The organism is Actinomadura terrae, from assembly GCF_022751215.1.
GTDB lineage: Bacteria > Actinomycetota > Actinomycetes > Streptosporangiales > Streptosporangiaceae > Spirillospora > Spirillospora terrae.
On record NZ_JAICDG010000001.1, the window covers coordinates 741,501 to 799,171 of the forward strand.

General features: G+C 72.0%; 45 protein-coding genes (1 of these 45 only partly in view). 19 read left to right on the forward strand and 26 right to left on the reverse strand.

What is annotated here, in order from left to right:
* The 5 genes from K2F47_RS03280 to K2F47_RS03300 all read right to left on the reverse strand — a co-directional run.
* Positions 1-6,019, reverse strand: partial view of a LamG domain-containing protein gene (locus tag K2F47_RS03280; RefSeq protein ID WP_242901147.1) — the 5' portion only. The gene continues 2,612 nt to the left of window position 1, outside the view; 6,019 of the gene's 8,631 nt are visible here — the first part of the coding sequence; it begins with the start codon at positions 6,017-6,019; its stop codon lies beyond the left edge, outside the window.
* Positions 6,020-6,070: 51 nt separating this feature from the next.
* Entirely contained in the window at positions 6,071-16,114 is a 10,044-nt protein-coding gene (locus K2F47_RS03285) for a hypothetical protein (RefSeq protein WP_242901149.1), read from the reverse strand.
* The gene (locus tag K2F47_RS03290; RefSeq protein ID WP_242901150.1) at positions 16,111-17,757 is read right to left on the reverse strand and encodes a phospholipase D family protein; all 1,647 of its coding nucleotides are present in this window, start codon (positions 17,755-17,757) and stop codon (positions 16,111-16,113) included. Before K2F47_RS03290 ends, K2F47_RS03285 begins: the two co-directional genes overlap by 4 nt.
* A gap of 346 nt (positions 17,758-18,103) precedes the next feature.
* Positions 18,104-18,781, reverse strand: coding sequence for a GNAT family N-acetyltransferase (locus K2F47_RS03295; protein ID WP_242901151.1), 678 nt, complete (start codon positions 18,779-18,781; stop codon positions 18,104-18,106).
* Positions 18,774-20,258 (reverse strand): APC family permease, encoded by a 1,485-nt coding sequence (locus K2F47_RS03300; RefSeq protein ID WP_242901152.1) that lies wholly within the window; start codon positions 20,256-20,258, stop codon positions 18,774-18,776. The genes K2F47_RS03295 and K2F47_RS03300 overlap by 8 nt, the downstream gene beginning before the upstream one ends.
* A 183-nt stretch (positions 20,259-20,441) precedes the next feature.
* On the opposite strand from K2F47_RS03300, the gene K2F47_RS03305 reads away from it, so the two are divergent.
* Genes K2F47_RS03305 through K2F47_RS03315 form a run of 3 tightly spaced genes read left to right on the forward strand, consistent with a single transcriptional unit; the run spans position 20,442 to position 25,255 of the window.
* Positions 20,442-20,798, forward strand: coding sequence for a DUF3054 domain-containing protein (locus K2F47_RS03305; protein ID WP_242901153.1), 357 nt, complete (start codon positions 20,442-20,444; stop codon positions 20,796-20,798).
* A gap of 21 nt (positions 20,799-20,819) precedes the next feature.
* Positions 20,820-23,846 (forward strand): AMP-binding protein, encoded by a 3,027-nt coding sequence (locus tag K2F47_RS03310; RefSeq protein ID WP_242901155.1) that lies wholly within the window; start codon positions 20,820-20,822, stop codon positions 23,844-23,846.
* 59 nt (positions 23,847-23,905) lie between these two features.
* Positions 23,906-25,255: a cytochrome P450 gene (locus K2F47_RS03315; protein ID WP_242901157.1), complete on the forward strand. Its 1,350-nt coding sequence runs from the start codon at positions 23,906-23,908 to the stop codon at positions 25,253-25,255.
* A 37-nt stretch (positions 25,256-25,292) separates the two neighbouring features.
* On the opposite strand, the gene lhgD is transcribed toward K2F47_RS03315, so the two are convergent.
* The 3 genes from lhgD to hisN form a co-directional block, all read right to left on the reverse strand.
* A complete protein-coding gene (gene lhgD / locus K2F47_RS03320; RefSeq protein WP_242901159.1) occupies positions 25,293-26,522 on the reverse strand; it encodes an L-2-hydroxyglutarate dehydrogenase in 1,230 nt (409 codons plus the stop codon).
* A gap of 32 nt (positions 26,523-26,554) precedes the next feature.
* Positions 26,555-26,746, reverse strand: coding sequence for a tail-anchor membrane protein (locus K2F47_RS03325; RefSeq protein WP_231330521.1), 192 nt, complete (start codon positions 26,744-26,746; stop codon positions 26,555-26,557).
* A 121-nt stretch (positions 26,747-26,867) separates the two neighbouring features.
* Positions 26,868-27,671 carry a histidinol-phosphatase gene (gene hisN, locus K2F47_RS03330; RefSeq protein ID WP_242901160.1) on the reverse strand — a complete coding sequence of 268 codons (804 nt, stop codon included), beginning with the start codon at positions 27,669-27,671 and terminating at the stop codon, positions 26,868-26,870.
* 126 nt (positions 27,672-27,797) lie between these two features.
* Between hisN and K2F47_RS03335 the strand changes: the two genes are divergently transcribed.
* Positions 27,798-28,649, forward strand: coding sequence for a hypothetical protein (locus K2F47_RS03335; RefSeq protein ID WP_242901162.1), 852 nt, complete (start codon positions 27,798-27,800; stop codon positions 28,647-28,649).
* Between the two features lie 53 nt (positions 28,650-28,702).
* Here K2F47_RS03335 and K2F47_RS03340 read toward each other — a convergent pair whose 3' ends face one another.
* From K2F47_RS03340 to K2F47_RS03375, 8 genes are all read right to left on the reverse strand, one after another.
* Positions 28,703-30,208 carry an FAD-binding oxidoreductase gene (locus K2F47_RS03340; RefSeq protein WP_242901163.1) on the reverse strand — a complete coding sequence of 502 codons (1,506 nt, stop codon included), beginning with the start codon at positions 30,206-30,208 and terminating at the stop codon, positions 28,703-28,705.
* Positions 30,208-31,788 (reverse strand): serine/threonine-protein kinase, encoded by a 1,581-nt coding sequence (locus tag K2F47_RS03345; protein WP_242901164.1) that lies wholly within the window; start codon positions 31,786-31,788, stop codon positions 30,208-30,210. The genes K2F47_RS03340 and K2F47_RS03345 overlap by 1 nt, the downstream gene beginning before the upstream one ends.
* A gap of 364 nt (positions 31,789-32,152) precedes the next feature.
* Entirely contained in the window at positions 32,153-33,178 is a 1,026-nt protein-coding gene (gene rsgA / locus K2F47_RS03350) for a ribosome small subunit-dependent GTPase A (protein WP_242902552.1), read from the reverse strand.
* 28 nt (positions 33,179-33,206) lie between these two features.
* Complete coding sequence (aroA, locus tag K2F47_RS03355) at positions 33,207-34,487, reverse strand: 3-phosphoshikimate 1-carboxyvinyltransferase (RefSeq protein WP_242901166.1); 1,281 nt, start codon at positions 34,485-34,487, stop codon at positions 33,207-33,209.
* A gap of 139 nt (positions 34,488-34,626) precedes the next feature.
* Positions 34,627-36,033, reverse strand: coding sequence for a CHRD domain-containing protein (locus K2F47_RS03360; RefSeq protein WP_242901167.1), 1,407 nt, complete (start codon positions 36,031-36,033; stop codon positions 34,627-34,629).
* A gap of 185 nt (positions 36,034-36,218) precedes the next feature.
* On the reverse strand, positions 36,219-36,986 hold the full coding sequence (locus K2F47_RS03365; RefSeq protein WP_242901168.1) for an anti-sigma factor family protein: 768 nt from the start codon (positions 36,984-36,986) through the stop codon (positions 36,219-36,221).
* Positions 36,983-37,567: a sigma-70 family RNA polymerase sigma factor gene (locus K2F47_RS03370; RefSeq protein WP_242901170.1), complete on the reverse strand. Its 585-nt coding sequence runs from the start codon at positions 37,565-37,567 to the stop codon at positions 36,983-36,985. Before K2F47_RS03370 ends, K2F47_RS03365 begins: the two co-directional genes overlap by 4 nt.
* Positions 37,568-37,702: 135 nt before the next feature.
* Positions 37,703-38,398 carry a DoxX family membrane protein gene (locus K2F47_RS03375; RefSeq protein WP_242901171.1) on the reverse strand — a complete coding sequence of 232 codons (696 nt, stop codon included), beginning with the start codon at positions 38,396-38,398 and terminating at the stop codon, positions 37,703-37,705.
* A 453-nt stretch (positions 38,399-38,851) separates the two neighbouring features.
* Between K2F47_RS03375 and K2F47_RS03380 the strand changes: the two genes are divergently transcribed.
* The 3 genes from K2F47_RS03380 to K2F47_RS03390 all read left to right on the forward strand — a co-directional run bounded on the left by K2F47_RS03380 (position 38,852) and on the right by K2F47_RS03390 (position 40,697).
* On the forward strand, positions 38,852-39,127 hold the full coding sequence (locus K2F47_RS03380; protein ID WP_242901172.1) for a YbaB/EbfC family nucleoid-associated protein: 276 nt from the start codon (positions 38,852-38,854) through the stop codon (positions 39,125-39,127).
* A gap of 201 nt (positions 39,128-39,328) precedes the next feature.
* Positions 39,329-40,429 (forward strand): hypothetical protein, encoded by a 1,101-nt coding sequence (locus tag K2F47_RS03385; RefSeq protein ID WP_242901173.1) that lies wholly within the window; start codon positions 39,329-39,331, stop codon positions 40,427-40,429.
* 10 nt (positions 40,430-40,439) lie between these two features.
* Positions 40,440-40,697 (forward strand): hypothetical protein, encoded by a 258-nt coding sequence (locus K2F47_RS03390; protein ID WP_242901175.1) that lies wholly within the window; start codon positions 40,440-40,442, stop codon positions 40,695-40,697.
* Positions 40,698-40,701: 4 nt separating this feature from the next.
* Here K2F47_RS03390 and K2F47_RS03395 read toward each other — a convergent pair whose 3' ends face one another.
* The 3 genes from K2F47_RS03395 to K2F47_RS03405 form a co-directional block, all read right to left on the reverse strand.
* The gene (locus tag K2F47_RS03395; RefSeq protein ID WP_242901176.1) at positions 40,702-40,896 is read right to left on the reverse strand and encodes a DUF397 domain-containing protein; all 195 of its coding nucleotides are present in this window, start codon (positions 40,894-40,896) and stop codon (positions 40,702-40,704) included.
* 80 nt (positions 40,897-40,976) lie between these two features.
* Positions 40,977-41,168 (reverse strand): DUF397 domain-containing protein, encoded by a 192-nt coding sequence (locus tag K2F47_RS03400; protein WP_308198360.1) that lies wholly within the window; start codon positions 41,166-41,168, stop codon positions 40,977-40,979.
* Entirely contained in the window at positions 41,153-42,007 is an 855-nt protein-coding gene (locus K2F47_RS03405) for a helix-turn-helix domain-containing protein (RefSeq protein ID WP_242901178.1), read from the reverse strand. Before K2F47_RS03405 ends, K2F47_RS03400 begins: the two co-directional genes overlap by 16 nt.
* Positions 42,008-42,118: 111 nt before the next feature.
* Here K2F47_RS03405 and K2F47_RS03410 point away from each other — a divergent pair, with 111 nt between their 5' ends.
* The 4 genes from K2F47_RS03410 (at position 42,119) to K2F47_RS03425 (ending at position 44,079) form a co-directional block, all read left to right on the forward strand.
* Positions 42,119-42,511 carry an ATP-binding protein gene (locus K2F47_RS03410; protein ID WP_242901179.1) on the forward strand — a complete coding sequence of 131 codons (393 nt, stop codon included), beginning with the start codon at positions 42,119-42,121 and terminating at the stop codon, positions 42,509-42,511.
* Positions 42,493-42,876, forward strand: a complete 384-nt coding sequence (locus tag K2F47_RS03415) for a hypothetical protein (RefSeq protein ID WP_242901181.1) — start codon at positions 42,493-42,495, stop codon at positions 42,874-42,876. The genes K2F47_RS03410 and K2F47_RS03415 overlap by 19 nt, the downstream gene beginning before the upstream one ends.
* Positions 42,877-42,915: 39 nt before the next feature.
* Complete coding sequence (locus tag K2F47_RS03420; RefSeq protein WP_242901182.1) at positions 42,916-43,698, forward strand: SOS response-associated peptidase; 783 nt, start codon at positions 42,916-42,918, stop codon at positions 43,696-43,698.
* 69 nt (positions 43,699-43,767) lie between these two features.
* Positions 43,768-44,079: a TraR/DksA family transcriptional regulator gene (locus K2F47_RS03425; RefSeq protein ID WP_242901183.1), complete on the forward strand. Its 312-nt coding sequence runs from the start codon at positions 43,768-43,770 to the stop codon at positions 44,077-44,079.
* A gap of 3 nt (positions 44,080-44,082) precedes the next feature.
* Here the strand turns inward: K2F47_RS03425 and K2F47_RS41650 are convergent, their stop codons facing one another.
* Complete coding sequence (locus K2F47_RS41650; protein WP_372490817.1) at positions 44,083-44,916, reverse strand: methyltransferase; 834 nt, start codon at positions 44,914-44,916, stop codon at positions 44,083-44,085.
* A 362-nt stretch (positions 44,917-45,278) separates the two neighbouring features.
* Between K2F47_RS41650 and K2F47_RS03435 the strand changes: the two genes are divergently transcribed.
* The 7 genes from K2F47_RS03435 (at position 45,279) to K2F47_RS03465 (ending at position 53,054) form a co-directional block, all read left to right on the forward strand.
* A complete protein-coding gene (locus tag K2F47_RS03435) occupies positions 45,279-45,884 on the forward strand; it encodes a sigma-70 family RNA polymerase sigma factor (protein ID WP_242901185.1) in 606 nt (201 codons plus the stop codon).
* Between the two features lie 98 nt (positions 45,885-45,982).
* On the forward strand, positions 45,983-46,279 hold the full coding sequence (gene rsrA, locus K2F47_RS03440; protein ID WP_242901186.1) for a mycothiol system anti-sigma-R factor: 297 nt from the start codon (positions 45,983-45,985) through the stop codon (positions 46,277-46,279).
* A gap of 381 nt (positions 46,280-46,660) precedes the next feature.
* Positions 46,661-47,590, forward strand: coding sequence for an NAD-dependent epimerase/dehydratase family protein (locus tag K2F47_RS03445; protein ID WP_242901187.1), 930 nt, complete (start codon positions 46,661-46,663; stop codon positions 47,588-47,590).
* Between the two features lie 472 nt (positions 47,591-48,062).
* Positions 48,063-48,269, forward strand: a complete 207-nt coding sequence (locus tag K2F47_RS03450; protein WP_242901188.1) for a hypothetical protein — start codon at positions 48,063-48,065, stop codon at positions 48,267-48,269.
* 63 nt (positions 48,270-48,332) lie between these two features.
* Positions 48,333-49,679 carry an HD-GYP domain-containing protein gene (locus tag K2F47_RS03455; protein ID WP_242901189.1) on the forward strand — a complete coding sequence of 449 codons (1,347 nt, stop codon included), beginning with the start codon at positions 48,333-48,335 and terminating at the stop codon, positions 49,677-49,679.
* 26 nt (positions 49,680-49,705) lie between these two features.
* Entirely contained in the window at positions 49,706-51,037 is a 1,332-nt protein-coding gene (locus K2F47_RS03460; protein WP_242901190.1) for an HD-GYP domain-containing protein, read from the forward strand.
* A 679-nt stretch (positions 51,038-51,716) separates the two neighbouring features.
* Complete coding sequence (locus K2F47_RS03465; RefSeq protein WP_242901191.1) at positions 51,717-53,054, forward strand: acetyl-CoA carboxylase biotin carboxylase subunit; 1,338 nt, start codon at positions 51,717-51,719, stop codon at positions 53,052-53,054.
* A 184-nt stretch (positions 53,055-53,238) separates the two neighbouring features.
* On the opposite strand, the gene K2F47_RS03470 is transcribed toward K2F47_RS03465, so the two are convergent.
* The 4 genes from K2F47_RS03470 to K2F47_RS03485 form a co-directional block, all read right to left on the reverse strand.
* Positions 53,239-53,790 (reverse strand): GNAT family N-acetyltransferase, encoded by a 552-nt coding sequence (locus K2F47_RS03470; protein ID WP_242901192.1) that lies wholly within the window; start codon positions 53,788-53,790, stop codon positions 53,239-53,241.
* A gap of 1 nt (position 53,791) precedes the next feature.
* On the reverse strand, positions 53,792-54,052 hold the full coding sequence (locus tag K2F47_RS03475; RefSeq protein ID WP_242901193.1) for a Txe/YoeB family addiction module toxin: 261 nt from the start codon (positions 54,050-54,052) through the stop codon (positions 53,792-53,794).
* The gene (locus K2F47_RS03480; RefSeq protein ID WP_242901194.1) at positions 54,049-54,300 is read right to left on the reverse strand and encodes a type II toxin-antitoxin system Phd/YefM family antitoxin; all 252 of its coding nucleotides are present in this window, start codon (positions 54,298-54,300) and stop codon (positions 54,049-54,051) included. The genes K2F47_RS03475 and K2F47_RS03480 overlap by 4 nt, the downstream gene beginning before the upstream one ends.
* A gap of 151 nt (positions 54,301-54,451) precedes the next feature.
* On the reverse strand, positions 54,452-55,234 hold the full coding sequence (locus tag K2F47_RS03485) for a hypothetical protein (protein WP_242901195.1): 783 nt from the start codon (positions 55,232-55,234) through the stop codon (positions 54,452-54,454).
* Between the two features lie 195 nt (positions 55,235-55,429).
* Between K2F47_RS03485 and bioD the strand changes: the two genes are divergently transcribed.
* The gene (bioD, locus tag K2F47_RS03490; protein WP_242901196.1) at positions 55,430-56,155 is read left to right on the forward strand and encodes a dethiobiotin synthase; all 726 of its coding nucleotides are present in this window, start codon (positions 55,430-55,432) and stop codon (positions 56,153-56,155) included.
* A gap of 42 nt (positions 56,156-56,197) precedes the next feature.
* On the opposite strand, the gene K2F47_RS03495 is transcribed toward bioD, so the two are convergent.
* Together K2F47_RS03495 and K2F47_RS03500 are read right to left on the reverse strand one after the other, a co-directional pair.
* Positions 56,198-56,860, reverse strand: coding sequence for a Uma2 family endonuclease (locus K2F47_RS03495; protein WP_242901197.1), 663 nt, complete (start codon positions 56,858-56,860; stop codon positions 56,198-56,200).
* Between the two features lie 79 nt (positions 56,861-56,939).
* The gene (locus tag K2F47_RS03500; RefSeq protein WP_242902553.1) at positions 56,940-57,668 is read right to left on the reverse strand and encodes a GntR family transcriptional regulator; all 729 of its coding nucleotides are present in this window, start codon (positions 57,666-57,668) and stop codon (positions 56,940-56,942) included.
* Positions 57,669-57,671: the final 3 nt, after the last annotated feature.

Genomic DNA, 57,671 nt, shown 5'->3' on the forward strand with positions numbered 1-57,671 from the left:
GCGTCCAGCCGTAGGGGGGCTTGCTGGTCGGGGACAGCGTGCTCACGGCCTGGGTCAGCAGCAGCCCGTCCTCGCGCCAGACGGGGTCGGCGTAGGGCGAGGGTTCGGGCAGTGCCGGGCGGGTGTCCGGCTGGGGCGGGTAGAAGGGGCGGCGCGGGTCGAAGGCCTGGCGCAGCGCGGTCGGGCGGCTGAGCCGGGCCGGTGTCTCGGGGAGGGACGCGAGGACGCTCTGCGGCGACGCGCCCTCCGGTTCGGGCGCCGGGTTCTGGGCGCGGAACCAGCTCTCCTCCAGCGCGAGCGGGTCGAGCCGGGCGAAGGCGCGGCCGACCACGGTGTCGAAGCTGGCGAGGGTGATGTTCAGCGGGGCGCCGTCGGCCCAGCCGGAGAGGGCGAGCGCCAGGGCGGGCAGGGCCGTGCCGGGGGCCGAGGCGCGCAGCCGGGCGATCACCAGCAGCGGGTCGATCTGCAAGGGGCTGGGCTGCCCGGGCGGCGTGGCGAGGTCGCGGGCCGTGTCCTGGAGCCTGCCGAGGAAGGGCATGGTCAGCAGCAGCCAGCGCGGGTCGGTCGGGTCGGTCGGCGCGTAGTCCGCCGGGCTGCCGAGCAGGGCGCCCTGGCTGCCGGTCGGGAGGAACTGGAGCGTGGTGGCCGTGCCCTCCGCGACGGGCGTGAGCCCGACCATGTGGTGGGCGCTCGCCTCGACGAGCAGCGTGTCCTGCGGGAGGGCGTCCAGCGCGGCGCCCGGGTCGGCCAGCAGGGCGGACAGGCCGGCGCCCAGGTAGCCGCCGCCCACGGTGCCGAGCGGGCCGACGTCGTCGGCCGGGTCGATGGCCTTCAGGGCGGCCAGGGAGCGCAGGAACCGCGCGGCGCGCCGGGGCGTGAGCAGGCGCACCTCCTGGAGCGTCGTCCAGCGGGCCTCCTCGCCGAGCGTCCCGCCGCCGTTGGCCGCCGGGGTCACCTCGACGAGCTGGTGCTCGACCACGGCCAGCGTCTGCCAGCTCTGGCCCTGCGCGAACGTGAACAGCAGCGGTCCGTCGGCGGCGGTCAGCGTGGAGCCGGGCAGTTCGTGCTGGTTCAGCAGCACCCGGATCGTGTGGCGCAGATGGGTCAGGGGCGGGGGTCCGGCGACGCGGGCCGCCGGGAGCGTGATGCGCGCGTTGGCCGCGTCGTAGTTGAGCCGCTGCGGCCAGGAGACCAGGTTGGTCGCGGTCAGCATCCCGTTGAGCAGGAAGCTCTCCTGCCAGTCCTTGCCCTGGAGGCGCGAGGTGTAGCCGACCACGACGTCGCCGGACGAGGACCCGTACAGCTCCGCCGCCTCGGCGGTCCGGGCCGGGCGGGGGTCCTGCAACGAGCGGCCCCAGTGGGCGATGAGCAGCGCCTCCACGAAGGCGCCGGTCAGCGGCAGGTCGGGGAGGTCGTCCGGACGGGCGGTCGCGCGGAAGGTGACGGTGGCGAAGCCCGGTGCGGCGCGGTCCCCCAGGCCGGGCGTCTGGGCGTCGGCCAGGCGCATGCCGGGCAGGAACTGGAGGCCGCCGGGCTGCGGGGCGCCGTAGCCGTTCCAGCCGAACTGGAGCGCCGTGTCACCGGCCAGGGCGGCGGGCGAGCCGTCGGGCAGCGTGACCGCGAGCGTGAGGTCGCCGAAGAGGTTCGCGGAGTCGAGCGTGAAGCGGTCCGCCCCCGCCGCCATCAGGTCGAAGGTCAGCGCGGCCGAGATCGCCTGCCCCCGGGCCGTGGTCGGCGCCGTCGCCGGGCCGGCGGCGAAGCGCGCGCCCACCTCCTCGGCGGAGAGGGCCCGGTCGTAGAGGGCGAGCATGCGGTAGGTGCCGAGCCACGCCCGGCTGCCGGTGATCTCGTCGCCGAGGGCCAGCTCGTAGCGGTCGTCCCAGGTGTCGAGGCTTCCGGGGACGGTCTGCTCGGCCGCGAGCCGCCCGTTGATGTAGATCCGGGTGCGGCCGTCGGCGGAGCGGGTGTAGGCCAGATGGGTCAGGGCGGTGCTGAGCGAGCCGGCCGGGGTGGCGAGGTCGGGGACGCCCTCGTCGGTCGTGGTGCTGGTGCGCAGCCACGCGTCCGCGGCGGACGAGGTCAGCAGCCCCTTGCGCTGCTGGAGGGTCAGGTTCCGGTGCTGGGCGTCGGCGGAGACGGTGAGCATGTTGTACTGCGCGTTCAGCAGGCCGCCGCTGACGGGGACGAGCCACGCCTCGATGCTGATCTCGTCGCTCGCCTTCACCGCCGAGATCAGCTTCTTGGCCGGCGCACCCGAGCGGATGAGCCGCGCCTGGGTCAGGGTCAGGCCGTCGGCGCTCCAGCTCATGCCCTGCGACGAGGCGGCCTTCAGGTCCAGCGGCTCGCCCGTCCCGGAGGTGTCGTGGACGGTGACGCCGCTGCCCTCGTCGAACCGGTAGAGTGCCTGGAGGCCCGAGGGCGGTCTGCCGACCCGCACGGCGAGCGTGAGGTTCAGCGTGTGCTTGCCGCCGGCCATGTCGAGGCCGAGGGCGACCCGCTGCGGGACGATCGGGGCCGGGCCGTTCGCGCCGGGCAGCGTGAAGGGCGGCGTCGCCGGGTTGGGGAACCCGATCGGCGGCAGGCCGACCGCCCACTCCACCTGGAACAGGTGGAAGTACAGCCGCACCTGCTGGACGGTCAGGCCGGTGCCGCCGGAGTTCAGCGCGATCCCGCCGACTCGCAGGCGCGGTGCGTCCCCCGCCTCGCCGGCGGTGGTGGCCAGCGGCCACTCCAGCGGGGGGCCGTCGAGGGCAACGGCGCTGAGGCGCAGTTCGGTGCCGGTCCCGGTGAAGGTGAGCCGCGCGCAGTTGCTCAGCTCGGCCTGCTCGGCCTGCTCGCTCCCCGCGCCCGCCACCGGGAGTTGCAGCCGACCGATCACCTCGACCGTGGCGACGCCGTCGCCCGCGAAGACCACGCGGTCGAGCACCAGCGGGAAGAAGCGCAGCCCGAACAGGTCGAGGCCGGACGCGGGTTTGTCCGGATCGTCGGCGAGCGGGCGCAGCCGCCACTCGTATCCGGTGCGGTGCTCGTAGTCGCTGCTGCGCGCCTCGGGGTCGTTGCTGTCGAGATCGAGTTCGACGGCCTTGGGCGAGCGGGCGGACGCCTTGCCGAACGTCGCGCCCTGGGCGGGCAGGTCGCGGAACCAGAGCCGCCAGGACGTCGTGCCGTGGCCGAGCGTGAGCGGCAGGCGGGTGGTCGTCAGCTGGACATCGCCCGCGGTGGGGTGGCTCAGCGGGGTCCTGATCAGGTTGGACGCGGGCACGCTCGCGCCGCGGACCAGGCCGCGCTGGTCGGTGTAGCCGCCGGTCCCGGCCGCGGCGGCCATGCTCCCGGCCGTCACCCGGTACCGGGCCGCGTCCGGGGGCGAGCCCGCGGGCAGGCGGCGCAGGGCGTTCGTTCCGTCGGCGAAGTCGCCGTCGACCCCCTGGAGGGCCGTCTCGCCCTTCAGCGTCAGGAGGGCGCTGGGGGCGGCGGGGTCGGCGTTGTCCAGGCGCACCTCGCCGGGGTAGCCGTCCAGGACGAAGGCGGCCTTGACCGGCCACGGGTGGACGGACGCCAGGTCGCTCAGCGTCGGCTGGCCGTCCCGGCGGCCGAAGGCGGCCACGTCGTCGGCGGCGGCGAGGTTGGCGCGCTCGGCGAGGCGCCGCCAGTGCGCGGCGTAGTCCACGCGGGTGAGCGGGCGCGGCGGCTCGGGCGCCGCCGTGTCGGGCAGCGGTGAGCTCTCGCGCGGGTCCGTGGGGATCTTGGGGAGCTGGGCCAGCGCCTGGATCTCGTCGGTGTAGGGCAGGTCGTAGCGGTACTGGACGGGCAGCCCGAGCGAGGCGTCGTTCTGCGGAGGGTCGCCGTCGGGACGCGGGTCGAGCACCAGGCCGGGCAGCGAGAGTGCCAGCAGGGGCAGGTCGAACAGCTTCGCCGCGTCCGCGCCGAGCCATTCGCGGGCGGGCGTGAGGGCGCCGCCGCCGTAGCGCGGCCAGCCCGCCGCGCCGTCCGCCGCGAAGCGCCAGCCCACGGGCAGGTCCACGCCGTCCTGGCGGGTGACCGGCAGCTCGAACGGGACGAGCTGCCGCCCGCCGATCGGCACGTTGGGCGGGGTGAGGCTCTGGGTCAGCGCGAGCGCCTGCACCATCGGCAGCGTCGGGTGGCGGCGCCAGACGAGCGGCAGCGCGAAGCCGAGCAGGTCGGGCGGCAGGGCGCCGCGCTGCACCAGGGCCCGCAGCAGCACCGGGTCGACGCCGTACTGGAAGGCCCAGGCGGCGAGGCCGGCCGAGGGCGCCGGCTTGCTCCGCCACGCGAAGCTGATCGCCTCGAACGCGAGCCGCACGAGGGGCGGGAACAGCTCGCGCCCGGTGACGGTGTGCAGCGGCAGGGTTTGCAGGCCGCCGATCCAGTCGTCCAGGCCGGGCAGGGCGTCGGCCGTGGTCGGCGATTCGGTGCTCAGCCAGAACATGCCGCCCAGCGCCACCTCGGGCGCCTCCAGCGTCAGCGCGGCCGACTGGAGCTGGAACTCCTGGCCGCTCGGCGCGAGCGTCCAGGCGCCGGTCATGCGCTGGGTCGCCGCGAGCGTGAGGCTCCACGGCTGCTCGCCGGGGACCAGGGCGGCCACGGCCGGGTCGTCGTTGCCGAAGCTGACCGCGCCCTGGAGCAGGTTCGGGGGCGTCGGGACGGGATCCGAACGGGCCGCGCCCGCGTCGAGGTAGATCTGCTCGGACAGGTTGGGCAGCGGGAGCTGGGCCCAGCCGTCGTCCAGCGGGGCGAACCCCCACAGCACGGCCGGGGCGACGGGCTTGGCGGCGGCGCCCGCCGGGGCCGGGCTCCAGGTCGGCTCGGGCTCTCCCGCCGTGGCGCGGAGCCGGCGCGCGGCCTCGTTCGGGTCGAACGCGAGCGTGGTCGCGGCCAGCGTGATCCGCTCGCTCCACCCGGTGCCGTCGCGGACGGCCTGGTAGCCGAGCGTGCCCGGGGAGCCGGTGGGCGTGGTGCCCGCCCGCACGTCCACCCGCAGCTTCGTGCCGTCGGCGGTCAGCCGCGCGGTCGCGGGCGTGATCCGGGCGAGCGTGTCCGGCTGGGCGTTCTGGTCGTAGGGCTGGCGGTCGCTGAGCAGCACGCCGAAGTCGTCGCCCGCGAAGCTGATCGGACGCGTTCCGGGCTGCTCCTGCCAGGGCGCGATCTCCCAGAACAGGCGCGGGACGGCCAGCGGATTGGCCGGCTCCAGCGTCGCCCACTCCGGCGCGGGCACCGGCTGGACCAGGCCGTTCAGCGGGTTGTTCGGGTTCAGGTAGCGGCCGAGGCGGCGCCAGGAGGCGATGAGCGCCGCCCGCTCGGCGTCCGTCAGCCGCTCGGCCTCGATCGACATCCGGAAGCCGCGCACCCCGGCTCCGGGCGCCGGTTGGGGGTCGGGGACGACCCGGGCGAGCTGGAACACGGCCTTGACCGGCGCGGTGTCCCAGAGCAGCCGGACCTGGCCGAAGACCGACAGCCCGGCCGCGTGGACGGCGAGGGCGCCGAGCAGGCGGGCCGCGCCGGTGCGCTGGGTGATCGCCGCCGGTTCGAGCCCCAGCGCCGTGTACAGCTTCTGGGTCGCGCCGAGCTGGGCGGCCATCGGGTCGAGGATGATCTCCCCGCCGAGGCAGGTGAAGGTGGGCAGCTTGCCGGCCGGGTTCTCGGGCCAGCCGTCGGCCGGGGCCTGGAGCAGGAGCAGGCTGACGGTCCCGGCGCTGATCGCGGCCCGGATCGCCGCGGGCGGGAGTTTGCCGTCGGGCTTGTCGCCGCCGCGCTTCCACACGTACTGCGGCGTGCTGCCGTTGGTCGGGCTGATCGTGACGCTGGTGACGTACACCAGCGCGAGCACGGTCCGCGGCAGCAGGACGTCGTCCTCGCCGACCGCCTCGCGCGGTGTCGTGTCCGTGAACAACGTCCGGAACGCGAGGTTGGTGGCCGGATCGGCCAGCCGGATCACCTCGGCCTCGGCGGCCCAGAAGGGACCCGCGACCCTCAGCTTCGGTAGCTCGGGGAGATCCGCCATCTGCTCCTCCTGGTCCGCTCGTGGATCCGCTCGTGGGGCCGCTCGTGGGTTTTACGCGTCCGCCCGCACGTCCGCGGGGTCGATCGGCCGCTGCTCGCTCGGGCCGGCGCTGCCGCGGCGGGCGCGGACCACCAGGGACCGCCCGGCCATGCCGCTGCCCTGGCTCGTGCGGTGCAGCCGCCTGAGGGCGAGTTGGTCGGGCCGTCCGGGATAGGACGACCGCAGCGCGGCCGGGTCGTCCGCGCGCATCATGCCGTGGTAGCGCATCAGCACGGCGCCGAGCAGCAGCTTCTCGGCGACGACACCGGTCAACCCCGACTGGACGGGCCGCACCGGCACGTCGAAGGGCACCGTGACCGGCGCGTCGCCCGGGGTGGCCGCGCCGCGCACCGCGACGATCAGCGCCTCCACGGCCTGGGTGAACTCGGGGAACGTGGCCCAGCGCCGGAGGGCGGCGGCGTCCGCGTCGGTCATCGCGCCGGTCCATCCGATCGAGGTGTAGCGCGTGCCCGGCGCGTTGCGCGCGAGATCCACCTTGCCCTGAAGCTTGTCGGGGATCTGCTCCGGCCCCACGGGGATCTCCACGCGGGTGATGACGTCCGGTCCCGCGCCCGCCGCCTGGGCGACGATCCGCGCGATCGCCCCGGTGAAGGCGCTGTCGCCGGGGAGCCGCTGGAGGTCCGCCGCCGCGGCGTCCGAGGGACCCTGCCAGGCCAGCGTGAGGGTCTGCGTGGGCAGGAAGTCGATCAGCGGCGCGAGCCGGTCGGGCAGGTGCGCGGCGGGGCCGCTCACCGGCTCCGTGACGTACCAGCTCTCGTACAGCTGCCGGATCTTCGCCGCGTCCGGCGCGCTCGTCAGCCCGACCAGGGCGTCGCGGTCCGCCCGCGTCATCACCCCGGCGAACAGCAGGCGGCCCTTGTCGTCGATGGCGACCCGGTTTCGGGTGTCCAGCGGGAGGTTCGCCGTGGAGTAACCGTGGCTGAGCTGCTCCTCGCTCACCTGGACGAGATCGACCGTCAGCGGGAAGTCGCCGAGGTCGCCCGCCGGGGGCGCCAGCGTGGTCCGCGCCACCAGGAAGCGCTTGCCCAGCTGGCGGTGGGTGAACCTGCCCGCGACCGCGTCGAAGAAGCACTCGGCCTGGACCTCGATGTTGCCGCTGAACAGCTCGACGATCTGGTAGACGACCTCGGGGTCGGGCAGGGCGGCGAGCTTGCGCGCCGTCGCCCCGGCGTTCGCCCCGCTGGCGGCTGGGTCGGGCTTCTCGCCGGGCCAGCGTGCCTGGGCGTCGTCCGGCAGGCTGTCCCAGAACGGGCGCAGCGGGATCGTGACAGAGCGGACGCGCGTGTCGGCCTGGAGCGGGGCGTCGGCGGGGACGTCGGCGGGGAACGGCGGCAGCCGGTGCCACACGATGTCCGCGCCGCTCACGGTGGCGATCGGCAGCGGCGAGCGGTAGGTCAGGTCCCGCTGGGTGACGCTGTTGATCGGCGAGACCGTGCCGTCGGTCTGGGCGATCACCAGCAGCCGGTGCTCGTAGTAGAACGGCAGCGCCCGCCACTGGAGGGCGAGGACGCCCCGCGAGAAGTCGCCGACGCGCTCGGGCAGGTCGAGGCCGCGCAGCTCGTCCCGGTCGGCCGCGCCGTCCAGCACGAGGTGGTCGGGCCGGTCCGGCAGGGTGGCCGGGATGGCGGGGAACTCGTCCTCGACGAGGCGCACGGGCACCTCGCGCTGGTGGTCGCGTGCGAACCCGCGCACCCAGTCGTACCAGTCGGTGTAGCCGAAGCGGCGCAGCAGCGTGAACGCGAGCCGCCGGAACGCGAGCTGGCGGGCGAGGGTCTGGTTGTGCTCGGCGAGGGTCTGCTCGTGGTGCTGGGCGATGATCACCTCCCAGATCGCGCCGGGCGCGGGCGGACGCGCCGGGGTGGCCGCCTCGTCGAGCCGCCGCGAGCCGAGGATCAGCGGGGCGTCCACGGCCTGCGTGCGTTCGATCACCACGTCGAGCCCGCCCGCGGCGGGGTCCACCTTGACGGCGGGGACGCCTACCTCGGCGGCGGCGCGGCCCGGGAACAGCGTCGGCGAGCGGCGCAGGCTCTGCCACAGCAGGTCGTAGCGGCCGTAGGGCTGGAAGTAGTAGCGCAGCGTGTGGGCCCAGTGGTCCTCGAGCAGGTGCGTGTAGGTCAGGCGCCCGCCCGCGTCGGGCGTGGCCACGGTCGGCGATCCCGCGCGCGGGTAGGCCGTGGCGACCCAGGGCCCGGTGCCCGTCGCGCCCAGCCCGTCCTGCCCGGCGAAGACCGCCCCGCTGGCGTCGAAGAAGCGCACCGTCCAGGCCAGCACGTCGGGCAGCGCCTTGGCGATCTCGGACTCGCCGGTGGGCAGCGTGACCCTGCCGGTGTCGGGCACCTTGGGGTCGTTGCTGTTCAGCGTCTCCAGGTAGTACTTGAGCCGCAGCCACTGGACGTGCTCGGGCACGCCGTCGTCCGGCGCGGCGAACACCGCGGCGAGCGCGCCGGTCGCGACCGTGAAGTGGTTGGTGCGCTCGTCGGTGGGGCCGAAGTCCTCGGTCCGCACCGTCCCGGCGAGGTTGTCCGCGGCCTGGAGGTCGGCCGGGTCGAGCGCGCGGCGCAGCAGCTTGATCTGGTCGGCGCTGAGCATCGTGCGCGCGGTGAGCAGCTTGCGTGCCTGGTCGTAGATCAGCAGGGACGCGATCGCCGGGTCGAAGGGCCCCGGGTCCTTGGTCAGCCGCGTCGAGGGACGTACCTCGATCGTCGCGGGAAGCGCCGCGGCGCGCAGGAGCAGCGCCGCCTCGCCGTTGAGCGGCAGCCTGATCGTCCGGGTGATCGGGGCGGGCTGCGGTTCGAGCTCGGACTGCCCGGACCCGGTGTCGGGCCGCTCGACCAGGCTGCACGGCGCGGTGACCGTGAAGCGCACCTCGACGTCGGCGTTCGAGCGCCCGGTGATCGTGACGGCGCGGTAGCGGAGCCGCTGCCGGACGGTGGGCCGCAGGCTGATCTGGACCAGGGCCAGCAGGTCGTCGCCCTCGGCCGCCCGCTCGCCCAGCTGGACGCTGTGTCCCGGCTGGAACAGCAGCTCGACGTGCAGGTGGCGGCGGAACGCGGCGAATGCCGCCGCGTCAGGATCGGCGGCCCCGGCGTCCCCCAGAAGCGTGAACAGCTTCTGGAGCAACTCCAGCAGCTTCGGGCCGCGCAGGGCGCCCGTGGCGGGGTCGTGGAGGCTGAACGTCACCGCCAGGCCGAGGCGCTGGAGCACGCCCCAGCCGTACCGGTCGGCGGCGGGCGGGCAGCTGGCCAGGAAGTCGGCCAGGTCGTTGGGCAGCGTGGGCGGGCTGACCTGGAGCGCGGCGGCGTAACCGTCCGAGATCCGGCCCTGCGGGTCGGTGCCGCTGCCGGGACGCAGCGCGCGCAGCCGCTCCACCAGGCGTTCGAGCAGCGGGTGCAGCGCCGCCGTCCGCCGCCCGCCGGGCTGGGTGACGCCGGGCCAGGCGGGCCATTCGAGATAGGAGTCCTGCCAGGAGTACCAGGGGCCGCGCTGGTCGCGGACGCCCTCGGTGGCGGGGTCGGGCCGACGGCGGCGCTGGATCGCGCCCGGATACCAGGCCTCCCACTGGCTGGTGTTCAGCGTGTCGCCGGGCACCAGCGGCAGGTCGTCGGCGGGAAGCATCTGGACTTCCTGCCGGAGCCGGAGTTCCTCGGCGAGCCGGGCGGCGCTGGCGAAGGTGTCGGTGGTCGCCGCGTCGATGTTCAGCTCGTACAGCCGGTAGCCCGCGTTCAGCTCCAGCGGGTAGGCGGCGTCGCCGCTCGGGCCCTGGTTCCAGCGGAAGCGGATCGCCCGGATGCCCAGCGGATGCGGCCGGAACCCGACGATCGAGCCGATGGCGCCGGTGAAGATGAACGGGCCGGCCGCTTCGACGCCGGCCCCGCCGGTGGTGGCGAGCGGCATCGGTGTGTGGGCGAGGCCGGGCTCGGCGCGCTCGTCCTCGGGCCGCACCACGGCGAAGCCGGTCGGCCGCGGCAGCCACTCCAGCTCGGCCGGACGGCGCTCCTCGCGCGGCGCGCCCGTGTGCTCGATCCGGTCGGTCGGCGCGGGGGAGGCGGGCGGCGCGGCCACCGCCTCGGCGGCGAGCAGCAGCTGCACCGGCGCGAGCGCCGAGGGCACGTCGCGGTCGGAGATCGTCTGGAAGAACACCCGCCACGCCTCGGGACGCCACGCGCCGTCCGGCAGCACGCCCGCCTCGCGCAGCTTCGCGACCGGGATCACCGCCGCGCGCGCACCGGGCGGCCCGAAGACGTGATCGAGGTCGATCTTGATGTCGGTGGGCAGCGGGCGGGCGTTCGAGGTCGGCAGGCCGGTGGTGCGGCCGCGCTGGGTCGTGCTGTCCAGGCCGTAGGAGCCGATCGGCACCGTGCTCTCGCGGCGGAAGATCAGCCGGTACGTGCGGACCGGTACCGGCGGCCCGTTCTGGACGGCCGGCTCGCTCCACTCCACGTAGACCTGGCGGGGCGGCATCACCTGGGGCGTCGCCGCGCTGCCCGCCGGGTCCAGATCGGACGGGGCGATGCTGTAGCTCACCGTGAGGTCGCCGTCCACCGGCACCGCCGGAGGGGTGTTCGGGTAGCGCGTCGCGATCAGGGTCAGCGGGCGTCCGGCGCTGCCGGAGAAGTCGACGGGGGTGATCGTGTAGACGTAGCCGCGCCCCTCGCGCGGCAGGGCGGCGCGGTCCTCCGCCGTGTCGGGGAAGTGGTCGACGACCTGGAAGCGCGGCTGGAGCAGCGAGAGCGTGTCGGTCGGCGTCGCGGCGTCCGTTCCCGCGCCGCCCGCCTCGTCCAGCCCCGGGACGCCGGGGACGTCGGTCGTGTGCCGGTGCAGCACCTTCACCGGCTTGACCGTGGTGGTGCGCTCGGCCTCGTCGCCGTCGAGCGCGCGCCTGCGCACGAGGTAGTGGGCCAGGTGGTGGTCGGGGTCGTTCTGCGCGCGGGTCATCCCCGGCGCGGCCGGGCGCCGCCAGCCGAGCTCCCAGGAGAGCGCGATCGTGCTCGCGTCGCTGTACTGGCGCACCTGCTCGAACTCGGGCGGGAACAGGTTGAACTGCGCCTGGGCGACGTTGAAGGAGCGGACGCTCTCGCTCGTCGACCCGGGGGCGGTCGCCTCGGGCCGCTCGCGCTGGCTGATCGACGGCTGGACGTCCGGCCCGGTCGCGACCTGGTCGAGCCAGGCGGGACGGCGGCCGTCGGCGGACTTCACCGCGAACACCAGCCCCATCCTGAACGCCAGCGAACCGGCAGCGATCTTGTCGCGCTCGGCCTGGCTGCCCTCGGCGTGGAAGGCGCGCAGGTCGGAGATGATGTCGTGGATGATCACGCCGCGCATCTGGTGGGCCTGCTGGTCGGCCTGGACCGCGCCGACCGTACCGGGATCGCCCTCGTCCTGCGCGGTGCCGTTCGGGGCGTAGATCGTCGTGCCCGTGCTGAAGGCCGACTCCAGCAGCTGCTCGTAGAGTTCCTGCGTGTCGTGCTTGAGGAAGGGCGAGCCGCTGAACTGCTCGAACGCCCCGCGCACGGCCGCCTCGAACGAGCTGTCCGAGGGGTTGCGCACCCGCGGGTCGCTGACCGGCGGCCGGTAGCCGGGCAGCGCGCCGGGGTCGCCGACCGGGCGGCCGACCGCGGTGTCCCCGCTGCCGGTGTACTGCTGCTTGAAGGCGTTGCCGACGTGCTGCGCCAGGCTGAGCCCGTCCCCCAGCTTCGTGGGGTCGCCCGGCTCGCCCGTGGTCTGGTTCACGACGCGGCGCTCGGCGGAGCCGGCGTACAGCCGCGCGGCCCAGTCCACCGCCCAGCTGATCGGCTGACCGGCGGTGACCGCGCCGCTCACGTCCACGAACTGCGGGGTGGGCAGGGGCTCGTAGTGCAGGAGCGTGTAGGTCTCGCCGGCCGCCGGCTTCGGCACGCGCAGCGCGAAGTCCTTCGTCGGCACGGTGTTCTGGGCCGGGGGCGGCGGCAGGAAGCCCGGCTCGGGCTCGGCCACCGGGAAGCCGTCCTCGTCGAGGACGAGCCGGCCCTGCGCGTCCCGGTGCAGCCGCTCGCCCTGCGGCAGCAGCGCGAAGTAGATCTTGTGCTCGGCGTCCCAGCTCGGCGCGTCCCGCAGGACGAAGATGACGTAGCCGGGCACATGGAACACATCGGCCTCGACGGAGGGCGCCATGCCGAGCAGCGGCGCGAGCGCGCGCGGCGGCAGGACGTGCTGAGGCGTGGGCAGCATGCGCGCGATGTCCGGCGCGGCGCCCAGGGCGCCCTCGGTGCCCGGCACCGGGTCGACCTCGGTGGCCTCCAGCCCGAGCGACAGGAACTCCTTGGTCCGGTCGAGGGCCGCCTGGACGTTGTCCTCCTGGAACGCCACCTTGACGTTCGCCTGGAGGCTGTGGCCGCAGCAGGAGATCCCGACCGTGCCGTGGCCGCGCACGCCGGGGATGCTCAGCCCCTTGACTCCGATCTCCAGCCCGGCGCTGAAGCTGATCTCCAGGCTGAAGCGGAACGTGAGCCTGATCGTGGTGAAGACCAGCGGGATCTTGATCCAGAACTCGATCGCGAAGGTGACCTGCACCTCCAGCCCGATCGCGCCGTAGACGGCCGAGTTGCCCGTCGGGTCGCGGAAGTCGATGACGCCGATGTAGCGCGCGCCGAACGCGACCCGCGCGGTGGCGCTGATCCGCATGCCGACGAGCCCGAGGTCGACCCCGGCGCTCAGTTCGAGCCGGCCGCGGGCGAGGAAGCTCGTGCCGAGCACCATCTCCGTGGTCGAGACGCGGAAGATGAACCCGCCCTCGATCTCCACCGCCAGCGGGCCGAGCTTGGTGTGCCAGCGCAGCATGTTCGGCCAGCCCAGCTCGTAGTGGAACAGGCCCGGCTCGATCAGCAGCGTCGCCGAGAAGCGGCTGTTGCCGATCGCGTCGCGGACGAAGTCGGGCAGCGGCGGGTGCTTGCCCGGCTTGCCGCCCTCGGGCTTGGAGATGTGGGCGAGGAAGCGCTTCTGGCGTGGCGAGAGCAGGACGAACCCGCTCAGGATCGGGTTCTCGCGGGCGCCGTCGACGTTGTTGACGTAGTCGGCGTAGTTGGTGTTGAACCAGCCGCGCACCGCCATGAAGAACGTCAGGTCGCTGCGGAACGCGATGATCGCGTCGACGAGGAAGATGCAGGCGAGGTCGGCCTCGGCGGCGGCCTCGTAGCGCAGCGGCGAGGCCGAGGCGGACGTCTGCGAGATCATCGCGCGCAGCACGATCGTCCAGCGCGGGTCCTGGCCGGCGTCCTCCAGGTCCACCGCCCAGCGGTCGCGCTTGGACAGGTCGCCCTGGGTGCGCGACAGCCCCTCCAGCGTCTTGAGGAGCTTCTTGACGTCGTGCTCGGCGTCGGCGGCCTTGATCGAGGCGATCGTGTAGCGGTAGCCGAAGCCCATCCCGATCTCGCGCAGGTAGATCTGGATGACCGGGATCATGAAGCTGACCTGGCGGATCTCCAGGTACAGGAACCAGGCCCGCAGCCACGGCTGGCCCGCGCCGCGCCGCACCCGCAGGAAGCCGAAGCTGGCCGCGAGCGTGGGCAGGCCGTGGATCTCGACCAGGCCCTCGCCGACCAGCCCCGTCTGGTCGGGCTCGTCGACGAAGTCGACCACGCCGTGCAGCCGGAAGGCGGACCCGATCGCGAGGTTCACCGCCAGGTGCGTGAAGTGGATGCGCGGCACGAACTCGCCCGGCGCCGGGAGGCCGATGAACAGCTCGTGGTAGTCGGGGCGCGAGTCCGGGGTGTCGCCGGGGCCCTGCGCGAACTTCAGCTGGCCGGTCACCTGCATGGCGCCGTCGCCGTCGAAGAACTCGCACTGCGGGACGAAGCCGATCGCGCGCAGCTCCATCTCGAAGCAGCCGAGGAAGTTGAACGACTTGGGCTTGGGCAGCTCGACCAGGAACTTCACATGCTTGGCGATCACCCGGGCGTCGCCGGTGAGCGGACACTGGACGAGGTCGATGCGGGTCTTGCCGAGCAGCGCCAGCGGCCCGTCGGCGTCGTCGCCGGGGGCCAGGACGAACTGGGCCGAGCCGGTGACGGTGAAGTACAGGTGGAAGGCGCCGTCGTCGACGAACCGCAGGCCGAGGGCGTCCACCGAGAACTGGAAGCGCGTGCCCTTGCAGTCGAGCAGCTTGACGCCGCGCAGGTTCGCGGCGCCCTGCACGAGCGTGAGGTTGCCGCCGTCGCGCTGGGCGAACTGGAGGGCGATGTCGGCCGTCGCGTCGCCCACGAGGTCGGGCGGCAGCGGGCCCGAGCCCGCGATCGTGAAGTCGGCGATGCGGTTCTCGCGGATCACGAAGCCGCTGTCGGTGAAGCGGAAGCGGGTGCGCAGGCCGTTGAGCCGGGCCGGGCGGTCGGTGACGGTGGCGGCGAGGTTCACGCCCTTGGGCGTGAGGGCGAAGTCCCGCACGCTGAAGGTGATCGGCTCCTCGCTGGCCCGCGTGAAGTCCAGTTCCAGCACGGCGCCCTCGGGCTGCTGGATCTGGTAGTGGTAGTCCTTCGTCGCGATCGTGAAGTAGTGGAAGGACTTGTCCTCCAGCGGCCTGCCCTTGAACCGCCAGCGCATCCCGAACAGGTCGGGGAACTCGCGCTCGGCCTCCGGGGCGCGCAGCTCGATCCCCTGGTCGTGGTCGACCTTCAGGGCGAACGTGCTCAGGCTGAAGGTCAGGCGGCACAGCAGGTCGAAGCTGAGGCTGAGGACGCGCAGCCGCATCCCGATATCGAAGCTGACCTCGCCCTGCGGCAGCGTGATCGGCAGCCCGTCGAGGGGCGTGCGGAGGTAGAGCTGGAGGAACTGGGAGTCCGCGCCCTGTCCCTGCTTGAGGAAGGGCAGCGTGAACGCCCCGCCCCCCGCGTCGAGGTTGACGCTCAGCGTGGCGGTCCAGCCGTCGTGGAGGTCGGCCGGGTCGAAGACGGTGGGCTTGCAGAGCGCGGCCGGGTCGTTCAGGTCGAGCGCGGGGATCGGCGTGGTGAGCTGGCGGAAGAAGCCGGGCAGCTTCGGCGCGCCGAGCGCGACGTCCAGCAGGACGAGGCTGCGCGGGCCGTCCGCCGGCTTGAGCGTGACCGCGAACAGCGGCTTGCCGGGCGGCTGCGGCGGTTCGTCGTTGTGCAGCTCGCGGTCGCCGTCGCGGCCCCAGGCGAACGTGCTGCCCGCCGTCACCGGATCGGTGCCCGTCAATGTGGCGACGAACGCGGCGCGGCCAAGCCCCGCGCCGCCCGCGCCCTGGCGCATCAGCAGCAGCGAGAAGCGGGTGGAGGCGGGCAGGCTCACGCTGAGGCCGGGCAGCGCGAACGCGGCGCCGGGCGCGGCCGCCTGCCAGTCGAGGCGCACCTCCTCGATGCCGTCCCCGATGATCATGCGCAGCGTGACCTGCTGCTCGCCCGCCGGGCTGCGGTCGCCCAGGTTCGGGACGAACTGCCCGAGCAGCCTGTTGAGCGCGCCCTCCTTCCACTGGAGGACCAGGCACGTTCTGCCGTCCGCCTGGTGGAAGCCGACCGTGGCGCTGTCGACCACCACTCCGGTGTCGGCGATCTGCACCGGATAGGGAAGCGCAGCGCTGAACGGCGTGTCGGAGCGGATGCCGTCCTTGCTGGCGGTCCCGCTGAGCTTCGGCACCGCGAGCTCGACGAACGGTCGTCCGGGGTCGGGCTCGTAGCGGGCGTCGCCGCCGCCGCTCACCTTGCGCATGGCGCGCAGCAGTTTCGGGCCGAACCGCAGCGCCACGGGCGCGTCGGTCACGCGCAGCACCGTGTGCGGGACGAAGTCGATCTCCAGGCCCAGCCCCTGGGGATCGTCGGTTCCGCCGCTGTCGCGCTTCAGCACCAGGCTCACCGCGTCGAGCCCGGGCAGCCCCAGGACGAGATCCTGCTCCAGGAGCAGGCGGCTCACCAGGTTGACCTTGTCGGGCTGGACCGTCGTCTGCGGCGGCTCGATCCAGATGTGCGCGAGGACGGCGGGGTCGGCCGGCCTGGGCAGGAAGGGCGGCCACTTCTCGCCCAGGTAGTCCTTCAGGGACACGAATATCGTCATACCGAGCACGCCCCCCACGGCATTTTCGAGTCGACGTCTGCGAAGAGGTCGTACGTCTCCTGCTCCTTGTCAGAGAGCTTCTTCTCCGTGGTGGGCAGGATCACGGGGGTGACGCTGGACGGGAGGGTGACACCGCTGCCCGGCGTGCCCCAGGAGGTGTTCCAGACGTTGAGCGCCTTGTTGATGTCGATGATCTTCTGCTGGTCGGCCGGGGCGAGGCGGAAGGCGTCGCTCCAGAGCCTCACCCGGTACTGCCGCACCAGCGCCGTGTCCTTCTCGTCGTCCTCGTCGAGGAAGGCCACCGAGTGCTCGATGTCGGTGTAGAGACTCCGCCGGGCGCAATTGGCCGACCCGATGATCGCCCAGTGGTCGTCGACGATGGTGGTCTTCGAGTGGACCACCACGTCGCGGGTGAACATCCCCAACTGGGCGCGCTGCGGGGGAGTCAGCCCCTTCAGCAGCCCCTGGGTCAGCGCGACCAACGTGTACGGCGGATACTTCGGATCGGACGGGTCGCGGAGCCCGTTGACGAGGAGCACCTTGAGCTCGGGCTTGGTCGTGACGGCTTCCCGCAGTGCCTTCATCAGCTCGATCGACCAGAATTGCAGGTCCTCGATGTAGATGTAGCGCTCGGCGGCCTTGATCGCGTTGAGCCAGGCGGTGCGTATCTCGAACAGGCCGGCCGGAGCGAACGAGATCTTGTCGTTCTCGGGCAACCGGTTGGTGCTCTTGTAGTTGAACTGGGGCAGGGTGCGCAGCGACTGGACGCGGTGTTTGGCCACCGGCGCGGTCGACAGGGGGCGCGGGCCGAGGGCGGGGGAGCCGGGCGTGTGACTTGCGATGTTCGTGAAGCCCATGCGCAGCGTCCGCACGTTGCGGCCCCTGACCTCGTTCCACATATCGCGGAAGAAGTCGTGCATCGCCTGCACCACCGGGCCCTCGACCTTCGCCTGCACGTCGTGCCACTGCCCCGCGGGGTGCGGCTGGGAGCCGTGGCGGTCGCCCACGAGGTCGAGCCCTCCGGTGTAGCCGATGGCCTTGTCACCGGTACCGAGGATCACCAGCTTGGTATGCGCGGCGCCCGCGGAGTGGGTCAGGATGTTCACCCAGGCCTTCTCGGCGAGGGCGGGTTCGGTGCGCAACTCCAGGATGGACGCCAAGGTGCCGAGGTTGACGTCGCGGATCGAGCCCAAACCGTTCTGCACCGCTTTGGTCTGGACGAAATTGTCGGCCATCAGCGCGAACGAGGCCCAGCCCAGTATCCGGACATCGACTCCGGCCTTCGCCTTCTTCTTGAGCAGGTCGATCAGGGTGGCCGCGGCCCCCGGCCCGTCGAGTGAGAACGGTTTCTCCAGGTCGACTGTCGGCAGATACGTGCCCGACGAACCGGGCGCGGGGAGGATCTTGCCTCCCATCAGGTGAAGGTGCCAGCCGGCGATGTAGAGGAACTGCTTGGCGTTCTCCTCCGGCGTCCCCGTGCCCAGCGTGGCGAGCTGCGCCTTGAGGTCGTCGAAGTAGGTGGTGCCGTCGATCAGCGGGGTGATCTGGCAGCCGGAGAAGGTGGCCGGCATCGGCTCCGACGGGGGCACGGTGTCGTCGGGCTGGACGAAGTACTTCTTTATCAGGGCATCGATATCGGCCAACAGTCGGCCCCCGTAAGGTAAATATACCTAAATGACGGAATTCAGCGTTCTGCTTGGTGGGACAGTGGGCGAGTGCCGACTGTGAGCGAAGATCGAGCTCAGGAGCGAATGGCTCTGTATCGAAGAGTGTGGCATGGCGATGCTCTCACCGGGAAGACCGCGCCCACAACTGCTAGGCCCAATCCGGTCAGTGCTGCTTCCGCTGCCGGATCTTTGTGATCATCCGCCGGGCGGTGCCCGCTTGATGATCAACTACTTGATTTTCTGGGCTGATTGGTGGCGATTTATCCTGTTTGGTGTTCTTGGGAGAGCCGGGAATATCCTGGGCATTTGGGATTCTGCCCGGTCAGGGCCGGGGGTCGCGCCAGAGGGGGTAGGTCTCCAGATCGTCCGGGAACCGGATCGGGTTGCCGTGGGGCCGGTAGCCCGCGCGGGCGTAGACGCCGACCGCGGAGCGTTTCGTGGTGGCCTCCACGTAGGTGGGGACTCCGGCGGCGTCCAACTCCCGATGGCGGTGGGCCAGCAGGGCGGCGCCCAGGCCGCGCCCCTGATGTCCGGTGCCGGTGCCGAGGATCATCAGGTAGTCGTGCGCGGGTCCCTTCGGGTGGACGTCGTGCATGATCTCGCCGAACTGCGCGAAGCGGGGGCCATGGCGCCCGCAGACGCGCCGGAGCTCCTCGTCCAAGAAGGTGGCGTCGGGGGCGTCGGACGGCATCCAGACCGCGCATCCGTGGTCACCGGTGGCGTCGCCCGCCAGGTGCACCGCGCCGACGTCCTGACCGTGCCGGACGAACAGGTGGAGGTAGCCGTAGAGGACCTCGGCCCGGTCGGCGGGGTCGCGGATGAGCCAGACAGTGACGGGGTCGTCGGCGAACGCGTCGGTGAGGAGGGCGGCGCAGCGGTCGGCGTCGTCCGCCCCGATCGCGGCCCGCACGCGGGGAGCGTCGGGCGCGGTGGGGGAGCCGGGCGCAAGAGGGGAGCCGGGCGCGGTGGGGGCGTCGGGCTCGGTGGGGGAGTCAGGCATCCTCGTTCTCCTTGGGGGGTGTCGCGTTGCCGAGGCCGATGCGGTGGTAGGCGGCGCCCGGCCGGTCGCGTCCGAGGTACAGGTGGACGCCACGCGCGAGGCCCAGCAGCGCCGCGAGGACGAGCACGCCGGGCAGCAGGCGGGCGGCCGGGGCGCCGGGCTCCACGCCGAGGAGGGTGGCGTAGTGGTCGAGGGTCAGCACGACGACGGCGCCGAGCGAGACGGCGGACAGGGCGGGGAACACCACTCGGCGCGCGAACGGTTCGCCGTGCGGGTCGCGGGCGAAGAAGCCGAGGACGGCGACGCTGGCCAGGCACATCAGCACGGCGACGCCGACGCCCGCGAGCGTGCCCATCCAGAAGAACATCTGCACCAGCGGGTCCCAGCCGAAGGCGACGGCGACGAGCAGCACCGTCGCGGAGATCGCGCTCTGGCACAGGGACGCGTTCGCCGGGGCGCCCGTCCGGCCGGACGTGACGCTCAGCGCGCGGGGCAGGACGCCCTCGCGGCCCAGCGCGAACAGGTACCGGGCGACCGTGTTGTGAAAGGCCAGGCAGGAGGCGAAGAGGCTGGTCACGAACAGCAGCCGCCCCACGTCAGTGATCATCGTGCTCCCCAGGGAGGAGCCGACCAGGGTGAACATCAGCTCGGCGCCCTGCTCCCGGGCGTCGTCGACGACGTGGTCGGGGCCGGTCGCCACCGAGATCGCCCACGCCGACAGCGCGTAGACGGCCGTGCCGAGGACGACCGAGACACGCATGGCCCGCCCGATCGTCCCGGGGCGGCTCTCCTCGGAGTAGTTGGTCGTGTCCTCGACGCCGACGAAGCTCGTGAACGCGATCACGACCGCGACGGAGACGGCGGGGTTCGCCAGCCCGGACGGCGCGAGCGTCGCCGTGCTCAACTGGCCGTCGTGGGGGTGGGCGAGCATGACCGCGTCGTAGACGATCATGATCAGGCACTCGGCGGCCATCAGCGTGCCGAGCACGCGCCCGTTGAAGTCCACTCGTAAGCGGCCCAGGATGAGCACCAGCACCCAGGCCACGGCGCTGTACGTCCACCAAGGCGGATTTCCGAGTCTCGGGCCGAGGAAGCCGTCGGCCACGGCGCCCGTGCCGCCGAACAGGCCGACCTGCATCGCCGAGTACGACACCAGCGCGACGAACGCGGCGCCGACGCCGGGTATCCGGCCGAGCCCTCGGGACACGTAGGTGTAGATCGCGCCCGCCGAGGTGACGTGCGGGCTCATCGCCGCGTACCCGACGATGAACACCAGCAGCAGGACGGCGGTCACGACGAACGCCAGCGGGATCTGCGTGACGCCCGTGACCGCCCATCCGGTCGACGCGCCGCCGGCGGTGCTGGCGAGCGGCGCCGCCGCGCCGAGCACGAAGAACACCAGCGCGGTCGAGCCTAAGCGGTCGCGGGCGAGCGAGGTGGAACCGTGCGCCGGTGGAGAGTGATCGTGGATTCGCACGGGTCCATTCACCGATGATCGCGCCCGGATGTCGATGGCCGCGCGTTCGTTGAATTTCACTTCCGCCGTCGAATGCTCTGATCCCGGCCCGGTTGCTGGTCTCGGCCTGTCGGCTTCTCTCAACCTGCTGGCTGGTCGCGGGCCGGTGGGCGCCTCGGCGCGGGGCGGGCCTACTGTTGTGGTGTGCGGAATCTTGTGGCCGGGGCGCTCGACGTGTGCGGCGTGCTCGTCTTCGTCGCCATCGGACGCGCCTCCCACGAGGAGGCCGGGAGCGTGACGGGGTTCGCCGGTACCGCGTGGCCGTTCCTGGTGGGGCTCGCTGCTGGGTGGGCGGTCGTCCGCGCGTGGCGGCGGCCGGACCGGTTGGCGCCGGTCGGCGTGGGCGTGTGGATGACGACGGTCGCGGTGGGCATGGTGCTGCGGGTGGTCTCCGGGCAGGGCACGGCGTTCGCGTTCGTCCTGGTGGCGCTGGCCTTCCTCGGGCTGGTGCTGCTCGGCTGGCGTGCCGTGGGCACCCGGCTCGTACCGCACCGGACCTGACGCCCCCCTGAGAGGTCGAGGATGCCGTCTGCCGCTCGCTCGCTGCTCCGACTCGGCGGCCGCCTGGGCGCCCGGCTGGGCTCCACCGCCCAGAACGCCCTGGAGGTCGCCCGGTTCGGCGGGCTCGACACCGACGAGGACGCCTCGCCCAGCGAGGTCGTCACCGAGCAGCGGGTGTACCGGCTGCGGCACTACTTCCCCGAGTCGGCCGCCGGGCCCGTGGTGCTGCTCGTCCCGCCGCTGATGATCACCGCGGAGGTGTACGACATCTCCTCGCGGGTCAGCGCGGTCGCGGTGCTGCGGCGGCTCGGCACCGACCCGTGGGTGGTGGACTTCGGCGCGCCCGAGCGCGAGCCCGGCGGGCTGGAGCGCACGATCACCGACCATGTGCTCGCGATCAGCGACGCGGTCGACCGCATCCGCGCGATCACCGGACGGGACGTCCACCTCGCCGGATACTCCCAGGGCGGCATGTTCGTCTACCAGGCCGCCGCGTACCGGCGCGCGGAGGGCATCGGGTCGGTCGTGACCTTCGGCAGCCCCGCCGACACCAGCGTGGGCCTGCCGTTCGGGCTGCCGGGCTGGATCGCGACGGAGGGCGCCGAGCGGATTCCCGACCGGCTCCTCGGCGCGTTCGCGGTGCCCGGGTGGGTGACGCGGGTCGGGTTCCAGATGCTGAGCCCGGTGAAGTCGGTGCGGTCGCGGGTCGAGTTCGTCCTGCAACTGCACGACCGGGAGCGGCTCGCCCAGCGCGAGCGGCAGCGGCGCTTCCTCGAACGGGAGGGCTGGGTGTCGTGGCCGGGCCCGGCGCTCGCGGAGTTCGTCCGGCAGTTCGTCCAGCACAACCGGATGCTCACGGGCGGGTTCGTGATCGGCGACCGGCTCGTGACGCTCGCCGACATCACCTGCCCGGTGCTCGCGTTCGTCGGCGAGGTGGACGAGATCGCGGCGCCGCCGATGGTGCGGGGCATCCGGCGGGCCGCGCCGCGCGCGCCGGTGTACGAGGCGTCGCTGCGCGCCGGGCACTTCGGGCTGGTCGTCGGGAGCCTCGCGGTCGGCCGGACGTGGCCCGCCGTCGCCGCGTGGGCGCGCTGGCGGGAGGGCGAGGGCGACCTCCCGGAGATCGTCGCGCCCGTCACCGGCGACGAGGAGGCCCCGCCCGCGAGCCTGCCCGGCGGACCGGCCGGTTACGGTCTCCAGCTCGCGATGGGCGTCGGGGCCGGTGCCGCCCGGTCGATGATCGGCGCGGCGGCGCGGGCGGCGCGCGGCACCCGCCGGTTCGCGGACGAGGCGGCGCGGAACATGCCCCGGCTCGCCCGGCTGGAGCGCATCCACTCCGACACCCGCATGTCCCTCGGCCTGCTGCTGGACGAGCAGGCCGAGCGGATGCCCGGCGAGGTGTTCTTCCTCTACCAGGGACGCGCGCACCGGCACGAGGTGGCCAAGGCCCGCATCGACGCGGTCGTGCGCGGGCTGATCCACATCGGCGTCCGGCGGGGCGAGCCGGTCGGGGTGCTGATGGGCACCCGCCCGAGCGCGCTCGCCCTGGTCGCCGCGCTCAGCAGGCTCGGCGCGGTCGCGGTGTTGCTGCGTCCGGGCGGCGACCCGGCGGCGGAGGCGCGGCTCGCCCAGGTCGCGCGGGTGATCGCCGACCCGGAGCACGCGGAGGCGGCCGCGTGCCTGGACGGCGTCCAGGCGTACCTGCTGGGCGGACGCGGCTCCGAGGGGCGGGAGGCGACCGGCCTGCCCGACATGGAGCTGATCGACCCCGGCGAGGTCGAGATTCCTGGGTGGTACCGGCCCAATCCGGGATGCGCGGGCGATCTCGCGTTCGTGGTGTTCAGCGGCGAGGGCGAGCGGTTGCGCGCGAACCGCATCACGAACCGGCGGTGGGCGCTGTCGGCGTTCGGGACCGCCTCGTCCGCCGCGCTGTCCCCGGCGGACACGGTCTTCAGCATCACCCCGATCCACCACCCGTCCGCGCTGCTGATGAGCCTCGGCGGCGCGGTCGCGGGCGGCGCCCGGCTCGCGCTCGCGAGCGCCTACGATCACGAGACGTCCTGGCCCGACGCGTTCTGGGACGAGGCGCGCCGCTACGGCGCGACCGTCGCGTCCTACACCTGGACGCGGCTGAGCGACCTCGTGAACGCGCCCCCGCATCCGGGGGAGCGGCACCACGCCGTCCGGCTGTTCATCGGGTCGGGCATGCCGCGCGGGCTGTGGCGGCGGGTCGAGGAGCGGTTCGCCCCGGCGCGGGTCCTGGAGTTCTACGCCGCGACCGAGGGCGAGACGATCCTGGTGAACCTCAGCGGGCGCAAGCCGGGGTCGATGGGCCGCCCGATGCCGGGCAGCGGGACCGTCCGGCTCGCCCGCTACGACCTGGAGCGGGGCCGTCTCGTCGAGGGCCCGGACGGTTTCGCGATCGAGTGCGAGCCGGGCGAGATCGGGATGCTGCTGGCACGCGTCCGGCTGTCCGCGCTCGGCTCGGTGGCGCGTCCCGTGCGCGGCGTGTTCGCCTCCGACGACGCGTGGGCGATCACCGGCGACCTGTTCCACCGCGACGCGGACGGCGACTTCTGGCTCGCCGGACGGGAGGCCGAGCTGATCCGCACGGCGGACGGCCTCGTCCCGCCCGGCCCGGTCCGGGACGCGCTCGGCGACCTGCCCGTCATCGACACGGTCGCCGTCTACGGCATCCCGGCCGGTGTCTCGGAGGGCGCGGAGGGCGCAGGCGGCGCGGACGGCGCTCCGGAAAGCATCCCCGACGGCGACACCGAACTGCTCGCGGCGGCTGTCACGCTGCGCGAGGGCGGTGAGCTGACGGCGGCCGACCTGTCGGAGGCGCTGCTGCGAGTGGAGCCCGCGTCGCGTCCCGCGATCGTCCGCGTGGTGGACGAGATCCCGGTCACCGCCGAGGGACGGCCGCGCACGGCACCGCTCCGCGATCAGGGCGTCCCCGCAGGTGAGGACGGCCTTACCTACGTCCGGGACCAGGACAACGCGTACCGGTCTCTGGCCGGTGATCTTCGACCGGGCGGCACCCGGTAAATTTGGACTTACTGGTCGGCCCCGCCCCGCCGTCCCCACCCCGTCGATCCGGAGGGTTCATGCCGAGCGTGCTCGCGCCGCCGCCGGAGGGCAGCGGCCTGAAGGCGGTCCCCGGCGTGCCGGGCATCCCCTACATCGGCAACACGTTCCAGGTGATGCGGCGCCCCTTCCACCACGCGCGCCGCCGCTACGAGGAGTTCGGCCCCGTGGCGTGGGGGTGGCTGCTCGGGCAGCGGACGGTCACCGTGCAGGGCCCGGAGGCCGCCGAGGTCGTCCTGGTCAACCGGGACAAGGCGTTCGCCAGCGGCGCCGCCTGGAGCTACTTCATCGGCCCGTTCTTCTCGCGCGGCATGATGCTGCTGGACTTCGAGGAGCACCTGCACCACCGCCGGATCATGCAGCAGGCGTTCACCCCGGAGCGGCTCCGCTCCTACCTGGACGTGATGGCGCCCGGCATCGTCCGGGGCGTGAACGCGTGGGAGCCCGGCCCCGCCTTCAAGGTCTACGACCACCTGAAGCGCCTCACCCTCGACCTCGCGGTGGACACCTTCATGGGCGTCGAGCTGGACCCGGCCGAGCGGGCGCGGGTCAACGGCGCGTTCATCGCCGCCGTGCGGGCGGGGACGGCCTATGTCCGCTTCCCCGTCCCCGGGCTGCGCTGGCACCGGGGGCTCCAGGCCCGCCGGGTGCTGGAGGAGTTCTTCCGCCGCCACCTGCCCGCCAAGCGCCGCGACGGCGGCGCGGACCTGTTCGCCGCGCTGTGCGCCGCCGAGACCGACGACGGCCACCGGTTCACCGACGACGACGTCGTCAACCACATGATCTTCGTGCTGATGGCGGCGCACGACACAACCACGATCACGCTGACGACGATGGCCTACCACCTGGCGAAGTTCCCCGAGTGGCAGGAGCGCCTGCGCGAGGAGTCGCAGGCCCTCGGCACGTCCCGTCCCGGATACGGGGATCTGGACGCGCTCACCGGCATCGACATGGTCATGCGGGAGTCGCTGCGGATGGTGGCGCCCGTCCCGGCGCTGCCGCGCAGGGTCGTCAAGGACACCTCGATCCTCGGCTTCCACATCCCGGCGGGCACGACCGTGGTCGTCCCGATGCTGACCAACCACCACATGGCCGACTGGTGGCCGGACCCCGAGCGGTTCGACCCCGAGCGGTTCGCGCCCGACCGCCGCGAGGACCGCGTCCACAAGTACGCGTGGTCGCCGTTCGGCGGCGGCGCGCACAAGTGCATCGGCCTGTACTTCGCGGGCATGCAGGTCAAGACGATCATGCACCAGGTGCTGCTGCGGTACCGGTGGAGCGTGCCGGCGCGCTACGAATGGCCGCTGGACACCTCGTCGCTGCCCTCACCGAGGGACGGCCTGCCCGTCCGGCTCTACGAGTTGGAATGACCAGTGCCGTTGGGATGACCCAGCGCTGTTGGAATGTCTAGAGCTGGTCGACGATGTGCTCGGCGATCGCGAGTGAGGACGTCGCCGCCGGGGACGGGGCGTTGCGGATCGTCGTGACCGGGCCGCGGCGGCCGATGCGGAAGTCGTCGACCAGGGAGCCGTCGGCGTCCACGGCCTGCGCGCGGACACCGGCGGGCGCGGGGACCACGTCGTCCACCGTCAGCTCCGGGACGAACGCCCGCGCCTCCGCCACGAACGCGCGCCGCACCGCCGACCCGTACAGCTCCCGGGCGCCGGTTCGCCAGTGCGCGCGCGCCAGGCGGCGGAACCCCGGCCAGCGGAGCGTCTCCCACACGTCCGCCGGACGGACGTCGCGGCGCCGGTACCCCTCCCGCGCCAGCGCCAGGACGGCGTTCGGGCCCACGTCCACGCCGCCGTCCACGCGCCGCGTGAAGTGCACGCCGAGGAACGGGTAGCGGGGGTCGGGCACCGGGTAGATGAGGCCGCGGACCAGGTCCGTCCTGGACGGGACGAGCCGGAGGTACTCGCCGCGGAACGGGATGATCGCGGGCGCGGGGGAGTCGCCCGCCAGCCGCGCCACCCGGTCGGACTGGAGCCCGGCGCACACCACCAGCCGGTCCACGACCAGCTCACCGGTGCGGGAGATGACCCTGACCCGGTCGCCCGCCGGACCCGCCGGGCGCAGCCGGACGACCTCGAAGCCCAGCCTGATCTCGCCGCCGCCCTTGCGGACGTCGTCCGCGAACGCGCGGGCCACGGCGGTGAAGTCGACGATCGCCGTGGTGGGGGAGTGCAGCGCGGCGACCCCGGCGGCGTGCGGCTCGATCTCGCGCAGCCCGGACCCGCTCAGCCTGCGCAGGCCCGGCACGCCGTTGGCCGTCGCGCGGCGCTCGATCTCCTGCAGCGCGGCGATCTCGCGGGTGTTCCGGGCGACGACGACCTTGCCGCACTCCTCGTAGGGCAGCTCGCGGTCGGCGCAGTACTCGCGGAGGAGCCCGGCTCCGCGCCGGCACAGCGTCGCCTTCAGGGACCCCGGCGCGTAGTACAGGCCCGCGTGCGCGACGCCGCTGTTGTGGCCGGTCTGGTGGGCGGCGACCCGGTCCTCCTTCTCCAGGACCGTCACCTTCACGTCCGGACGCGTCTCGATGATCCGGCGCGCGACGGCCAGCCCGAGGATGCCCGCGCCCACGATCCCGACCGTCGCCGTCCCCGCCGCTGACTCCGCCGCACCCGCTGACTCCGCCACACCCGCACCCTATGCGGGGCGGTGCGCGAAGGTCAGCTCCCGAGCCGCTTGCGGCCCTGGGCGCGAACCCGCTTGCGCTGGGACGGGTCGAGCATCATGTACGCGACGACCGGCAGTGCCACCACGCCCAGCACGATCAGCAGCGCGATCAGCGGGCCGAGGATCTTGAGGGCGATGAGCGAGACCACCACTCCGCCGACGACGTAGACGACTTTCTTTCCCATCCCTGCACCTCCGAGGGCTCTCAACGGGGAAACGGCCACCGCACCCCGGTCGTTCCGCGTCCGGCCGTCAATCCACGATATATCTCGTATGCAAGCGGTGGCAGGTGTCAAGGGACGGGTGTCAGATACGGAGGGAGAGCTGGCCGCCGCCGAGGGTGCGCAGGACGTCCGCGTGGAGCTTGCCGTTGGTGCACACGACGCTGCCGCCGTCGCACCCCGGGACGCCGGACAGGTCGGTGAACATGCCGCCCGCCTCCTCCACGATCACCTGGAGCGCCGCGAGGTCCCACAGCGACACCTCGGGTTCGGCGGAGATGTCGGCCGAGCCCTCGGCGACCATCATGTGCGACCAGAAGTCGCCGAACGCGCGCGTCCGCCACACCTCGCGGGTCAGGTCGAGGAACCGGTCGAGGCGGCCCTGCTCCTCCCAGCCGCTCAGGCTGGAGAACGACAGCGACGCGTCCGACAGGTCCGTCACCGCCGAGACGTTCATGCGGGTGGCGCGGGTGAGGCTCCGGCCCGTCCAGGCGCCGCCGCCCCGGGCCGCCCACCAGCGCCGGTTCAGCGCGGGCGCCGACACGACCCCGACGACGATCTCGTCGTTCTCGCGCAGCGCGATCAGCGTCGCCCACACCGGGACGCCGCGGACGAAGTTCTTCGTGGCGTCGATCGGGTCGACGATCCAGCAGCGGTTGCCGTAGCCGGTGCTGCCGAACTCCTCGCCGACCACCGCGTCCCGTGGGCGGGCCCGCTTCAGCGTGCCGCGGATCTGCTCCTCGACGCTGCGGTCGGCGTCGCTGACCGGCGTCAGGTCGGGCTTGGTCTCGATCTCCAGATCGAGCGCCCGGAAGCGCTTCGTCGTGATGTCGTCGGCCCCGTCCGCCAGCACATGCGCGAGACGCAGGTCATCGGAATAGCCCGCCACGCCGGGCAACGCTACCCTGAGCGCGCCGCGCGCCGACACACGTACCCATGCGGTTCCGGCTTTTCGGTCGTCTCGGTGGGCGCGCCGCGGCGGGTCCGGCGGGTGCCGGGATGGGAGCATGGGGCCATGGCGCACGACCTTCCCGGGTGGGTGGCCGAGCTGACCGACCCGCGCCGGGCCCAGACGCTCGACGAGCTCGCCGACCGCCTCGTCCCCCTCGCCGAGCACGCCATCGACGTGTCCCGCCGGTTGCAGTCGCAGCTCAACGAGCTCAACGACCCGTTCAAACGGGAGGCGCTGTACGGGCGGGTGGAGCGGCTCAAGGCCCGCGCCGGGGAGGCCCTGGAGGAGATCACGGCGGAGATCGCCGCGTCCGGGGAGGAGCGCATGGAACGGGTCTGGGCCGACTGGGCCGAGCGCGCCGACCCCGGCGACCGGGCCGAACGCGAGCGGGAGCTGCGGCGGCGCCTCGACCGCGACGTCGTCCCGGTGCTGTCCAAGCAGCAGCAGGACGTGGCGGAGCGGGTCGCGGCGCGCACCTCCGGCGCTCTGGAGGAGGCCACGCAGACACTCCTGACCCGCGTCGAGGAGCTGGCCAAGGCGGTGACCGACCTGATCCACGAGGTGCTGCCGCTGGCCCGCGAGGGGCTGTCGCTGGCCAGCCGCATCTCGACGCTGTCCAGCCACGCGCGCAAGGCGGGCCGGGGTCCGATCCCGGACGAGCTGAAGGGCGCCGGTGCCGAGACCGCGCGGGCCTTCGACGAGGCCGTCGCCCGGCTTGAACTGGAGTGGGCCGCGCTCGGCGCCCGCTCGGCCAGCGTCCGGGCCGCGCTGCGCGGCGCGGAGGAGAGCGCGTTCAGCCAGGTCACCGAGGAGATGACCCGCTGCGTGGAGGAGCTCGCGCCCGAGCACGTCAAGGCGCTGAACGAGGCCGAGGCCCGCGCACGGACGCTGTTCGGCGAGCCGTCCCCGGACTAGCCCTGTTTGGTGACGGCCCTGTTAGCTGGCCGACCTGTTAGCTGACGGCTCTGTTAAGTGACAGCCTGGGGGAAACTGAACAGGCGGTTCGGGTCGTAGGCGGCCTTCACCTTGGCGAGGCGTTCCAGGTTGGGGCCGTAGTAGGCGCGCGCCCAGCCCTTCAGGCCGCTGTCGATGTAGTTCACGTAGGCGGTGCCGCCGAGGTGGGGTTCCATCGCGCGGTGCGTCGCGTCCAGCCAGGCGGGGTCGGGCGCGAGGTACTGGACGCAGAACAGCGCCGCCCGGTGCGGGAACGCGGTGTCGCCCGGACGGACCCGCCCCGCCGCCCCGCCCAGCGCGTCCATCAGCACGGACCGGTCGGCGACGTCGTTGCCCGCCTCCAGCCGCCGCAGCAGGACGGCGATCGCCGCGTCCGGCAGCGGACGGTACGCGACGTGCGACTTGCCGCCGTAGTCCGTCCGTGGGAAGGCGCCGCCGGGACGCAGCCCCGGGAGGGTGCCCTGGCCGTGGCACTGCTCGATGGTCTGCCCGGAGCAGCCGCCCAGGAGCCGCACCGCGTCCATGTAGGGGCGGCTCCGCGCGCTGGTCGAGACGGGGTCGGCGCCGATCGCGGCGGTCAGCCGTCCGATGTGGCGGTCGGCGTTCGCGAGCGCGAGCCCCGCGATCTCGACGGTCGGGGTCGGCCCGTCGGGATCGCTTTGGAGCTGAAGGGACGTCCAGACGTCGTCGGGCGCGGTCCGGGTCCATCCCTGCCAGCCCCGGATCACCTCGGCGGCGCGCGACCAGGGCCAGCTCAGGAAGAACGGCGTGACGTCGTGCACCTCGTGCGTGCGGAACGTGAACGAGACCGCGGCGCCGAAGTTCCCGCCGCCCCCGCCCCGGCACGCCCAGAACAGGTCGGGGTCGCGGTTCGCGTCGCAGGTCCGGACGCGGCCGTCCGCCGTGACGAGGTCGACCGACTCCAGCACGTCGCAGGTCAGCCCGTACGCGCGGGACATCGACCCGATGCCGCCGCCCAGCGTCAGGCCCGCCACCCCCACGGTCGGGCAGCTTCCCGCCGGGACGCCCACGCCCCGCGCGGCGAGCCGGTCGTAGAGGTCGATCAACCGGGTGCCCGCGCCGACGGTCGCGCGCCCGCCGCCCACCGTGACCGAGTTCAGCGGCGAGACGTCGACGACCAGGCCCGGGCCCGTGGACCAGCCCGCGTAGCTGTGGCCGCCGCAGCGCATCGCGACCGGGATCTTCCGTGCGGCGGCGAACGCCAGGCAGGTGCTCACGTCGGCGGGCGTCTCGCAGTAGGCGATCCCCTGCGGCCGCCTGGAGTCGTACCGGGGGATGTAGAGGCGGCGCGCCTCGTCGTAGTCGTCGTCGGTGGGGCGGACGAGCCGTCCCTTCAGGTCCTTGGGGAGCGCGTTCCAGTCGGCGGGGGTCGCCGTGGCGGCGGGACGGGCCGCCTGCGTGGGCTTGGCCCTCGGTTGGGGTTTGTCGCCGTCCGAGCATGCCGCCGACGCGGCGAGGGGAGCCAGGACCGCCGCCTTGAGTACCGTCCGCCTCCGCATCAGGACGCCTTTCGCAGCGTGCTCAGGAACGTCTGGAAATAGGGCAGGCTCGCGTCCCAGTCCTTCTGTTCGGTCACCAGGAGCGCCAGGTAGAGCGCGCCGCCGAGGCGGAACAGCCGCACCCGGGCGCGTCCCGGCTTCCCGTTCCTGGTGAAGCTGAACTGGAGCTCGGCGGCCTCGTCGCCGAGGTAGGGGATGTGCCGGGTGAAGCTCTCCTGCTTGTAGTCGGGATAGCTGCCCGAGTCGTTCTTGAACTGGTTCGCGGTCGTGGCCAGCGCGTCCCCGGGGTCGGTGTTGTGGCCGAGGCCCAGCGAGGGGCGCTGGATCGCGATGCCGCGGATCACCGAGGGCGAGGGGTCCTTGAACGTGACGTCGTCGCCGGACCCGTCGGTCGTCCAGCCCCTGGGCTTGGCGACGACGAACTCCGAGCCGCGGAACTGCTCGTACCCGGCGGGCGCACCACCGGTGTTCCCGCCGGTGCCGCCGTTCGCCGCCGAGCCGCTCCGCGGGCCGCCGGACGCGCGGCCCCGGCCCGGATCGTCCCCCTCCCCGCCCCCGCCGTTGACAAAGACCACGACCGCGACGACGGCGGCGAGCAGCGCCACCGAGAACACCCCGGCAGGAACGATCAGCGCCCAGCGCGCGGGCCTCTTCGGCGGCGTCCCCTGCGGGAGTGGCCCGGGCGGCGGCAGGGTCGGTTGCGGGACGGGACGCGGGAGCGTCGCATCACGCGGGGGATGCGGGGGGTACTGCGCGTAAGGGGCGGGAGCCGAGGGCGTCTCGGCGACCTGGCGGAGCAGCCGCTCGGCGTCGTCCGGCCGCAGCCGCTCGCTCGGGTCCCTGCGGAGCAGGCCGTGCAGGACGGGCGCGAGCGGCCCGGCACGCTCCAGCGGGTCGGGGTCGTCCGACAGGAGCGCCGCCATCAGGCCCCACATGTCCGGGCGCCGGTACGGTGGACGTCCCTCGACGGCCGCGTACAGGGTGCCGCCCAGCGACCACAGGTCCGACGCCGGGGTCGCCTTCTGGTGGCGTGCCTGCTCGGGCGCGAGGTAGGCGGGGGAGCCGACGATCGCGCCGGCCTGGGTGAGCGTCTCGTCGCCCGCGAGCGTCGCGATGCCGAAGTCGGTGAGGACGGCCCGCCCGCCCGGCAGCAGCACGTTCCCCGGCTTGACGTCGCGGTGCACGACCCCGGCGGCGTGCGCGGCGCGCAGCGCGTCCAGCAGGTCCAGGCCGATCGCCGCGACCCGCCGGGGCGGCAGCGGGCCCTCCCGCGCGATCACGGCGTCCAGCGCCTCCGCCCGGACGAGCTGCATGACGATCCACGGCCGCCCGTCCTCCTCGACGACGTCGTACACCGTGACGATCCCGGGGTGGTCGAGCCGCGCCGCCGACCGCGCCTCGCGGAGGGTGCGCGCGTAGGACCGCCTGACCTGCGCCTCGTCCAGCCCGGACGGCAGCGCCACCTCCTTGATCGCCACCTCGCGGTCGAGCGTGCGGTCGTGGGCCCGCCACACCGCGCCCATCCCGCCGCGGCCGAGCACCTCCACCAGCTCGTAACGCGCTGCGATCACCTCGGACATGCAAGGGACGATACCGACGTCCACCCAATACCGGGGCGTACTGGCAGTCCGGGCGGACGAATAGTGCGGGTGGGGCGACGCTTAAGGCAAAGTCGGCGATCGGAGCAGTGCGGCAGTTGAGAGGGGGCGGTGCTCGTGCGGAGAGCGGCCGCCGGAACAGTCCGGCGGCCGGAGGCTAGGCAGTGTTATAGAGTCCCCGTCCACGTCCCTCGACTGGCGGTTCGGGACGTGACCGTGCCTTCGGCGGGCGCGGAATCGCTTCGCGATCTTCCCCGTGGGGCTCGCCTCCGGCATCGTCCCACCGCTCGGCTACGCACTCGCGTGATGGCTGAGGCCCCTTGAAACACGCCCTAGGCGCCGTCGGTCATTCGGTTGTGCGGGTGCCGGGTTGTTCGGGGTCGCGGCTGGCGAGGAGGCGGCGCAGGGAGTCCAGGCGGGCGCGGCTGGCGTGGCCGTCCTCGACCCAGCCGTCCAGGCCGCAGTCGTCCTGGCGGTGGTCGCAGTGCGGCGGGCAGCGCTCGGCGGCGCCCTCGGCGAGGTCCTCGAAGGCGTTGATCACGTGCTCCGGCTGGACGTGTGCGAGGCCGAAGCTCCGCACGCCCGGGGTGTCGATGATCCAGCCGTCCCCGCCGGGCAGCTCCAGCGCGATCGCCGACGAGGAGGTGTGACGCCCCCGCCCGGTGACCGCGTTGACGTGGCTGACCGCGCGCTCGGCGTCCGGGACCAGCGCGTTCACCAGCGTCGACTTCCCGACGCCGGAGTGGCCGACCAGCACGCTCGTGCGTCCGGCGAGGTACTCGCGCAGCTCGGACGGGTCGTCGCCGCGCCGCGTCACCACCCACGGGACGCCGATCGGCGCGTACTCGGCGACCAGCGCGGCCGGGTCGGCGAGGTCGGCCTTGGTGAGGCAGAGCAGCGGCTCCATCCCCGCGTCGTAGGCGGCGACGAGCTGCCGGTCGATCATCCGCGGGCGCGGCTCGGGGTCGGCGAGCGCGGTCACGATGACCAGCCGGTCGGCGTTCGCGACGATGATCCGTTCGAAGGGGTCGGTGTCGTCGGCGGTGCGGCGCAGCGCCGAGGTCCGCGGCTCGACCCGGACGATCCGCGCGAGCGTGTCGGCGTCGCCCGACACGTCCCCGACCAGCGCGACCCGGTCGCCGACGACGACCCCCTTGCGGCCGAGCTCCCGGGCCCGCATGGCGGTGACGGCGCGCTCGTCCCGGGTCCCGGCGCCGACCAGGCACCGGTAGCGGCCCCGGTCCACGGCGGTGACGAACCCGGCGGAGGCGTCCTCGTGCGCCGGACGCCGCCGGGTGCGCGGCCGCGTCCCCCGGCGGCCGGGCCGTACCCGGACGTCGTCCTCGTCGTAGTCGCGTGTTCGTCGTGCCAGTGGTCTGTCCCGTCCGTGTCGTGGTTGGTCAGTCGTGCGCCAGCAGTGACGCCCAAAGATCGGTGAAGCCCGGAAGAGTCTTGCCCACCGTGGCCGGGTTCTCCACCTCGACGCCCTCGACGGCCAGGCCCAGCACGGCGGCGGCCATGACCATCCGGTGGTCGTCGTAGGTGTGGAACACGCCGCCGTGCAGCGGGCGCGGACGGATCTCCAGGCCGTCCGGCAGCTCCCGCGCGTCCCCGCCGAGCCCGTTGATCTCGGCGACGAGGGCCGCGAGCCGGTCGGTCTCGTGGCCGCGCAGGTGCGCGATGCCGGTCAGCCGGGACGGCGAGTCCGCCAGCGCGGCCAGCGCCGCCAGCACCGGGGTCAGCTCGCCGACCTCGTGCAGGTCGGCCTCCAGCCCGGCGAACCCGCCGGGGCCGCGCACGGTCAGCGCGTCCGGGCCCAGCGTGACTTCGGCGCCCATCGCGGCGAGCAGCCCGCGCAGCGCGTCCCCCGGCTGTGTCGTGTCGGACGGCCAGCCCGGCACGGTCACCCGGCCGCCCGTCACCAGCGCGGCGCCGAGGAACTGTGCCGCGTTGGACAGGTCCGGCTCGATCGGCCACTCCCGCGCCCGGACGGCGCCGGGCGCCACATGCCACACGTTCTCGCCGGTCTCGACCGTCGCGCCCGCCTCCCGCAGCATCCGCACGGTCATCGCCAGATGCGGCGCGGACGGAACCGGCGGCCCCTCGTGCCGGACCTCCACGCCCTTCTCGAAGCGCGGCGCCGCCAGCAGCAGCCCCGACACGAACTGCGACGACCCGGACGCGTCGATCGTCACCACCCCGCCCGGCACCGAGCCCGTCCCCCGCACGGTGAAGGGCAGCGCGCCGCGTCCGGCGTCGTCGACGTCGGCGCCGAGCGCCCGCAGCGCTGCGATGACCGGGCCCATCGGCCGCTCGCGGGCATGCGGGTCGCCGTCGAGCGCGATCTCGCCGGACGCGAGCGCCGCGACCGGCGGCAGGAACCGCATGACGGTCCCGGCGAGCCCGACGTCCACCCGCGCCGGGCCTCTCAGCTCGCCCGGAAGGACCTGCCAGTCGCCCGAGTCCTCGCCGCCGCCGCTGATGCCGGTGCCGAGTGCGCGGAGCGCGTCCGCCATCAACTCGGTGTCGCGGCTGCGGAGCGGGCGCGTGATGGTCGCCGGCGCGCCGGCCAGCGCGGCCAGGATCAGCGCCCGGTTGGTCATCGACTTGGACCCGGGCAAGGGCACCGTGGCATCGACGGAGCCGTGCGCGACCGGGGCCGACCACTGCGGTGAGGACATGCTCACAAGGTTATCGGCACCGGCCCCGGCGCCGGGCTGACGCGCGACCCCGTGCCGCGTCAGCCCGGCGCCGTCTCGGCCGGGCGCCGTCTCGGCTGGGCGCCCTCTCACCTCGGTGCCGTCTCGGCCCGGCACCGTCTCAGCCCAGGAACACGTAGTCGGCCCTGTAGGGGACCTTGGCCAGGGGCGTGGCCGCCGGGTCGCACGCTCCGGACGGCGCGACGCCGCCGACGGTGTTCAGCCGGAGGATCTGCGTGGTTCCCGACAGGAGCCCGTCGCCTGTCGGGCTCGCGTCCAGGACGAGTTCGGGGATGTTGCCCGCGCCGTTCGGCGTCTTCGTGACGGCCTTGCCCGTCACGGCGCTGCCGTCGTCGGCGACCCACTGCGGCGGCCCGGCCGGTCCCGGCCGCGCGAACGTGTGCCGGATGCCGCCCTCCAGCACCGCGTCCACGCCGTCCTGGGTGAACGCGTAGCCGCCGGACGGCTGCGCCGTGCAGCGGTAGACCTGCGCGCCCGCCACGACCCGCCTGGTGAAGGCGCGGGCCGGGCGGTCCGACGCCGGGGCGAGCTGCCCGCGCACCGCGCCGCCGGGGAACTCGCCGGTGTGCAGGTTGGTGTAGAAGCCGCTGGGCCCCCGCGCGATCCGATCGGCGGCACCGGGCGCGACCCGCGTCACCCCAGCAAGGCCGGTGATCGGCGCGGGCAGCCCGGACGGTGCCGCGAACAGGTCCGCGACCACCGCGCCGTTGCGTCCCCGCGCGCCCTCGTGGACGTGCCCGAGCGTCGGCGGCGCGATCGACGACCACGTGAACCCCCACGCCAGCAGCCCGTCGCGGGCGCGGGCGAACCCGGTCGCCTGGCCGTCGGGATCGCCGGTCGCCTTGCCGTCCGCCGCCGGGACCTCCTGCGCGCCGTCCGCGAGCGACCGCAGTTCCGGGGACGCCGCCCCGTTCAGCACCCCGTTCAGGTCCACGGGACGGTTCAGCTTGTGCAACTGCCCCCGGACGGCCCCACCCGGCCGGTCGCCGGTGTGCAGGTTGGCGTAGAGGCCGCCAGGGTCGTCGCGGAGCCGGTCCAGCGTGGCCCTGTCGGTGATCCGGACGGTGCCCGTCACGGCCCTCGCCGTTTCCGGCAGCGTCCCGGCGAAGAGCGGGACCTTGACGGCGCCGTTCGTCCCGGCGGCGCCCAGGTGGAGGTGCCCGGCGGTCGGCGCCGTGATGTCCTGCCAACGCAGCGCGTACCAGAGCCGATCGCCCTGGACGCGCAGCACCGCCACGGCCCGCCCGTCCCGGTCGCCCACGGCGTTCCGTCCATCGGTAGCGTTCTGCTCGTGCGCGGCGTTTCCGTTGTGCGCGGCGGGCCCGCCGTGGGCGACCGGGACCTCGTTGGCGCCGCTCAGGCTCGCGGCCAGGAAGATCGTGCCGTCCTGCTTCGCGGGGGCTTTCGCATGGACGCCACCGGTCATAGCGGCGGCGGCCACGGTCGCCCCGGCGGCGATGAGAGCGGCGGCGGAGACCGCCGGGACCGCGATTCTACGAATGGACATGACCTGCTCCGGTTCTCGGGCTTATAACGCGCTTTCACCCAGTCGCACGACAGCGACACCCCGCACGGTTCAGCCGATCCGGAACTATTTTCGTGCCTTTCCTGGATCGCATCAAAAATAAACCGGCATGGCGGAGACCGCCATGCCGGAAAATGCTTTGCGGAAAACGTCTAGCGGGAAGGGGATCAGACCGGAATGCTGAGCAGTGTCCGGCCGCCGTCCACCACCACCTCGAAGCGGCTGAGATCGCCCCGCAGGATTCCGGTGCCGCCATGCGTGATCAGCGGATCGGGCGAGCCGGGCACCCCGTACCCCTTGGCGGGAACGCGCCAGCCGGTGACGACACTGCGCTCACCGGTGCGCGATACCGCCTCCAGGTGGCAGTTCAGCGGCCCCCTCACGCCCTTCAACTCCAGCCCGACGTGCGTGCCCCAGCCCTTGCTCTCCAATCCGACGACACCCGACGCGCCCGTCCCCGCGTCCGCCGCCTGATGCCGCTCACCCCAGATGACCAGCGCCTTCGCAGGACCATGCGCGGAATGCAGATCGCTCGCCGGGTCATCGCTGCCGAGCGCCGACCCGATCGTCACCCCGGTCGCCAGCAGCACGGCCGCCGCCGCGACACCGATGATGTACGTCCCGCGCCGGAACCGGCGCTCCGCCCGCCGCTGCCGCAGGTCGATGACCCGCGCGGGCGGCCCCTCGGCGCCCCGCTCCCCGGCGCCCCCGCCGTCGGAGTCATCGTGCGTCTTGTCGTCGCGCGTCTCGTCGTCGTGCGCATCGACGAAAGGACCGATCCCGGAGAGCGCGTCGGCCATTCCCGACATCTGCCGGAGCTCGGACGCACACGTCTCGCATTCGTCCAGATGCGTCTCGAAGGCCCGGCGATCGGCGTCCTCCAGAAGACCCAGCGCGTAGGCGCCGACATCGGTGTGCTCGACCTGAGAGCTCATGCCGTCACGCCCCTTTCCTCCATTGCGACGCGCAGCGCGCGCAGCGCGTAGTACACGCGGGACTTGACCGTGCCCACCGGGATTCCGAGCGCTTCCGCGGCCTGGTTCACCGTCCGGTCGCGCAGGATCGTCTCCGTCAGTGCCTCGCGGTGCGCGTCGGACAGCGAGGCGAGCGCCTCCGCGATGACGACTTTGCGCAGGAGCCCGTCCATGCCGTCCGTCCCGCTCGTCATGGGGAGGTTCTCCAGCGGGCCGTCGCCGACCTCCGCCGGACGGGCCTCCCGGTGCCGCCGGTTGTCGATGACGATACGCCGGGCCACGGTGGCGAGCCAGGGCATGAGCGACACCTGCTCGTCCAGCTGGTCGGCGCTCCGCCACGCGCGGATCATCGTCTCCTGGACGACGTCCTCGGCCCACTGGCGATCGCCGGTCAGGCGTAAGACGAACGTGAGCAGCGGCCGCTGGTACTCGCGGTACAACGCGCCGAAGACCGCGTCGTGGTCGTCCACCGGTGTCACGGGCCTGCGGATCAGGTTCCGCAGACCGCCGGTCCGGCGTCCGGTCGATCCGGGTGCTGCCATGGCCGGGCGTCTCCGTCGCGTCGATGGTGTGGTCAGGGGGCAGTACGGGACCACACCGCCGCACGGTTCAACGGATTTGAGCCTCTTTTAAGGTTTTCTTCGGGAAGCCAGGCCGGGGAGGCCGGCCCCGGGGAGTCAGCGCTTCGCGCCCACCAGCACCCTGCCCTTGCCGGCGGTCGCCTTCATCGACTTCCGGGCCTTAACGGCCCGCCCGGCCGCGCCCGCCCGCGCCGCCTTCGCGTTCTTCGCCGCCTTCGCCCCCGACTTCGCCGCCCGGCGAGCCCCTTCCGCGCGGGCCTGGCGCACCTGCCGCGCCGCCTCCCGCCGCGCCTCCTTCAGCGTCGCGGCTGCCTCCCGCCGCAGCGCCTTCGCCTCGGCGCCGCTCTTGATCTGGGTCTCCCTCGCGTGCCGCCGCAGCTCGGCGAGCCGAGGCGCCCGGCGCGGCTCGGCCGCCACCATCAGCAGCGCCCCGAACAGCCCGGCGTTCTTCAGCAGATGTGACCGCTCGTTCGCGCGGCGCTCCGGGTCGTCCTCGGTCCAGTACCGGTGCTCGGTCGCCAGCGCGGGCAGCAGTTGCGCGGCCAGCAGCAGAGTCGTCAGCCGGCGGAACCGCCCGGTCAGCAGCAGCGCGCCGGTTCCGAGGCTCACCGCGCCCTCAAGCCGGACGAGCGCCTCGGGGTCCTTCGGCAGCCACTCGACCCGGTCGGCGAGCGGCTTCACCGCCGGGCCCACACGCTCGGCCCGCTCCCGCGGATCCCGGAGCGCGTCCAGGCCGGACATGATGTAGGGCGCCGCCACGAACGGACGGGCCAGGGTCGTGATGGGTCGCATGCTCCGCTACATGCCCACCGCACCGCACCTCAAGCAACCAACCGCCGTTCCGTCCAAAGACACCATCCCCGGAAGCCCCCGCAGGCACCCTCGCCATGGACCATTCCGACATAACGGCCAAAACTCAAGAATGGCGCGGTGTGCCATGGGTTATAACCTCCAGCCTGCGGCTATCAGTCAGTCTTCCTAAAGACCGAAATTGACTTCAGAAGCCGTCCCCGGGTTTGTCGGCCCTGGTGGGACGGCACATGCGTCGCTCCTCAGATCAGTTGACGTCACTTGACCCAAACTAATATGATAACTTGACTCCCAATCCGGCTCGTCATTCGATAGGCGATCCGGCGCCGGCTGGGAGTCCAGCTCTCGGAACGGCCTGTGAGTACATTCCTTCTCTGAAATTGCCGCTGCTACCGGAGCCGGAACCCTCCGGCGATGTCATATTCTGGAGCTACGATGGAACCTACGGGCAACCCCGAAATCGACCGCTACATGAAGGTCATCCAGGAGCAGTTGCAGCATGCGACGGATGTCCAGTCTCAGCTCGCGGAGCTCACCGGGGAGGGTGCTGCGGCTGATGAACAGGTCAGAGTCACCGTGGGGCCGACCGGCAACCTGATGTCACTGACCATTGAGCCGAAGGCCATGCGGCTGGGGGCCGAGGCCCTGACGGAAGCCATTCTCGAGTCCGCGCGGTTGGCGACTGCGAACGCCGTGGAAAAAGATCAATGAGCTGACCGAGCCACTTCTGGCAGGGGAGAATCTGGCCCAGATGATGACCGGCAACCTTCCGGGCGTCTCCACAGATATGCGATCTGCTGTCCCCGACCTCAGCCAGTCCGGAGACCCGCTCCAGGACGCTCTCAAATACCTGAAGTCGAACTACCGCTTCTAGGCGGTTCCTGGCAGTCAAGCAGGAAGGTGAATGAGTAAATGGGTGAAGGGCAGTTCAAAGGGGATCGCGACAAGATTCTGGAAGGGGGTGGGAAGATTCTTGCCGGATCAAAGCCCAATGTGGATGCCGCGTTGAAGTATATCGACCAGGACTGTCCGCTTCCGTTCCACGCCTTTGGTGTGGCATTCGGTGCCGTAGTATCAGGCCCCTACGAATCGTCGCGCAGCTCGGTGTCCAGCAATACGAAGCAGGCGGCGAGCATCGTGCAGGCCGCTTCTGACGGCCTTCTCGCAGTCGCCAAGAACTTCGCCGGTGCGGATGAGAAGAGCTCGGTAACGAAGTTTCCCAGCTCTGCGCTCTCCTACCAGACTCCTTCCGGTTCCCTCTCTGGGCTCTCTGGCCTTCAGGCCAAGGCCATGGCGGTTGGCGGCATTGGTGCGGCTGTCCCTCTCAGCCGGAACCTCCCAGTGCTCCCAGCTCTGAAGCCCAGGCATTACGCGACGCTCACCGCGCTGACCTCCGCGAGGGCGATGGCGCCTACGGCCATTCTCGCCATTGCGATCTGGCTGCTGACCGAGGCGGATGACGAGGCACTCGTCAAGTCAGTCAACGCGTGGGACGCTGCCCACGGCCATCTGGAGAAGGTCAGTATCAGCGAGGATACCAAAGACACCTTCAAGGAAGAGAAGAGTTGGAGCGGAAGCTCGAAAGATGCGTTCGACGCATGGGTGACGAAGTTTGAATCCGCCGCGAAGAAGCTCCAGGACGCTGCGGCGAAGAATAAAGAGACTCTCGACACCCTTACAAAGGCGGTGCTGACCATGCAGCTCGTCGCCTTCGGTTTTGCGATCGCGAACCTTGCCATGATCATCGCCTACTATGTCGCCTCCTTCCTTCCATTCGTAGGCCCCATCTTCAAAGTACTCACCATGATTCAAGGTATTATTTTGGGAGTCGGAACTGGGGCTACGGTGGCTCGGACGCTCGCTATCCTGGCTTCTGTGGCGGCGGGAGGGTCTGCTCTGATGATCTCGGGCTCCCTTGACTGGGCCAGTCTCAAGGTCAACCCGCAGGGCGGCGTTTTTGTAGACACGAAGCAGATTACCTGGGATGAACCGAGTGAACTCCCTAAAGGGTAGGTGGCGCGACGTGGGGCACTATCGCAAGATATATAAAGAACCAGAGGTGTTGCGAAAAGAACTCAGGCGGGAATCGATCACTTTTGTGCTGGTGTTCGCGCTGTGTCTCGCGCTGGTCGTGCTCAGTTTTTTCTTTGACACTTCCACGAAGTTCGGTTTTATCAACCGCATGATGACAGTGCTCGTGGTGCCAGTTCTCCTGCCGGTGAGCGCGTTTGCGGTGGGCCGGGCCTGGTGGCGTTGGCGAAAGTCTCCCTGGCGGACCTGATCGGTTACCGCTTCAGGCCGGTCACCAGTGCGGCGAAGTCGTCACGACTGACGACCAACGTGGGCCCGCCCGGATCCTTGGAGTCCCGGACGGCGACGCTCCCGCGAAGGTGCGTCAGCTCTACGCACTCGCCTCCCGTGCCGCCGCTGTAGCTGCTTTTGCGCCAGGCAGGATGTTCATTGCTCGCGATGGATTGCATGTCCGGTAGATGCCCGAGCCCGCCGTGTATCAAGCGTGAGCCCCAGCCCTGTCAGGGCCGGGGCTCGTGTTGCTGAGGGGCTAGCGCTTGAGGTCGGCGACCAGCGTGGCGAGGGCGACGCGAGTGATGACCAGGCTTGGTCCGTCTGGATCTTTGGAGTCTCGGACGCCTACAACCTCACCCAGGTTGGCCAGTTCGACGCAGTTGTCACCCTGCGAGCTGCTGTGGCTGCTTCTGCGCCATACGGGGCGGGAGTTCATGGCTGCTTCCATACTTCTTCTGCTATCTCCCTGATCAGCCCTGCCGATAGCTCGGCCGGGAGCGCGTATGTAGCGATATCCGCGAACCGCTCATGTAGCCGTTCGACCTCGGAGGGGCCATCCAGAACCCGGCCGCACGGCTCGGCTGAAGTGTAGGCCCTCCGCGATTCATCCGGCAGGGTCGCAAGCACGAATGCCCCTGAGTTGCCTGGATGTGGCGCTCCATCCGGAATGACCTGTACGGAGAGGCGCGGCGACACGGCATCCGCGAGCCGGTGGAGCTGTTCGTACATCACCTGAGTGGTTCCGACCCGCGAACGCAGGACCCGTTCAGGTAGGAGGTAGATCAACCGGGGCGGTGGCGGGGTGTCCCGGGTAAGGACTGCCTGCCGGTCCACGCGACTCTGGACGGCGGCCTGGTCGCCATACAGCAGGACGTCGGCATAGCTCGGCGTCTGCAACAAACCATAGACGACGAGCGGTTCGTAGGCGCGCAGCGTCTCGGCCTGACCCTCGTACTCGGGCCAGTCTTCGAACCACGCCGGGAACCTGGCGGAGCGGCCGTCGAAGGGGCCGTCGTGGAGGTGGGCAAGAGCTTCTCGGGTGTCGAGAAGGCGATCGCATTCCACGGCGAACACGCGGTCGCAGGTGGACTTGCCCAGCTCTATGTCTCCGATGGTGGACGCGGCGAAGGGGATCTGGTCGGCGAGTTGGGCGAGGGACAGTCCCGCCAGTTGGCGGTAACGGCGAACCTCCGACCCGAACAGATCCATCGGGCCGCGTGAAGGGGTCAGGCGCTTGGGGGGTTGCGGCATGCCGGCCTCCTGATGACCGCTGATCACCGGGCGCATACGGAGCACCGTGGTCGATGTCCGCGACGATGCGCTTTGTTTCTCTCATCATTCTTGCTTGAGAAATGCTTGGGCGCAGGAGAAACACTGAGTTCCCCGAGGTGATCCCTTATGTCCGCTCCGGTCAAGGCGCCCGAAATTCTCACGCTCGTCCTTGAATCTACCGATAAGGCGCCGGGGCTGGCGCGGCGGTTTGTCGGGGACGTGTGCGCGGGGTGGGGGATTGCTGATGACTACGTGGCGCGGCTTGTGGTGTGCGAGTTGGTAACCAACTCCTATCTGCATGGTGAGGGGCCGATCGTGGTGCGGGTTCTGCGGGACGAGCGGGATGGGCGCCTGGTCATTGAGGTGTGGGACGGCGGACTGGGGCGTCCGGAGGTCGGTTCGGAGAATCTCGCTTCGATCTCGGGGCGCGGGTTGGCGCTGGTGATCGAGATGGTGCGGGCGTGGGGAGTGCGTCCGCTGAACGAGGGAGGAAAGGTCGTATGGGTCAAGTTTCACTGACCGGTTACGAGGTGCGGCGCAGGCTTCGCTTCTGTTACCTGAAGTGGCGGACGGAAATGCACCGTGAACTTGTGATCGGGTATCTGGACGCGTTGGCGCCGGAACTCGAGGTGTACGGATGGCGGTGCGTGCCGACGTATCGTCCGGAGGTGATCGTGGTGCAGCAGCCGTTGTTGCGCGTCTACGGCGAGCACGGGGCGGTGACGATGGTGAACGTGATGGCCGTCCCCGGCGGGCGGTGGGGATTCCACGAGGCGGCGTACGGGTGGAGCGGGTTCCTGTTCCCCTGCGAAGGCGACATCAAGGACGCGGCCAAGGGGATCGATCGGTTCCTTCGGGGACGGTGCGCGGAGTTGAGGGCCTAATCTGCGAGTGTTCCGGCAGAGAACCAGGGAGGCCATGTCATGTGCGGACGGTATGCCACCAGCCGGGCCCGGCAGGAGTTGCTGGACGAGTTCCAGGTCCAGTTCGACGCCGTGGACGGGGAGATCGAGCCCGACTACAACGTCGCGCCCACCAAGCAGGTGCCCGCGATCCTCACCCGGCGGCCGAAGGACGCGCCCGAGGAGGAGGACGCCGTCCGGACGCTGCGGACGTTGCGCTGGGGCCTCGTCCCCTCGTGGGCGAAGGATCTCGCGATCGGGTCCCGCATGATCAACGCGCGGGTGGAGACGGCGCACGAGAAGCCGTCCTACCGGCGCGCGTTCGCCAAGCGGCGGTGCCTGCTGCCCGCCGACGGCTACTTCGAGTGGTACACGCTCCAGGCGCCGGACGACCCCGCGCAGGGGGAGAAGAAGAGCAAGAAACCGCAGAAGCAGCCGTTCTTCATCCGTCCCAAGGACGAGGCCGTGATGGCGATCGCCGGGCTCTATGAACTGTGGAAAAGCCCCGAGGACGAGTGGATCTGGACGTGCACGGTGATCACCACCAACGCGCCCGACGACCTTGGGCGAATCCACGACCGGATGCCGATGGTCGTCGAGCCGAGCCGCTGGGAGGCGTGGCTCGACCCGGACCTCAACGACGTCGATGAGGTGCGTGGCCTGCTGGTTCCCGCCATGGCCGGGACGATGGACGCCTATCCCGTCTCCAAGGCGGTCAACAACGTGAGAAACAACGGGCCACAACTCATAGAACCGGCGTCGAACGGGGATAGTCCAGGCGACCATTCCGACGCCCTGTTCTGACCGTCGCGCCGGCGGCGGCCGGAAGCGAGAATCCCCCGCCCGGGAATCCCGGGAGGAGTTCGGAGCACCGTGGACACCGCCACCGCCCGTTCCCGCCTGGAGTCCATGCTCGGCGACCTCGACCGCTCGATCGCGATACTGCGGGGCGAGCATCCGGGCCGCGAGAACTGTCCGGCCGACGCGGCCACCGGACTGACCGACAGCGACCGGGTCGAGGCCGCGCTGGAGTCGCTGGAGAGCCACCGCGCGGCGGTGGTCGCGGCGCTGGAGCGGGTCGCGTCCGGCACCTACGGCCGTTGCGTCGGGTGCGGGCGTCCGATACCCGAGGGGCGTCTGGAGGCACGTCCGGACGCCACCCGCTGCATCGCCTGCGCCTCGTGAGGGCTACCGGGTGCGCCTCCTCGCGCTGGCCAGGAGGTGGATTCCGAGGGAGTCGTCGGGCGGCGGCGCGTTCAGCTCCGAGCGGACCAGGCGGGGGAGCGCGTCCGGGGAGGCGCTCAGGACGTGCTCGACGGTCGAGGGCGACAGGGCGGTGCGCGGCCTGATCCACTCGACCTCCAGGCCGACCTCGGTGAGCAGCTCGCGGAGCTGGTCGGCCCAGAAGCAGCGGGTGATCGTCCCGTCCGGCCAGGGGACGAGGACGACCTCGGCGGACGGGACGTCCGACAGGTGCGCCCAGTAGTTCTGCTCGGCCAGCAGCGCCATGCCGAGCGTGAGGGAGTCCACGCACAGCAGGACGCGGCCGCCCGGACGCAGCACCCGCGCGATCTCCGCGACCGTCGTTTCGGTGGCGAGATGGCGGGACAGGACGCGGTTCTCGGCGATGACCGCGTCCATCGAGGCGTCGCCGACGAAACGGAGGGCGCCGGAATCGCCGATCACCGGGACGGCCGTGGCTCCCCTGGTTGCGGACTGTCCATTATCCCGATCGTGTCGCCCGTTACCCGGGACGCCAGCTCGCCGGGGTGTTCGGCGGTCCAGGAGGGGGTCGCGCACCTCCAGGACGGAGTGGCCCGCCGCGGCGGCCCGCCCCGCGCTGCGTCCGCCGCCGCCCGAAAGATCGAGCACGCGGGACGGACGGCGGGGCAACCACCGTGTGAGCTGGGCGTCCGCGACAGCCCAGTAGAACGTCCAGTAGCGCGCCAATGAGTCCCCCGCCCCCTCGGAGGAGGCGTCGCGCAGGCTCGCGATGGTGGGCTCGGGAGGTCGCGCCGGCACCGGTAGCAACGGTTTGCTCCTGTTCTCGCCGTGTATGTCACTTCTTTCCCCGTCCCGGCCCTGGCATCACCCTCCGTACAGGTCGGGGTGAGGTGATCCCATCCTGTGCGGAGAACTTCCGGAATCTGTTCCGTGCCTCACCCCGGGTCGGGGAATCGGCGGGCACCCTCCGGCGTTGCACCGTCTCACAACCCAGTACAGCGGAGGTGCAACTCATGACCACAGCCGTTGCCGAGCAAAGGCGGAGAGCCGGGAGCGCGGCGCCGCCCGGCGACGCGAGGACCCCCGTCCGCGTGAGCAGGCCCCGTGGACCGATATCGTCTGTGGGGTACGACGCCGCCGGCGTCGCCACAGCCAAGGGGGTGGGTCAGGTACCGGGCACCACGGAGACCGTGGAGCAGCGCCAGGAGCGGTTCCAGCGCGACGTGCTCCCGTTCTTGGACCAGCTGTATTCGGCCGCGCTGCGCATGACGCGCAACCCGGCGGACGCCGAGGATCTCGTACAGGAGACCTTCGCGAAGGCGTTCGCGTCCTTCCACCAGTTCAAGGAAGGCACCAATCTCAAGGCGTGGCTCTACCGCATCCTGACCAACACCTTCATCAACTCCTACCGCAAGAGGCAGCGCCAGCCCCAGCAGGCCGCCACCGAGGAGATCGAGGACTGGCAGCTCGCGCGCGCCGAGTCGCACACCTCAAGCGGACTGAAGTCCGCCGAGGCCGAGGCGCTTGAGCACCTGCCCGACTCCGACGTCAAGCGGGCGTTGCAGGAGTTGCCCGAGGAGTTCCGCATAGCGGTCTACCTCGCCGACGTCGAGGGCTTCGCCTACAAGGAGATCGCCGAGATCATGGGCACGCCCATCGGCACCGTGATGTCGCGGCTGCACCGGGGACGCCGGCAGCTCCGCGGCATGCTTGAGGACTACGCTCGGGACCGCGGCCTCACGCGCACGAGCGGGGGGTCGGCATGAGCCCGAACGCCGCCCGCCGCGCCGCCCGCCAGGCCGGGCCCAGCGATACGCTCGACACCGCGGCCGCCCTCGCGGTGCATGAGGAGGGTGAGTGAGCCATGAGCTGTGGCAACCACCACGAGACCCCGTGCGACGAGGTGCTCGCGCGGGTGTACACCTATCTTGACGGCGAACTCGATCAGGGTGGCTGCGGCGAGGTCCGCGAGCACCTCGACGAGTGCGGCCCCTGCCTGCGCGAGTACGGGCTGGAGGAGGCCGTCAAGAAGCTGGTGAACAAGTCGTGCGCCTGCGAGCAGGCCCCCGACGACCTGCGCGCCAAGGTCCTCGGCCGCATCGAGGAGATCTGCGGCGAGATCAAGACCTCCTCCGAAGCGGGCACGTCCGGCACCGCTTGATCGGCACAGTCTGATCAGCGCCGCCTGACCGGCGCTGCCTGACTACGCGCCCGATCCCCGGCCGCGCCGCGTTTCGTCCGGGCTGAGTCTCGCTTGCGCGCCTCGATCGGGGATGCACGTTCCGGTCGCACATCCATCTTGGGTCGTTCTGGCCCGCCCATCCTTCTCCAATCGTGCGCTCTAGCCGCGTCCACTCCGCTGCCCGGCCGCCCGAGCGTGCCCAGAAGACTCCTCAGCGCATCCGAACCTGGCTCTGAGCTAAGGGCGCCAACGCGCCTCTCCAGGGCCGTCTGAGGGCTTCTGAGGGCGGCGTGGCAGGTGTGGGACGGGGCGTCCTCGCGGACGTGCGGCGGGTCGGGTGCTGATCGGTATCGTGCTGGGGTGCTCGCACTCGTCACCGGCGCGGCCGGATTCATCGGGTCCCATCTCGTCGACCGGCTCCTGGCCGACGGGCACGAGGTCATCGGCGTGGACGACCTGTCCTCGGGCTCGAACGCCAACTCCGGCATGGAGCTGTGGCGGATGGACGTGGCCGATCCGGCGCTGCCCGAGCGGGCGGCCGCGCGCCGTCCCGAGGTCGTGTGCCATCTGGCGGCGCAGGTCAGCGTCCGGGCCAGCGTCGCGGACCCGCTGCACGACGCCCGGGTCAACGTGGTCGGCACCGCGAACGTCCTGGAGGCGGCGCGGGCGGGCGGGGCGCGCAAGGTCGTGTTCACCTCCAGTTGCGCGGTGTACGGGGTGCCGGACGCGCTGCCGGTCCCGCCTCACGCCGAGCTGCGCCCGGCGTCGCCGTACGCGGCGTCCAAAGTGTCCGGGGAGATCTACGCGCGGACGTACCGGGTGCTGCACGGACTCGACGTGACCACGCTGACGCTCGCGAACGTCTACGGGCCCCGGCAGACGCCCGAGGGAGAGGCGGGCGTCGTCTCGATCTTCACCGACGCGCTGCTGGCCGGACGTCCGACGAAGGTGTTCGGGGACGGCAAGCAGACCCGCGACTACATCCACGTCCGGGACGTGGTGGACGCCTTCGCCCGCGCCACCGGCGACCTCGGCGGCGGCGAGCGACTCAACGTCGGAACGGGCCAGCAGACCACCGACCGGGACCTGCACACGCTCGTCGCCGCCGCGGTCGGCGCCCCCGACGAGCCCGCGTTCGCGCCGCCGCGTCCGGGCGACCTGCCCGCGATGGCGGTGGACCCGGGCCGCACCCGCGAGGTTCTCGGCTGGACCCCGGCGACCGCGCTGCGCGACGGCCTCGCCGACACCGTCGCGTGGGCACGCGAACGATCGGCCGCCGGCCGCGCCTAACCGCGCCCCGCACTATGCCCCCCACCCCGCACCCCGCAGCCCGCCCCGCAGCCCGCCGCGCACCCCGCATCCGTCCGTCCCTCGGCGCCGCGCACCCGCGCTCCGCACCCGCGCTCCGCACCAGGCCGCGCCGGGTCGAGCACCCCGCGCTCCGCGCCGCACGTCCGGCGCGTCCTGCGCCGAGTCCGGGCGCTCCTCAACTGCTCTCCGGCCGCTCACGGGTGCTTCCCCGAGCGCTTTCGGCCGACCTCTCCGGCGGATTCTGACTGCGATTGTGACTGCCCGTGACGATGCACGTGCATTCGGTGTGCGCAAAAACGTTCGCGGGCAAACGAGCTCTACCTTTCCGGATGGACAATTGATCACGTGAGGTGACGATTGGTTCACGCTTTGCTCACGATTCTCCGCATGCCTGTGTGGGTCGGGTCGGGCGCGTTAGGCTTGAGCCGAAATCAGCGACGGGAGCACGTGCATGCTCGTGAAATCGGGGTATGTGCTGGCCCGGGAGCACCGGGACCGGACGGTCCCGGCGGTCGGCCGCGAGGTCGGCCCGCCCGATGACCGCGGGGGGAGGCAAGCAACCATGCTCAAGCGTTCAACGCCGGTCGGCCACGGCCGGTACCAGAGCGCCACGGCGTCGTCGTCGCTGATGATGCCCAAGGGCGTGTCCTGGGTCTAGTGCCGTCAGGCACGACCGATCCCGGCGGCGGCCCGCTCATTCGTCACTCCCGAGGGGGCGGCAATGCGTGGACTTCCTCCTGCTGCCTGGGCGTACGTCTGCGGTGTGGCCGCCCTCGCGGCCGGCCTCATCGGGACGTCGTCCTTCGCGAGGCTGGACTGGACCAAGCTGGCCGTGCTGGCCTTGCTCTTCCTGATCTGTGACTCGGCGCCCGCGCGCCTGAACGTCGAGCGCGCGAGGGTCTCGTTGAGCTTCGCCGCCAGCCTCGCGTCGGTGGTGCTGCTCGGCCCCGCCGGAGCCGCCCTCCTCGGGCTCTGTGCCCTGGTCACCGGGCAGCGCTTCTTCGCCCCGGTCAAGCGGATCTTCAACGGCGCGCAGTTCGCGCTGAGCGGCTTCATCGCCGGGACGGTGTTCGAGCTGCTCGGCGGGCACCCGTTCCGCCGCGGCGAGGCCCGCTGGGTCGAGCACGTCACCGGGCCGTTCCTCGGCGCGCTCGTCACGTTCGTCCTGGTCAACCTGTCGCTGATGGCCGGGGTGCTGCTGCTGAGCCGGCAGGCGGCGCCGCGCGAGCTGCTGCACGAGAGCGGGCAGCTCGCCATCGGCTGCCTCGGCTACGGCATGGTCGGGCTGCTGATCGCGGGGCTGTGGCCGCGCGTCGGCCCGCTCGCCGCCGTCCTGGTGCTGCTGCCCCTGTTCATCGCCCGCTGGGCGCTGGAGCAGGCGCACGCGCAGCAGCAGGCGCACGCCGCGACCCTCGCCGCGCTGTGCCAGGCCGTCGAGACCAAGGACTTCTACACCCGCGGCCACTCCGAGCGCGTCTCCCGCGGCTCGGTGATGATCGCGCGGGAGATCGGCATGCGCGCCGACCGGGTCGAGGCCATCCGCTACGCCGGGATGCTGCACGACGTCGGCAAGCTCGGCGTCCCCACGAAGGTGCTCCAGAAGAACGGCCCGATGACCGAGGAGGAGTTCGCCGCGATCCAGCTGCACCCGATGCGCGGGCTGGAGATCGTCCGCGAGATCGGGTTCCTGGACGAGGCGCTCGCCGGCATCATGCACCACCACGAGAAGATGAACGGGCGCGGCTACCCGATGGGCCTGGCCGGCGACGAGATCCCAGAGTTCGCCCGGGTCATCTCCGTCGCGGACGCGTTCGACTCCATGACCTCGACCCGCTCCTACCGTCCGGCCCGCAGCGTCGAGGCGGCCGTGCAGGAGCTGCGCCGCGGCATGGGCGACCACTTCGACCCGGCGATGGTCGAGGCGTTCCTGCGGGCGCTGGACCGGGACGGCTGGGAGCCGCCCGACCCGGTCGTGCTGCCGGACGACGACATCGTCGAGACCACCCAGCAGGACCACGACGACCCGAGCGCCCCGCTCAAGGTCGCCGGCGACGAAGCACGGCGGTGACCCGGCCCCCCATGAGCGGTACCCAGATGCGGCCCCGTGAGCGCGCCGCGTGGCAGACCATCGACTCCGGTCAGCTGCTGCTGATCGCCACCGCCGGCCTGTTCGTGATCGTGGCGATCACGCAGGTCGCCGCCGTCCGGCTCGTCCAGCCCGACATCGCGATCATCTTCGGGGTGCTGATCGCGCTCGGCGAGCTGTTCCGGATGGTGATGCCCGGCAACCGGGAGGTCGCGCCCATCGCCAGCGCGGGCGCGATCGGCTACGCGATGCTGGTCGGCGTCGGCCCGGAGCACGCGCCGCCGCACGCGCCGCTCGGGGTCGAGGCCGCGACGCACTCCCCGCTCCAGGTCGTCGCGGTGACCGCCGCCGGGATGGTCGTCGGCTCGCTGCCGCACATCGCGGTCGGGCGCTCGCCGCGTCCGGAGGCGATGGCGCGGCGGCTGTTCACCGTCGCCGTCGTGGCGCTGTGCTTCCGCCCGCTGGTCTCCCTCCACCTGCCCTGGCAGCTCCTGCTGCTGCTCATGGGCGTCGTCGTCGTGCTCTCCTGCTGCACGGACGTGGTGATCGCCGCGATGATCCGGGCAGAGGCCGTCCGGGTCAGGTTCGGGATCGCGTTGCGCGACGAGCTCGACGCGAAGATGGCGCTGTGCGCGGCCACCAGCGCGACCGCGATGCTCATCGCGGTCGCGACCACGGCGATGGGCGAGGCCGCGCTGCTGATCTTCACGGTGCCGATCCTCGTCACGCAGTTCGCGTTCCGCCGGTACGCGGGCATCCGCGCGACCTACCTCCAGACCGTCCGCGCGCTGTCGCGGGTCACCGAGGTCGGCGGGTACGTGGAGGCCGGGCACTCGCACCGCGTCTCGAAGCTCGCGGTGTCGATGGGCCGCGAGCTCGGCATGTCCGAGGAGGAACTGCTCGAACTGGAGTACGCGGCGCTCATGCACGACATCGGGCAGCTCTCTCTCGGCGACCCGATCCCCGGCGGCGCCACCGTGCTCGCCTCACCCGCCGAGCAGCGCCGCATCGCCGAGCTCGGCGCCGAGGTGATCAAGCAGACCGGGGTGCTGGACCGCGTCGCCCACATCGTCCAGCTCTCCTCCCACCCCTACCGGACGGGACACGAGGCCGCCCCCGGGGACGACGCCGGCACGCCGGTGCCGCGCCCCGTCCCGCCGCCGCTCGCGGGCCGGATCATCAAGGTCGCCAACGCCTACGACGACCTCGTCGGCGACTCCGCCGACCGCGACCGCGGCGTCGCCGTCCTGGACCGGCTCCGGATCGACTCCGCCGCCGAGTACGACCCGACCGTCGTCGAGGCCCTGAGCCGCGTCGTCGACCGCCGCACGCGCCTGTAGCCCGCACGCGGCTGTAGCCCGCACGCGCCTGTAGCCCGCACGCGCCTGTAGCCCGCACACGGCTGTAGCCCGCACACGGCTGTAGCCCGCATGCGCCGGTAGTCCGCACGCGCCGGTAGTCCGCACGCGCCGGTAGTCCGCGGGGCGGTAGTCGGCAGGACGGCGTCGTCCGCAGGGTGGTTGTCGTGCGCGGGGCGGCTGTAGTCCGCGGAGCGGTTGTGGTTGCGGTGGCGGTTCGCGGGCGGTCTCTCTGCGCGGGCGGTTGTGTTTGCCGGACGCCTGTAGTGCGCGGGCGGTGGCGGTTCGCGGTGCCGCGCCAATTCTGTGCCGCGTTCCATTCAACCCGCGCCCAAGGCGCCCACCTGTGCATACGCTGCTCACCGGTGGCCTGCGTATACCGAGTGTCCGTGCTGTGCATACCGACTGTGCTTGTGCAAGTGCGGGCTCGTGCAAGTGCAGGCGGCTTGTGCGGATGCTCCGCTCGCCTCCGCGAGGACGGGGTGGCGGCCCGCGCGCGTGACGGCTGGGAGCATTTCGGAAAAGGCCCTCGGACGTCCGGACGAGCGGCGCACAAAACTACGGTCGGGTATTTGTCGGGCGTCGGTCCGGACGCGGGGGCGCCGCAAACGCTAGGGTCGGCGGATCGGCCTGCCCCCGACCCGCCGAAGGAGGCCAGCGGGTGTTCGAGTCCGTCCTCGTGGCGAACCGCGGTGAGATCGCCAGCCGGATCGTCCACACCGTCCGCTCGATGGGGCTCAAGGCCATCGCCGTGTACTCCGAGGCCGACGCGCAGCTCCCGTTCGTGGCCGAGGCGGACGAGGCGATCCTCATCGGCCCGGCCGACCCGTCCCGCTGCTACCTCGACGCGGAGGCCGTGCTGGAGGCCGCTCGCCGGACCAACGCGCGGGCCGTCCACCCCGGGTACGGGTTCCTGGCCGAGAACGCCGCGTTCGCGCGCCGGGTCGCCGAGCGCGACCTCGGCTGGATCGGTCCGCCGCCGCTCGTCATCGCCCGGATGGCCGACAAGATCAACGCCCGGAACCTGATGAAGGAGGCGGGCGTCCCCGTCGCGCCCGGCGTGTGGGAGCCCGTCCCGGACGCGGCGACGGCGGTGGAGGAGGCCGAGCGGATCGGCTACCCCGTCATGGTCAAGCCCGCGGCCGGCGCGGGCGGCATCGGGCTCGCCGCCGCCTACAACGAGACCGCGCTCCGGGACGCCTACGAGGCGGCACGCGGCCACGCGGCGCGCGTGTTCGGCGACGCCGACGTCCTGCTGGAGCGGTACGTGGAGGGCGCCCGGCACGTCGAGGTGCAGATTCTCGGGCTGGCCGACGGCACCGTCCTCGCGCTCGGCGAGCGGGAGTGCTCCGTCCAGCGCCGGTACCAGAAGGTCGTCGAGGAGACGCCGTCGCCGGGGATTTCGCCCGCGCTGCGCGAGCGGATGCTGGCCGCCGCCGTCCGCGCCGGGGAGGTTGTCGGCTACCGGGGCGCGGGCACCGTCGAATGCCTCGTGGACCCCGCCGCGCAGCAGTTCTACTTCCTGGAGATGAACACCCGCCTCCAGGTCGAGCACCCCGTCACCGAACTGGTGACCGGCATCGACCTCGTCGAGCAGCAGCTGCGGATCGCGGCGGGCGAGCCCGTCTCGTTCACCACGGCGACACCGCGCGGGCACGCGGTCGAGTTCCGCGTCCAGGCCGAGGACCCGCTGCACTTCCAGCCGGGCGGCGGCGAGATCAAGGTGTGGGAGGAGCCCGTCGGCGACGGCATCCGCATCGACGCGGGCTACGCCGAGGGCAACACCGTCACCTCCTACTACGACCCGCTGCTCGCGAAGCTGTGCGTGCACGGCGACGACCGCGACCACGCCCTGCGCCGCGCCCGCGCCGCCGTGGCCGCGTTCCGCATCGAGGGCGTCCGGACGAACCTGCCGTTCCTGGCCGAGCTGCTCGACCACCCCGAGTTCATCGGCGGCGCCTACGACACCGGCATCGTCCCGCGGATGCGCGCCCGGTGACCCTCGGCCCCCGGGCCAGAAGCGAGGACGCAGGCGAGCACTCAGCACGCCGGGGACACAGGTCAGAGCACCGGGGCGTAGGCCTGTCGCCAGGGTGCAGGGGTGCAGGTCACAACGCGAGGGCGTAGTTCGGTCGCCAGGACGTAGGGGAGCAGGCCAGAACGCCAGGGCGTAGGCGGTCGGGTTAGAACGCCAGGGCGTAGGTGAGCAGGTTGAGGCCCGGTTTCGGTGCCCAGTCGCGTTCGGGCGTCCGGACGAACCCCATCCGCTCGTACATGCGTTGCGCGGCGCGCATGTTCGACATCGTCGACAGCCGCAGCCCCACGAGCCCCGCCGCCCGCGCCCGGTCGGCGCAGGCGCGCACCAGGGCCGCGCCCACGCCCATCCCGCGCGCCCGCTCCAGGACGGCGAGGATCCGGAACTCGCCCTCGTCCGGCCCCGCCAGTTCGGCGTAGGGGCTGCCGGGCGGGCAGTACGCGATCGACCCGGCCAGCTCCCCGTCGACTTCCGCGACCAGCAACTCCGCCTTCGCGGCCCAGCCGGCGGCATCGCGGAGCCTGTCCACATACGACGACTCCGCCGCGATGAGCCCGCTGCCCACATATACCTCGACGGTCAGCTCGCCGATCCGCTCGTACTCCTCCGCCCGCGCCGCCCGCACGGTGACCCGCTCGCCCACCCGCACATCCTCTGTCCGCTGGGAGGCCGCCGACGGCGCCTCCGGTTCGTTCTCCACGTCAACGTCCGTAGTGGTACCGGCAGGCGGCGATACGGACCTCGCCCTCGGTGACCTTGTAGACGAGCCGGTGTTCGTCCGTGATCCGGCGGGACCAGTAGCCATGGAAGCCGTGCTTCAACGGCTCGGGCTTGCCGATCCCCTCGTTGCCGTTGCGCTGGACGTCTCGGATCAAAATGTTGATCCGTTTGAGGACCTTGCGGTCCTCTGTCTGCCACCAGACGTAGTCGTTCCAGGCGGCCTCGTCCCACACGAGCTTCATTCGGTGAGGGCCCGCTCGATCCCGCCGTCGTTCTCCAGCCGGTCGATGGACGCCAGCAGCCTCCGGGCGTTCTCCGGGCTCCTGAGCAGGTAGGCGGTCTCCTTCAACGACTCGTAGTCGTCGAGGGCCACGATGACCACCGGATCACGACCCGCCCGGGTGATGATCACTTCCTCCCGGTCGTCGATCACCTTGTTGAGCGTCTCGGCGTAGTTCGCACGAGACTCGGAGTACGTCATCGTCTTCATCTCATCACCTCCCACGTACAAGAAATTGTACGTGGCGGCAGCTTCGGTCACAACTCGCCCTATCAGCTCACGCACGCGCTACCGGGTCCTGCGCGCGGTGTCGGCTCGTGCGCGGTGTCGGATCTCGCGCAGCGTCGGGCCTTGCGCGGTGTCAGGTGAGGTCGCGGCAGGAGGATTCGCCGGGGAGCAGCGGGCGCACGTGGACCGTGTAGGTCTTGCCCTGGCTGCGCCAGCCGACGTCCGGACGCGAGGCGGGCACTTTGTCCGCGGGAACCAGGGTGCAGACGCCGCCCGGCACCTGCTCGCCCTTGCCGAGCGGGGACAGCGGCCACTTCCTGGCCGTCCCGCTCCCGGGGTTCTCGATCGCGAGGACCGCGACCCGCGCCGGCGCGTACGGCCTGCCGGGGGATGCCAGGTCGCCCGCGGGCCAGCGCCGCGGGTCCAGGCGCTCGCGGAACCGCACCGCCGGGTCCGACTGCGCCTCAGGTTGGATGATCTTGGTCTTGGCCTGCCCCATCGTGAACTCCAGGACGATGGCGTCCATGACGCGGCTCGGGCCGCTCGTGTGGGAGCGGCCGAGCCCCGCCTTGCGGGCCTCGTCCAGCAGCCGCTGGAGCGCCTCGGGTTTCAGGCGGTACTCCCTCGCCTTTCCCTGGGACGCGGCGACGGCGCGGCCCGTCGAGTACAGCGAGAAGTCGGGGAGCGTCCCAGGGCCGCCCTTTCCGGCGAAGCCGCCGGTCTCGCGCCAGCGGAGCACGAGCCGTTCGGCGGGGGAGTTCTCGGCGGGGGACGCGGTCGTGGGCGACGGCGCGGGCGCCGGCGAGGTGCTCTGGGACGAGCCGGAAGGCGGCTTGGGAGAAGCGAGGGAATGCGGGGGCTTGCCGGAGTCCCCGTCACAGGCGGTGAGCGCGCTCGCGCAGGCGAGCGTCAGCACCCAGCTATAGCGTGCGTACGGGCCAGCCATGAGCGTTGGACGAGCGGAGCCGCCCCCGGGTTCCACGTGCCGAAATCTCAGTGCCGAAAACCCCGCCGAAGACCCGTGCCGAAAGCCCCGTGACAAAAACGAGGCCCGAAGACTGTGGATTCCAGCGCGGGACCTCGGCCGCGCCCGCCCGCTAGTGTGCGGCTCGTGAGCGTCATCGTGGTTTCCGGTACCTGTACGGGGGTCGGCAAGACCGTCGTCACCGCCGCGCTGGCCGCCGTGGCGGCCGCCCGGGGCGCGCCGGTCGCCGTCGTCAAGCCGGGCCAGACCGGCGTCGTGGAGGGTGAGCCCGGCGACCTCGACGAGGTGGCGCGGCTCGCCCGGGTCTGCGACCTGCACGAGTTCGCCCGGTTCCCCGATCCGCTGTCACCGGCCGCGGCGGCGCGGCGCGCGGGCGTCCCGCCCGTCCGGTTGCCGGATGTGGCCAAGCGCGTCCAGGACCTGTCGAGCGGGCACCGGCTGGTGCTGGTGGAGGGCGCGGGCGGGCTCCTCGTCCGCTACGACGAGGAGGGCACCACGATCGCCGACCTCGCCCGCTGGCTCGGCGCCGCCGTCGTCGTCGTGACCCGTCCGGACCTCGGCACGCTCAACCACACCGCGCTCACCCTGGAGGCGATGGCGCACCGCGGCGTCCAACTCGCGGGCGTGGTCATCGGCGCTTGGCCGGACGAGCCCGACCTCGCCATGCGCAGCAACGTCCGCGACCTGGAGACGATCGCCGCCCGCCCGCTGGCCGGCGTCCTGCCGTCCGGCGCGGCGGCCCTGGACCCGGCCGAGTTCCTGGTGACCGCCCAGCGCGGCCTGGCACCGTCCCTCGGCGGCTCCTTCGACCCCGCCGCCTTCCGCACCTCCGTCCAGCCCGAAGGCCACTAGAAGACCATTAGCCCGGCGGGCGGTGCCCCGCCGGGCTTGTGGTCAGTCCTTCCAGGCCGTCCAGCGGCGGGTGTCGATCTCGACGCCGAAGGGCTCGGGAAGGTGGATCGTCTCACCGAAAGCCCACGTGTCGCTGTGCAGGTAGGCACCCGTGCCCGCGTCGGGGATCGAGTAGAGCCTGGTGGAGGCGACTTTGGGGGAGCGGTCGACGAGAAGGTAGTAGGGGATCTCGACCCGGGCGTACCCCGACCATTTGGACGGCTTGCGCAGGGCCCTCCCCTCGCCCGGAGGCCTGTCATAGGCCGCGCCGTCCTTGGACGTGACCTCCACGACCATCTCGATCTCGTCAGCCACGAGGTGCATCTGCTCCGCCTCACCGGCGGACTCGAACACGTGCTCCTCCGCCACGACGAGGTCGGGGATGTAACCCTGTTCGATGCCCAGCAGGCTCAGGTTTGTCATCTGCCGGGCGGACCAGGGGAAGGACGGGTCGGCGAACGCCGCCCGCTCCATGGCGCGTGTGATGTGGTGAACGATATTGCCGTGGGCCACGACAGGGGCGGGGGACACGACGATCTCTCCTTCGATGACCTCGACGCGATGCCCTTTGGGGGCGTGGACGAAGTCGTCGAGTTCGCCGCGGGCCCACATGTTGTACGCCGTGTCCGGCAGGGACACCGGGCCCACATGATCGACTACCGTCACTTTGGGCGACTCCTTCCTCACGGTCTGCTCCGGTCATCGTAGGGAACGTGTGTTCGGAGTGTATGCGGAACGTCACATGTCAGCGGCGGAGTCGGGTGACGAACTTGTACCGGTCTCCCCGGTAGAGGGACTGGGCCCACTCGACGGGCTGCCCGGTCGTGTCGAAGGCGTGGCGGGAGAGCAGGAGCATGGGCAGGCCCACGTCCACGCCGAGGAGCTGCGCGTCGTGGGGCGTGGCGAGGACGGTCTCGATGGTCTCCTCGGCCTCGGTCAGGTGGACCTCGTAGGCGGTGGCGAGGGTCTCGTAGAGGGAGTGGTGCCGGGACAGCTCGCGGCGCAGGCCGGGGAAGCGGCGGGCCGGGAGGTGGGAGGTGTCGATGGACATGGGCTCCCCGTCGGCGAGGCGGAGCCGGTGGACGCGCAGCACCCGTCCCCCCGGACGGATGCGGAGCAGCGTGGCGAGGCGCTCGTCGGCGCTGACGTAGCCGGCCTCCAGTATGCGGGTCTCGGGACGCAGCCCGTGGTGCCGCATGTCCTCGGTGTAGCTGACCAGCTGGAGCTCCTGGGAGACCTTCGGCTTCGCGACGAAGGTGCCCTTGCCCTGGATGCGCTGGAGGCGCCCCTCGACGACGAGCTCGGCGAGGGCCTGCCGGACCGTCGTCCGGGACGTCTCGTACTTCTCGGCGAGCGCCCGCTCAGGCGGCAGTGGGCTGCCTGGCGGCAGCGACTGGATCAGCTCGACGAGCAGCTCTTTCAGCTTGTAGTACTTCGGTATGCGCGGCGCCTGGCTGGCGTGGTGCTTGGCGATGTC

Bases quoted from the DNA above. Each gene is read 5' to 3' on its own strand.
- K2F47_RS03285 (WP_242901149.1), bottom strand. From the start codon at position 16,114: ATGACGATATTCGTGTCCCTGAAGGACTACCTGGGCGAGAAGTGGCCG.
- K2F47_RS03295 (WP_242901151.1), bottom strand. From the start codon at position 18,781: ATGCCTGACTCCCCCACCGAGCCCGACGCCCCCACCGCGCCCGGCTCC.
- K2F47_RS03310 (WP_242901155.1), top strand. From the start codon at position 20,820: ATGCCGTCTGCCGCTCGCTCGCTGCTCCGACTCGGCGGCCGCCTGGGC.
- K2F47_RS03315 (WP_242901157.1), top strand. From the start codon at position 23,906: ATGCCGAGCGTGCTCGCGCCGCCGCCGGAGGGCAGCGGCCTGAAGGCG.
- K2F47_RS03325 (WP_231330521.1), bottom strand. From the start codon at position 26,746: ATGGGAAAGAAAGTCGTCTACGTCGTCGGCGGAGTGGTGGTCTCGCTC.
- K2F47_RS03335 (WP_242901162.1), top strand. From the start codon at position 27,798: ATGGCGCACGACCTTCCCGGGTGGGTGGCCGAGCTGACCGACCCGCGC.
- K2F47_RS03340 (WP_242901163.1), bottom strand. From the start codon at position 30,208: ATGCGGAGGCGGACGGTACTCAAGGCGGCGGTCCTGGCTCCCCTCGCC.
- K2F47_RS03345 (WP_242901164.1), bottom strand. From the start codon at position 31,788: ATGTCCGAGGTGATCGCAGCGCGTTACGAGCTGGTGGAGGTGCTCGGC.
- aroA (WP_242901166.1), bottom strand. From the start codon at position 34,487: ATGTCCTCACCGCAGTGGTCGGCCCCGGTCGCGCACGGCTCCGTCGAT.
- K2F47_RS03360 (WP_242901167.1), bottom strand. From the start codon at position 36,033: ATGTCCATTCGTAGAATCGCGGTCCCGGCGGTCTCCGCCGCCGCTCTC.
- K2F47_RS03365 (WP_242901168.1), bottom strand. From the start codon at position 36,986: ATGAGCTCTCAGGTCGAGCACACCGATGTCGGCGCCTACGCGCTGGGT.
- K2F47_RS03370 (WP_242901170.1), bottom strand. From the start codon at position 37,567: ATGGCAGCACCCGGATCGACCGGACGCCGGACCGGCGGTCTGCGGAAC.
- K2F47_RS03375 (WP_242901171.1), bottom strand. From the start codon at position 38,398: ATGCGACCCATCACGACCCTGGCCCGTCCGTTCGTGGCGGCGCCCTAC.
- K2F47_RS03380 (WP_242901172.1), top strand. From the start codon at position 38,852: ATGGAACCTACGGGCAACCCCGAAATCGACCGCTACATGAAGGTCATC.
- K2F47_RS03385 (WP_242901173.1), top strand. From the start codon at position 39,329: ATGGGTGAAGGGCAGTTCAAAGGGGATCGCGACAAGATTCTGGAAGGG.
- K2F47_RS03395 (WP_242901176.1), bottom strand. From the start codon at position 40,896: ATGCAATCCATCGCGAGCAATGAACATCCTGCCTGGCGCAAAAGCAGC.
- K2F47_RS03400 (WP_308198360.1), bottom strand. From the start codon at position 41,168: ATGGAAGCAGCCATGAACTCCCGCCCCGTATGGCGCAGAAGCAGCCAC.
- K2F47_RS03405 (WP_242901178.1), bottom strand. From the start codon at position 42,007: ATGCGCCCGGTGATCAGCGGTCATCAGGAGGCCGGCATGCCGCAACCC.
- K2F47_RS03410 (WP_242901179.1), top strand. From the start codon at position 42,119: ATGTCCGCTCCGGTCAAGGCGCCCGAAATTCTCACGCTCGTCCTTGAA.
- K2F47_RS03415 (WP_242901181.1), top strand. From the start codon at position 42,493: ATGGGTCAAGTTTCACTGACCGGTTACGAGGTGCGGCGCAGGCTTCGC.
- K2F47_RS03420 (WP_242901182.1), top strand. From the start codon at position 42,916: ATGTGCGGACGGTATGCCACCAGCCGGGCCCGGCAGGAGTTGCTGGAC.
- rsrA (WP_242901186.1), top strand. From the start codon at position 45,983: ATGAGCTGTGGCAACCACCACGAGACCCCGTGCGACGAGGTGCTCGCG.
- K2F47_RS03450 (WP_242901188.1), top strand. From the start codon at position 48,063: ATGCTCGTGAAATCGGGGTATGTGCTGGCCCGGGAGCACCGGGACCGG.
- K2F47_RS03455 (WP_242901189.1), top strand. From the start codon at position 48,333: ATGCGTGGACTTCCTCCTGCTGCCTGGGCGTACGTCTGCGGTGTGGCC.
- K2F47_RS03460 (WP_242901190.1), top strand. From the start codon at position 49,706: ATGCGGCCCCGTGAGCGCGCCGCGTGGCAGACCATCGACTCCGGTCAG.
- K2F47_RS03475 (WP_242901193.1), bottom strand. From the start codon at position 54,052: ATGAAGCTCGTGTGGGACGAGGCCGCCTGGAACGACTACGTCTGGTGG.
- K2F47_RS03480 (WP_242901194.1), bottom strand. From the start codon at position 54,300: ATGAAGACGATGACGTACTCCGAGTCTCGTGCGAACTACGCCGAGACG.